The organism is Virgibacillus sp. Bac330 (assembly GCF_003667845.1).
GTDB classification, from domain to species: domain Bacteria; phylum Bacillota; class Bacilli; order Bacillales; family Amphibacillaceae; genus Virgibacillus; species Virgibacillus chiguensis.
The window spans coordinates 3,979,323-4,036,993 of the sequence record NZ_CP033048.1 but is presented as its reverse complement, the minus strand read 5'-3'; the positions used below and the strand labels follow the sequence as shown (position 1 = coordinate 4,036,993).

Here is a 57,671-nt window from a genome sequence, read left to right as displayed (position 1 = left end):
ATTTCTAACCATTTGGTTATTGGCTAGCAAATTACTGTACCAATCGCCCTCTTCTATATCCAAATGTAATGCAGTCTCTTGTATTCGGCTCATTTCATCAATAATTATTTGGCCATCACCTGGCAAGTAATCTAGTAAACTAACAGGATTTGAATATAAATAACCAATGTATTTATACATCTCAGGAAAGCGCTCGAGGTTTTTTAAGCGATCTATGTCTCGTTGCACTACCTCTGTCAATGTTGCTTTTGCTTCTTGTGTCTTTAACGTTTTCAACGTATCGGCAAGCGCTTCCTCCAAACGCTCCCCAGCCATATGAAGATCGGACTCTGTTAATAGCAATTCAGTTGCTGGCCCAATCGTAACTTCCTCCAGCTTATCTAATGAACGTTGGGTTTCAGCATCAAAATAGCGAATAGAGTCAATTTCCTCATCAAATAGCTCAATTCGAATCGGATGCTTTTCGGTAATAGGATATATATCAATAATTCCACCACGTTTACTAAACTCACCTGGTGTTGTAACCATGGAAGCGCGATCATATCCCATATCTATTAAATTTGTTAAATAATGATTCACATCAATTTCTTCTCCATATTTAAATGCTAGTTGATATGTTTGCCAATACGCTGGAGGAGGAAGTATTCGTTTTAGAGCAGATACTGGAGCTATTAAAATCCCTGATTTATTTTGTGACCAAGCAGTTAATGAATCAATTCGCTGGCTGCGTAACTCTGGACTTGCAATAGCTATTTCTGAAGCAATCAATTCATTTACAGGATATAGGTGAACATCTTCCTCTCCCACAATACCAACCAAATCATCATATAGTTGCTGTGCTTGCACAAGTTGGTGGGTGACTAACAAAATCGGCTTCTTCATCTCACCTCGAATAACAGATACAAGTAAGCCTCTAGCTGAACCAGATAATCCTGCTACAAGTTGTTCATCCATTCCTGCTAGCACGCCATTAATAATGGATTGTATATCTTCTTTATTGTATAAATATTTTTGTATTCCTTTCATTCCTAAACCTCCACTTACATAGGAGCCATGCAACGAATCTCGTACCCCGAAGAATTTTCTAGTTCGTATGCTTGCCCTTCATTTTCAGAAAAACTTGGCTTGCCGCGAAGTCTTATCTTATACTATAATCCTTAAAATTTTATACTTTCCTATGTGTTAGGAAAACTTAGCTTACCGCCAAATTGGATGGCGGAAGAACGCCGTCGTTTTGCTTATACTATTAACCATAAAAATTTCATACTTTGCTATCGTGGAACAAAGATGCAAGCGCCATTTAGCAACGTAGCGAATGAACCGAATCAACTAAAGAATTTAGAAATCCCACCATTATAACAGGGGAGGCCGACGTCCGGCGGCAAGCCCGTTTTTAGCCGGCCTTCCTCTTGGCAACGAACCGCACATGACTTAGCTTAGGGCGAATTCGTGAAATCGCATAGTTGCTGGGCGATAGAATCAGGACGTGCCATATCCACTAGCACCTCATTTTATACTTTCTTAACTTGTTAAGAAAATTACGTATTTTTTCCCATTCTGTTACAAGCGCAAAAATGCCTTGGCTACGCTGCACCAAAGGCTAACCACATGTTCTATTGTATAAAGAAATCTAATTCATGATAGTGAGGATGTTGACCTAGTGTTTCTTGACAGTCTTCGCAAATCACCTTGATATGCATATCCCCATTTGGTTTATAAACAATCATTTCTTCTTTATCCTTCACGGATAATTGGTCAAATCCTAATATGGATAAATCAATCATGTGTTGTTGTATACTTCCTAGTTTTTGTCCACAATGCTTACACAAATATATCATTGTCAACGGGAACCGCCTCCAATACGATTTAAAAACCTTATAGCAGCTACTATACTTATAGCACCCGCCAAGTAAAAACCGATTTTTAACATCATTTTACTTCAATTGTTAGTAACTAGTTTAACCTAAATGCACACCAGTTATTCAAGTAGTTCCCGTAAAAATATACTTTCGTTTATGTGTAATAACAACCGCATCCAAGTGCTAGAAAAATTTGACTTCATGCTAAATCAATATTAGTTTCCTTATTCTAAAGGCCTTAAAATGAGGTATAGAGCAAAAAACGCTGTTTGTTTTTTATATGTGGTAATTATTGATTATATTCATTCATAACTTCAGGAAATGGACGTTCTATCCACTCGTCACATGCATCGGCTGCTTTTTGCACACTAAGCGTTACCTCAGAGGTTTCATGTTTTGGAAACCTTTGTAGCACATAATGAATAATGGATTGTGAAACATCAGGCCTACCGATACCAATTCGAATTCGTTTAAAATCCTTCGTCCCAACATGGTCGATAATGGATCTAATGCCATTATGGCCTCCATGACCACCTTTTTGACGAAGCCTAATTTTACCAACTGGCAAATCCAAATCATCAAAAATAATCAAAATATTCGATAAATCAATGTTGTAATAGTCAATTAATGGCCTTATAGCATCCCCAGAAAGGTTCATAAACGTTTGTGGTTTTACAAACATCACCTTTTCCTGTCCCATCTGTACCATCGTGTAATCTGCTTTAAATTTTGATTTATCCAATGTTAGCTGATGACGTCGCAATAATTCATCAATTACCATAAAACCAATGTTATGTCTCGTCTGATGATATTTTTTTCCTGGGTTTCCTAAACCTATAATACATTTCATAAACGTACTTCCTTTATCTTTTTCATTTTAAACCGATGAATGGGGTAGCTATCAGCATGTCTTTATAGGCAAAAGCCAAGCTTTCTTATAGTGTAACGACCGTTGAGTAATAGATCTTTTCAACCTGAAAAAATCATACAACACAACTCTCCCTCCTAATTAGGAGGGAGAGTTGCGTTCACTTATCTTCACTTACCGTGTTCGAAATGAGCGGACCCACCCAATAGTCAACTAGGACATGATGAGTTGCTAGCCATATGGCTTTTTCAAAAGGAAAATAATTATCCTTCCTTTGACATTTTGCAACACGCATTACTTTTACCGCAACTGCCTCTTACTCTATTTTATAATAGTCAAGAAATTATGCTTCCTTTTCTCCATCTACTAATTCTGGCTCTGCATTCTCAGCCGGAGCCGCTTCAATGTCCTCTAACGTATCTGGCGCTGATACCGTTACAACCGTAGTAACTGGATCATCTAAGAGTTCGTATTTCCCTTGAATGTCAATATCAGACACAGCAATACTATCTCCAATATCTAAATCAGAAACATCAACAACGATTTCTTCAGGGATGTCAGCTGGTTTCGCACGCACTTGCAACGCATATAATGGTTGCTGCAAGACACCGCCATCTTTCGTACCTTTTGCTTCTCCCTCTAAGTGGATATTCACTTCCACATCCATCTCTTCAGCCATATCTACAATATAAAAGTCAGCATGGATAAGCTCATCTTTCAATGGATCAATTTGATATTCATGTAGCATCACATCTACAGGTTTTTCATCTTCAATGTGAAGTGAGATAATCGCATTTCTACCCTCGTCACGAACTGTTTTGATCAATTCAACACTATCTACAGCAATCGACTTCGATTCTTTTGCTTTTCCATAGATTACAGCTGGAACACGTCCGCTATTTCTAATTTCTTTTGTTGCTGATTTCGTATGATCTTCTCTTCGTTGCGCTGCTAGTTTTACTGCCACGTTAATCACCCTCCAAATTAGTTAAAAACCTTCGTTTGTTGCCAATATTTCAATCTTACATTATTTATTCGCTTTCGTATATAAGAGCCCTCAGACTCGCACTCATTTACTCTGAACAAATAAACCTCCATCATAAATATTACCCGTTTCGGCTAAAACCTAAACATTAATCAAACAAAATACTAACGGATTGCAATTCATGCACACGAACAATCGCTTCACCAATTAAAGGAGCGACAGAAAGTGGTGTAATTTTATCAATTCGTTTGTCATCTGGTAAAGGGATCGAATTAGTTACAACCAATTCTTTAATTTTTGAATCATTTATTCGTTGCATTGCCGGGCCAGATAATACGGGATGTGTACAACAAGCATATACTTCCTTGGCACCATTTTCAATTAAAGCATTTGCTGCTAAAGTAATTGTACCTGCAGTATCAATGATATCATCAATTAAAATGGCTGTCTTCCCTTCAATATTCCCAACAATATTCATCACTTCAGCCACATTAGGTCGTGGTCTACGCTTATCAATTATTCCAATTGGCGCCTTCAAACGATCAGCCATCTTTCTGGCGCGTGTCACACCGCCATGGTCTGGTGACATAATAATAATATCTTCCAAGTTCTTTGCTTCAAAATAATCGGAAAGAATTGGCACTCCTTGTAAATGATCGATCGGGCTATTAAAAAAGCCTTGAATTTGCGGTGCGTGTAAATCAAGTGTAATCACCCGATCAGATCCTGCTGTTTCTAATAGATCGGCTACTAGTTTTGCTGCAATCGGTTCTCTTGATCTTGCTTTTCGATCTTGTCTAGCGTACCCATAATAAGGCATAACAATATTAATTGACTTTGCAGATGCTCGTTTCAATGCATCAATCATAATTAATAATTCCATCAAATGCTCATTCACCGGTGAACATGTTGACTGAACGACATAGACATCACAGCCACGGATGCTTTCTTCAATATTAATTTGAATTTCTCCATCGCTAAAGCGAGATACAGCACATTTCCCTAGTGTCGTACCAATATGATTAGCAATCTCCTCGGCCAATTGTGGGTTGGAATTTAATGTAAAAACTTTCAAGGATGAATCCTTGTAACTAGCTGCCATTTGTTAGAACCCTCCGTTAGTCTTTTTTCCGATTTTTAATTTTTTCCGCATATCCTTCTTTATTCGTTTGCCTTGCGCGAGCAATCGATAAAGAATCCTCTGGCACGTCCTTATTAATTGTAGAACCAGCAGCAATATAAGAACCTTTTCCAATTTTCACAGGTGCAACTAAATTTGAATTGCAGCCTATAAATGATTCATCTTCAATGGTTGTTACATATTTGTGCTTGCCATCATAGTTCACTGTTATTGTACCACAACCTACGTTTACATTGCTTCCGACTTGTGCATCACCAATATAACTTAAATGAGAAACTTTACTATTTTCACCTAAGCTTGTCTTTTTTATTTCTACAAAGTTTCCAATCTTCACGTGGTTACCAATTGCACTATCAGGCCTTATATGTGCATACGGACCAATTTTCACATCATTACCTATCTTGCTATCATTTACCACACTTTGCTTAATTATCGTGCCATTTCCAACATGACAATTGGTTAGCTCGGAATACGGGCCAATTTCTGCATTTTCCTCAATGACCGTATCGCCTTTAATCATTGTACCAGGATGAATAATTGTGTCAGCACCAATTGTTACACTCGGTTCAATATAAGTTTGATCCGGATCAATAATAGCTACACCATTACGCATATGTCTTTCATTCACACGTTGTTTCATGATTTTCTCTGCTTGCGCTAAAGCAACACGATCATTTATCCCTAACGTTTCTTCAAAGTCTGCTGTTTGATACGCGCTCACCGTCTCCCCTTTTGTTTGGAGAATTTCAATCACATCCGGCAAGTAATACTCCCCTTGTGCGTTATCATTGGAAACATGTGCTAGCGCCTGAAACAAAGCTTGATTATCAAAACAGTATGTACCCGTATTTATTTCATCTACAAGTAGCTCGGCTTCATTCGCATCTTTATGTTCCACAATCCGTTCCACATCATTTTGCTTATTCCTAAGTATGCGACCATATCCATACGGATTAGGAGCTTTTGCTGTTAGTATCGTAGCTTTTGCCTCTGTTTGTTCATGATGTTCAATCAACGCTTGATACGTCTCCCTAGTTATTAAAGGTGTATCACCACACACCACTATCGTTGTACCTTCCTTACCTTCTAAAAGCGCTTTAGCTTGAACAACTGCATGCCCAGTCCCCAACTGCTCTTCTTGAAGAACGTACTCACTTTTTGGTCCGAGTTGTTTCTTTACATCTTCCGCACCAAAACCGACAATAGTAATGATTTTATCGACATTTACGCCACCAACTTGTTCGACGACGTGTTGAACCATGGGGCGACCCGCTACAGGATGGAGTACTTTGTAAAGCTTCGATTTCATCCTGGTACCTTGCCCTGCTGCCAGTATGACAGCATATCGATTTGTCATATAAAGGACCTCCAACATTTCAAATTATCTCGCATGCGCATATTATGTGCTGAAAATACTCTCTCTTCATGAGTTCGTAGTAAAGCGATACTAGAACATATGTAAGTGAAAGATGACAGCACCCAAATGCCTGCTCTGTCCAAGGGTTTTTTAGGCTATACCCTTTAGGTAGGAACTATTCCGTAGAAGACGAAGGAAAAACTTCTATTAAATGAAATTTCACTTTATCCATTATGAATATATCTTAAATACCTGCTCATTTCAATAGATAAACTATGAAAGGAAAACAACAAAGGAAAAGGCTTTTTTTCCTTTTTTATACATGGACTGAAAAAAAAGGGAATCGTAAGGCGCAATCTATCATTATACAAATAAACCCTAATTTTAAGTAACCGTTTACAATAAAAAAAGAAGGCTAACCTTATGTAGATTAGACCTCTAGTTGTTTTCGTAAACAATATTATTTAGATGAATTAGGAAGCCCCAGCTTCTTCATATTTTACTTCCTCATCTCCCGCTTTGCGATACTCTTCTAATACAGCGTCCTGAATTTTCCCTCTTGTACCAGAATTAATAGGATGAGCGATATCCCTAAATTCTCCATCCGGTGTTCGCTTGGATGGCATCGCAACAAATAGTCCATTATTACCGTCAATTACTCGGATATCATGGACAACAAATTCCTGATCCAACGTAATAGATGCAATCGCTCTCATTCTGCCTTCCGTATTAACGCGGCGTAACCTAACGTCAGTTACTTCCATGATGTGTCACCACCTTTTCAAATAGGAATCTATATAAACTAGTTCAACAAAACTATTAAAACTCCTGCTAAAATATTAAAAAAAATAAAATATTTATATTAACAGTCAAAAAAAGGACAGCTTGTCTTCACAAAGTATATCTTTTTCCTTATTCACACAGGTTGTTAGTACCTAAAGGTAGGAACCTAGAAGCTTATTATACAGAAGGAGATTTAGGTGCTGTTGTTTTTTTGCTTCTTCCATCTTTGAAAGCGGAATCCTTACAGCACCTTACATCTCGTTTTTATCAAGAAGACGGAGAAACGAACAAATATCAATTGTGTCCATTTTAGTATATTTTTTAATTATTATTAGTAACAGCTCGTCAGTGAAAACATCTCCACTAAGTATGCATACGACCATGCTCTATACAAAAGAAAAGTGAATTACTTCTAAAGGCTATTGCAAAAAACCTTCATTTGTTTCTCATTTAGTTAAACAAAACGATACTTCTATTTGATAAAATTACCAAAGTGGACATCAATTGCCTTCTTTTTCATATCCACATTTGATATTTTTATTAAAGATGTATAATCATTAATGACGCGCTCTTCTTCCTCATCATCTGCTTCAGCTAAGACACCTATTGCTTGTACCGTTGCATGAAATTCCTCTAGTAAATTTATCATGCCAGTAATGGTTCCACCTGCTTTCATAAAATCATCAATAATACAGACTTTTGCTCCTTCCGATAAACTGCGTTTCGGCAACACCATGGTCTGGATTTTTCTAGATGATCCAGATACATAATTAATGCTTACAGAGGACCCTTCTGTTACCTTGGGATCTCTGCGTACAATCACTACCGGTACATTCAAAAAAGAGGCAACAGCGTATGCCAATGGAATCCCTTTTGTAGCAACGGTAACAACAACATCTATATCTTTTTTAGCAAATGCCGAAGCAAATACACGCCCAATTTCTCGTACCGTCTTCGGATCGCCTAATAGATCGCTCATATATAGATACCCGCCTGGAAGGATACGAACAGGATCTTTCAACTTTTGTCGTAATGCTTCAACAAAGCGTTTATTTTTTTCATCAACGCATGCAGGTATAAACTTCACCCCGCCCCCTGCACCTGTCGTCCGTTGCAAATAGCCAATTCCTTCACTTCGAAGCACCGCATCGATAATATCCATATCTTCACTAATAGAAGCTTTCGTAGTAGCTAATTGTGAAACAAAATACGGAAATTGTGTGTGCGTCCGAGGATTTTCAAGAAAAAAATTGGTTAGAGCAACTAAACGGTTACTTCTTTTCATTTCCACACCTCAAAACCGAATATTTTCCTCTAAATATACCATCAATATACGTTTTTTACAAAGGTTTTCAACCTAATAATCGTACATAATAAACTTCTTCACAAAAGCCTCTCATTCCATTATAGATTTTTCTCGCTTTACTTTCGTGCTCGACGAGGCCATACACTGTTGGGCCACTTCCACTCATAAGTACACCAGACGCACCTGCTTGTTGTAAAGCCGTTTTAATACGCTGTACTTCTGGGTGTTGTTTTATCGTTATCGGTTCTAATGCATTCCCTAAGCTTAAACATAGCTTATTAAAATTCCCTTCTTCTAATGCTTCCATAACAGCTTTTGTGTTAGGATGAACAATATCTTCCACCACTATGCGTTGAAAAATAGTTCCTGAAGAAATACCAATATCCGGCTTAGCTAAAACGACCCAACATGGCGGCGGCGAGAGGAGCCTTTGGACAATTTCTCCCCTACCTTTAGCTATTGCCGTTTTTCCATATATACAGAACGGCACATCTGTACCTAATAACGCACCTACACTTGCTAATTCAGTATCTGAAAGGTGAAGTGACCACAAACGATTTAAACCTTTTAATACGGCAGCCGCGTCGGCGCTACCACCTGCTAATCCTGCAGAGACGGGGATGTTTTTTTCAATTGTTATATGTACACCTCTATGAATACCATACGCTTGCTTCAAAGCTAAGGCAGCTTGGTAAGCTAAATTGCGTTTATCACTTGGAACAAATCTACTTTCCAATGATATTTCGATCCGGTCCTCAGGTAATTCATATAAACAAATGCGATCCGCTAAATCAATGGTTGTCATAATCATTTCAATGTTATGGTACCCGTCGCTCCTTTTACTTCGTACGTCCAATGATAAATTTATTTTTGCAGGTGCTTTTTCAAAAATTACCATCACCCGTCACCCTCTTGTTTAAAGATATTAAAATTGTAACATATTCCATTCAACTGCGTGAAACGCAAATAAATACATATGTGCAGAGCTTGTCTAGCAAGCGCATTCTAGGTGGTAACCGTTTCCTTCACTAGGAAGGATTTCATGTTTCTGCTTCATCAAGTATTGCGTACTCAGGAGCGACCATTCTTCTTCAATGATTCAGCCCTTCCTAGAAATATCTAGTACTACGGCTTCGGCTGACTTCTGACAGTTCAGCGAACACTTACATGTTCGGTTACGGCGTGTGCACTGCTTTTCTGTCAGATCTCCCAGGGTAAGCACACATTCTCCCTCTCCATATCCCCACTTCATTTACTCTGTGTACCCTTTTGCAGTAAGGACTTTGACTTGTTATGCAGTCTCATCCAAGTACACCTAGCCTTCTATGAAGTTCGTGTTCCTAAGGGCGGAGATTTGCCGCCGACTTCCATCAGATTCTGGGTCACCCCAGACACCCTTGTCTTAGGCTAACCACTACTACTGCCTTCGTGGTTCGGGACTTGAACCCTAGAGAATGTGTGCATGCCTGGCACACATAAAAAAACAAGGCAACCCCGATTAGGATTTGCCTTGTCTCATACTAGCTTCCGCTCTTTCAATGGCACGTTTCACCATATTCCCAGCATCGCGCGCTTTAATGCCGCCCCATCCTTCCCTTTGCACCGTGTCGTAAAACCCTAACTCTTTCGCAATTTCTTCTTTTAAATGATCCGACATCATTCCACGTCTTCTAGCCACGAAGACAGTCCCCCTTTTATAAATGCGTATTGGTATGATACGACACACTTAGTATATGCTTTTTCATTCTATATACAACTGTTATTAAACAGCAAAAAAGGAAATAGCAACTATTTTTTATACTATTCTGTTAATTAAACATAAAAATAAAAGCAGTAAACCTTAGGCTACTGCTCAAGCACTGACGCAATGTTTTTATCATCTGCAAAGCGAAGCTCTACTGTTTCTGTTAAAACATCTGCATAGCTGTATGAAACACGTTCGAATGCATTTTCTTCTTGGTCAAGCTCAACAATAAATACAGAAGGATATGTTTCTGCTAAGATGCCGGAACGCTCAATGGTCTTTCTTCTTCCACCATTTGCTGTAAGCTTTAACCGTTTTCCAACATGACCTTCAAGACCTTGCTTTATTTCGATTAATGTTTTCGCCACTATACTCCACCTCACTGTAATTATCATACCACGAACTTGTACAAACGTCAAGCAAAACTTTATATTATACCAATATTACTTTTTTGATGTCAATATATTTTTTCGTATTTTCGTTTATTATTTGTTTTTAATTACTTTTTATGCACATTTTTTCAGAAAAACTTGACTTTATTTTTACTTTGGTAATTAAATGTTAATTTTACAGTGAATGCGTAGTAAAAAGAATCGCAACTTTTCAACTTATTATCCCAGTTGCCCATCGCTTAACGTTATCCTCTATGTTATAACAGTATTTTGAATGAACTTAATCAATCGTACCTCCTTCCTTTAAGTCTCTTTCATATATGGTAAACCTGTACGTAATAATCCTCTTGTTTCAACACCGCCCATCCCTTTGTCTCCTGTGAGCGTAGTTCGAATAGCATCCCATACGCTCACCTTTTCCATAAAGGGTGTATAGGCAACTTTAGCAGCAATATAGACAGGGTCTAACGCATGAATATTGACTCGAAATGGTGAACTAGCAAAATTAGCCCCTGCCCGAACTAACAGCTCAAAATGCGATTGACACGCTCCTGCAAAAATGATGAGCTGATCCAAATTGGGATTGGTCCGCCTCGCTTCTCGTACAGCTTCAATAAAATACCTTGAATTGCGATAAGCACGTAAATCTTGCTTTTCTCCTTTGTTTTTAGAAAAAGCGTCATGCCCAGTAATAACAATGATATCTGGTTGAATTTTTTCTATGAGTTCTGTAATCCTTACAGGCATATCGCGTTCATATAAATGTACTCCATGTACTTGCAATCCGATTCGCTGATATAGTTCGATACATTTTTTTAAATACATTGCATCTCCATCAATGTGCAGCACTTTTGCAGGCAATTGAAAATAGGAAGCTTCGTGTATAAAACCGTCCGTAGCTTGGTATTGCCTTTTTTCTTTTAACAATTGATAATCTTGACGAAATAGTCGATAGGAAAATTCTTCACTTTCTTTCCCTTGTTGCCTCCGTTTTTGTAGCTCCCTTTCTTCCACCAATTTCAAATCATCTATTGGAGCATCGGCTTTCAAACGGACTTCCTCTCCTACTAAATCGACAAGCTCTTTTTTCACAGAAGAAACCCGAAATAATATATCATGCTGATAAGAGTACCTTGTGACTAAATCACCCTTCGAATAACTCATCCTATATCTCACAGCCTCCCTGAGCTTTAAACTTATGCTATATCGTATGATTATAAATAAAAAACTGTGCGTTTATCTCTGTATCCTCTATCGTACGGGCTTTTTAAGAATAAAGGCTCGGGGCGCTCGGTTAGAAACGTAGCGAGTGGAACGAAGCAACTACGTTTTTAGGAATTATGCTCCTGCAACAGGAGTATGCCGGCGCCCTCTGGCAAGCCCGCCTTTAGTCGGCCTTCCTATTTAGAACGAACCGATAATGGCTTAGTGTAGGGCAATGGAGTGAAGTCGCCTAGTTGCTGGTCGCTGGAGCCGGACGTGGTTAAATAAGTTAGTAAGTTTATTCATAGCTGCTAAATTTTATAATTTCCTAGACCATTAAAAAACTTGGCTCTTCACCAAGTTTTTCTACAGATGACACCTATCACGCCTTAGAAGAAGCGATAAACGTGTTAGCCAATAACGCAAACTCCTCCATCGTTAGAGACTCCCCACGCCTTCCTCCATCAATACCGATTTGTTGTAAAATAAGACCAACTTCTTCTTTCGTCAACTTATCTTTAAAATAGTTGGTTAGATTATTACGTAATGTTTTCCGACGTTGGGCAAAACTTGCTTGTATCAGTGAGAAAAAGAAGTGTTCATCCACAACATTTACAGGGGCTTTCGTCCGTCTAACTAAACGCAATATACTGGAATCGACATTAGGTTGGGGCATAAATGCACGTTTTGGAACTTGCATAACAACTTCTGCTTCTGTGTAATATTGGACAGCTAATGTTAGTGATCCATAACTTTTGGTATTCGGTTTGGCTGCCATTCGTTCTGCAACTTCCTTTTGAATCATTACCGTGAAGCTATCAATGGGCAAGTGATCTCGCAATAATTTCATTAAGATAGGAGTAGTTATATAATAAGGCAAGTTAGCTACAAGATGAACAGGCTGCTCTGGATGAAAATGCGTCCTTATCATGTCACGAACGTTTGCTTTTAAAATATCCTCATGTACAACCTCGACATTATCATAGGATGCAAGCGTATCCTCTAATACTGGTATCAGACGTTGGTCAATTTCAAATGCGAGTGTCTTTTGACTATGAATAGCTAAATGTTCTGTCAACGCTCCAATACCAGGACCTATTTCGATTACACCAGACTCCTTATCGATCCCTGCTTGGCGAATAATATTATTTAAAATATTACTGTCAATTAAAAAGTTCTGCCCTAAGCTTTTTTTAAAAGAAAAATGATATTTCTTTAAGATTTCTTTCGTTCGTGATGGCGTAGCAATAAATTTATGATTGGTCATTTTTCTCTTTCCTCTCTTGATCCATTTGCAATACTGCTCTTTCAAATTCAGCTTTTCCAATACCAAACATCGTTAATCGTTTTAATAACTGCTTGCCATTCGTATGCCCAATTTGCAATAACTCACCAAGCTGCTCTCGCCTTTTATTCGCTTCCTGACCTCCAATGAATCCGTAATGCATTAACTCTGCTTTCGTTATCTCACTCTCTCGTACGGGTTGCAGCTCATAAACAGATTCTAATGCCTTTTTTATATCCTCGATAGACGCATGCTCCACCCCTAAATTTTTTGTTGTCGAATTTTTAGCACGAGCTTCATTACGTGTTAAAAAAGCATGCTTACAACCTGGTACAGCTTGATCAACAATATGACGAATGCGCTCACCAGGATAGTCAGGATCTGTAAAAATAATAACTCCTCGTTTATCTTTTGCATGCTGAATCTGTTTTATAATAGATGTATGAATGGCTGATCCATTCGTCTCAATTGTATCTGCATCAACAGCCTGGTTAATTTTAGCCGTATCATCTTTTCCTTCCACTACAATTACTTCCTTCACCTTCACAAGTCTTCCCTCTTCCTTTATCTTTCATTTTTTAAAAAAATTAAATTATTACCCGTTATTACTGGCGTAAGCTATATTTTTCTTAGACGATAAACTACTAATTCTATCGTGCAAAGAAATTATTCTTAGACGTCAACAATAGGACAATTAAGATAGCATTGATGGAACCTTCTCTTTATTTTAGATACACATAAAACACTCATTTATTTTAACATATCATCATAAGACTGTTATAGACGTAATGGAAATGGAAAAGATGATAAAATCACGGAACAAAGGCTCGGGGCGCCCGTTTAGCAACATAGCGACTGGAACGAATCAACGAAAGTTTTAGGGATCATGCTCCTGCAACAGGAGTATGCCGGCACCCTCCGGCAAGTCCGTCTTTAATCGACCTTCCTATTTAGAACGAACCGATGATGACTTAGCTTAGGGTAATGGAGTGAAGTCGCCTAGTTGCTGGGCGCTGTAGCCGGACGTGGCTAAATAACTTAGTAAGTTTATCCACACCTGCTAAATTTTATAATTTCTTAGACAATTAGAAAAACTTGGCTTATCGCCAAGCCCTAATGGCGAAAGGCGTAGTTTTTCTTATAGTGAAAAAAATGGTTTCGATTATCTTTGATAATCGAAACCATTTTCATCGTGTTTTTTAAATAAGATGCAAACATTACTAATTGAGTACTTTCACAGTTACCGTTTTCACACCCCAACGGTAAGCAGCTTTTTTGGAAGGAACGTGTACATCAATTCGATTTCCAACAATATGACCACCTGTATCTCCAGCAATTGCTTCTCCGTATCCTTGTACCCAAACTCTTGAGCCTAAAGGAATAACGCTTGGATCAACAGCAATAACTTTTCGATTTGGATTAGCGTTTAAATCAATCCCCGTGGTAGTGAATCCAGAACATCCGTTACAACTAGCAGTATACGCGCTTGCTGACATGGTAAACGTTTTCCCTGAACCTTTTTGCTTTTTATTAGAAGCAGGCGAACTGTTTGTTTGTTGTTTTGATTTTGGTTGTTTGTTCGATAATGTAACTAAATTTTTGTTCTGTTGCGGCTCTTTCGTTCCAATTGCAACAATTTGATTTTCACTTTCTTCAATAATCTCTTTACTAATTAATTTTCTATCTTTTTCTTTTCCGTTTTCTGTTACTATTTCATAAATCTTCTTTACCTTACCAGCTTTACCTTCAGTTACAATCTTTTCCTCGCCTTTTGCGAGATCACTGTCTTCTCTTTCTTCTGTGTCAAATGCGAGCGCTTCCGTTACCTCGTCTCTTTCTTTACCAACACGAACAACTGAAATAACAGTATCTTTTGTGACTTGTTTATTTAAACTAGGCTTCACTTTATCATCGCTGTCTTTATTCACTTTTACATTGGATTCTTTAAGCACTTCTGCTACTGTTCCACCAGTCGTCCACACGCGCTTTTCATCTGTACCGTCGTTTATTGTAATCTCATATGCTTGGTCGATTTCTAAGTGTAATCCATCTGTAATTTTATCACCTTTAGCAAAAGATACATTATCACGCTCATGGTATGACAGGTCATTCTCTTGCAAAAATTTATCTATCGTATTTGCTGTTGTATAATAGTTGGTCTGTTCCCCATTTACTGTCAAAAACACTTGCTTCGCTTGCTTATAGCTAATTTCCATTCCGTCTTTAATGGAATCATTCATGCTATGGGACAAGTAATCATGCTCGCCAACCTGAATGTCTGCTTCCGCTAGCGCTTCTTCTACGGTGTTTTGATGTGTCTTTACCGTTTGTTCTTCGCCATCTTTATGAATGACGATTTCTGCCTTTGTCGCATCAAATACAATGAATCCGGAAAAAGTAATAAGTGCTAAAATCCCAATAAAAGATAAAACCAGTTTCATTGTCGATGCAGGCATTAACTTTGATACCTTTCGCATGCTTTTGCCTCCCTTTTTCATGCAACTTTGATTATATTAACAGGACTAAGTAAAGTCAAAGCCATTCCGATTACGTTTGCATTACAATTCCATTACACAAAGAGTAATGCGCATTTATAGATAACATACAGAAGCCTAAAAGCCTTGATATATATGGAGTGAACCCACTAATAAAACAAGGCAAAAAGTGAGACTGCGCTTTACTTAGCCGTTTCACTTTTTGCCTTGTTTTTCCTATTTTTTAACAAATTAATTCAGTTTTATGACAACCCCCACTAAAATAAAAGCAACATTTAATCCACATTAATTCCCTTGTTATCCCAGTTACATCCATGGGAATGAATTAGTTTCTAGCTGCTGGTATATTCTGTTTAGACTTGTTCAGCATACATCACTAACACTTAAAGGGAGTACCTTTTATATTTATGATAAACGGAAGAGAGTATGTGCATTTTTTGTAGTTATTTCCCCGACTTCTTCTATACTCATCCCACGTAACGCTGCTATTTTTTCAGCAACTAATGTAACATATGCTGGTTCATTCCTTTTACCTCGATATGGATGCGGAGCCAAAAACGGCGCATCGGTTTCAATTAATAATCGATCTAACGGAACTTGAACGGCAACTTCTTTTGGTAAGGTCGCATTTTTAAATGTTACAGGTCCACCTAAAGAAATGTAAAAATTCATATCCAGGCAATCCTGTATATAATTTACCGAATCATTGTAGCAATGCATGATCCCGCCTACTGATGCCGCCTGCTCTTCCTGTAAAATCGCAATAATATCTTCCGTTGCTTCACGATTATGAATAATAATCGGCATTTGGAGTTTCTTTGCTAGCCGAATTTGTTTACGGAACACTTCTTTTTGCACATCTTTCGGTGACTTATCCCAATGATAATCCAATCCCATTTCTCCAAGTGCTACTACTTTCGGATGAGATGATAACTCTTCTATCCATTCCAACTCCTGCTCTGTCATATCGACCGCATCTACAGGATGCCAGCCTATAGCTGCATATATGGTTTCATACTGTTCTGCGATTTCGATTGCTAGTGGAATAGTAGCGCGATCAAAACCGACAACCACCATATGTGTTACCCCAGCATCAAAAGCTCGTTGAATGGTTTCATCACGATCTTCAAAAAAATTTCTTGCATTTAAATGAACATGGGTGTCAAACAACAATTCTTTCATCTCCTTAACGACCTATTGAAAAACTTGGGAAAACACCGTCGTTTTTCTTAACTATAAGCCAGAATGTTATACTTTCTTATGTGAGGAAAAGACCAAACTCTACCTGAGATTGGTCTTTTTATATCCTCTATTTTACAATGGAACCATTCGGAAGGGAGCTCTCCACAGAAGCTAAAGATAGCTTCCCTGTCTCATCCTCTCCAGAAAGAATCATTCCTTCTGATTTTTCCCCACGTAATGTAACAGGTTTCAAATTCGTTACACAGATGACCTTTTTGCCAATTAATTCTTCAGATTTGTAATGTTCAGCAATGCCTGAGATAACTTGGCGCTTCTCTGTCCCTAAATCTAACTGTAGTTTCAATAACTTATCTGCTTTCTTTACGGGCTCAGCTTGTAATATTTCTGCGACACGCATATCAATTTTCATAAAATCATCATACACAATTTGTTCTTTTTCTGCCTTATCTTCCACCTTTTCTTCCTTTGCTTTAGGCGGATTCATCATTGCTTTAATAGCTTGTATTTCATCTTTTGCATCTAAACGTGGAAAAATTGGCTTGCCTTTACTTACAATCATACGTTCTGCTGTAATATGCCCTTCTTCATAAAGACTATCCCATTCTTTTAGCTTGTCCTCTGTTATGCCAAGCTGACGGAAAATCTCCGCTGGAGCCTCTGTTAGAAATGGCTGTAGCATAACAGCTGCCTTACGTAAATACTCAGCCAAATGCGCCATAACATTTCCTAGTCGTTCTTTGTTAGCATCATCCTTCGCCAACATCCACGGCTCTGTCTCATCAATATATTTATTCGTACGACTAATTAGTTGCCATATAGCTCCTAATGCTACAGAAAACTGCATCTCCTCCATTGCTGCTTCCACTTTTTCTATCGTTTGTTTGCCAAACGCTTCTAAGTCGCTATCGAATTCTGTTTCTGACGCTCGATATGCTGGCATTTTACCGGCAAAATATTTATTAATCATGGCAACGGTACGATTTAACAAGTTACCTAAATCATTTGCAAGGTCATAATTCGTCCGTTCTACGAATCCTTCTGGTGTAAATACACCATCTGACCCAAAAGGAACTTCCCGTAACAAATAATAACGAAGCGCATCTAAACCATAACGATCAATTAATTGAACTGGGTCAATCACATTGCCTTTTGATTTCGACATTTTTCCATCCTTCATTAAAATCCAACCATGTGCAAACACCTTTTTCGGTAACGGAAGATCTAGCGCCATTAACATAATTGGCCAATAAATAGTATGGAAACGTACAATTTCTTTACTCATTAAATGCACATCTGCCGGCCAATATTTTTGATATTTTGTGTCATCCTCTGTTCCATATCCTAATGCCGTTATGTAATTCGTTAAGGCATCAATCCATACATAAATAACATGTTTCGGATCACCAGGAACTTTAATTCCCCAATCAAAGGTCGTGCGAGAAACAGCTAAATCCTCTAGTCCTGGTTTAATGAAATTATTTAGCATTTCATTTTTACGACTTTCAGGTTGAATAAAAGCTGGATTGTCTTCATAGAACTGAACAAGACGGCCGACATACTTGCTCATTTTAAAGAAATAGGATTCCTCCTTCACTTTCTCAACTGGACCACCGCAATCCGGACAACGGCCAGCAGCTAGTTGACGTTCCGTAAAAAAGGATTCACAAGAAGTACAGTACCAGCCTTCATATTCATCTAGATAAATGTCACCTTGTTTAACAAGTTGATCAAAAATTTGAGCGACAATTTTTTTATGACGTTCTTCTGTCGTACGGATAAAATCATCATTAGATATTTTTAGTTTTTTCCATAACTTTTGAATTCCATCCACAATGTGATCAACATATTCCTGTGGTGAGACGCCATTTTCAGTCGCTTTCTTCTGTATTTTTTGTCCGTGCTCATCTGTCCCGGTTAAATACATCACATCGAAGCCACGTAATCGTTTATATCGAGCCATTGCATCTCCGGCAACTGTCGAATATGCATGCCCAATATGCAAATTACCACTAGGATAATAAATTGGGGTAGTTATATAAAATGTGTTTTCATTATTTACCATCTGCTTTCCTCCTTATGCATTGCCTAACACCCTTTTTAAGCTATTACTATTGTAGCTTTTATGAGCTTATTTGCCAAATAGAGTGTTAATTACTTTACATATTTAAAAAGAGAATGTAAAGTCGAATTATATAAATTATATTTTGAAATTAAGATAAAGCGTATCTTCCATTAGTTGGGTTTTCTTTCTTCCCACACAGCTTGTTCACCTAGAAAAAATTGACTTATCTTCCTCTTTATCGTGCAAAAAGTAAAATAATATACTTCTTAGCGTATAAAGAGCGTATCAACACATTGTACAAAACATCTATAGGACCACACCCTTTTTAGAAAAAACGTTCGTTTAGCAACGTAGCGAATGGGACGAATCAACGAAAGATTGAGGAATCGCGCTACTAAAATAGGCGCATGTCTCGTTGCTAAGCGATGGAGCCGACGTGGCTATTCGGTTATTTCGTTATCTATTAACACCTCACTTTATACTTTCTTATTCTAACTAGAAAACATTGACTTATGCCGTAAGCCTGAAATGTTATACTTTCCTATCACGTAAAAGCTGTCATGACAGTTTTTTTAAAAGCAACCAAATTATTTAATTTTCTGGTAAATAATTATTGACAGAAAAAAGAAACACTGGTATTCTATTGCTTAGAACGATGTCGAATTATGGCGATTTTTTTAGTAGTTAGTAGTTTATTAATTTTGAAGAACGCTGACATGTTTGTTACAAAGCAGTCCCGTTTTTCGAAAGCATAGGGGGGAAGTAATTTGAAATCTACCGGAATTGTACGCAAAGTTGATGAGCTTGGCCGTGTAGTAATCCCGATGGAACTTCGGCGAACGCTGGAAATCCAAGAAAAAGATGCAATGGAAATCTACGTGGAAAATGACAAAATCATACTAAAGAAGTATAAACCAAACATGACATGTCATCTTACTGGTGAGGTATCCGATGATAATCTTTCACTAGCAAATGGCAAAATTGTGCTTAGCCAAGAAGGCGCACAACAACTTTTACAAGAAATAGAATCTAGACTGAATAAATAAGTCTTAAAAAGGCCTGACGCTTGCATTGCACGGCAGGTCTTTTTTTATTACACACTTTTACGTAATAGCTATTGCTTTTCATTACAAAACTCGCTTTTTTACCTGCTCCTTACAGTGAAAACTTCATTAGGCTTATACAATAGATCCCATTTCCTAGACGACAAGAAAATCTTCAAGCTGTAGAGGCACTTTCTCCCCCCTACAGCTTGAAGATTTTTGTTATCTTACATGGTAATTTTGATATACTTCTCGCTTTGGTAATTGCCTGTCCTGCGCAACACGCTTAATGGCATCCTTGCTCGATAAAGCTTCTTCCTGTAAATAATGTTCCACATGCTCTACGATCGTTAAATCGCTCCACCATAACGTATCTTGCTGTTCTATTTCAGTGGCTCCTTCTAATACAATGCAGCATTCCCCTTTTACTGTAGCTTTATCTACATGGGAAATCACTTCATCAAGCGTTCCACGTAAGTAAGATTCAAAACGCTTGGTCAATTCTCTCGCAAATGTAACTTGTCGATTACCAAATACATTTCGCATTGCTTGTAACGATTCCCGCAAGCGATAAGGTGATTCATAAAACAGTAACGTAGCCTGTAGCGGGGCAAGTCGCTCTAACTCCAATACTTTCTCTTTTTTCTTACGAGGTAAAAATCCATAAAAATAAAATTCACTCGTAGGCAATCCAGAGCCAACTAATGCACATAGTGCTGCATTCGCACCTGGTAAAACAATAACAGGTATATCTTGCTTAATAGCAGCTTGTATGATTTCTTGTCCTGGATCAGAAATAGCTGGCATACCAGCATCACTTACTAGTGCAATGGATTCCCCTTGCTCTAGCTTCGATAACAACTGCTCTTCTCGAGCTAATTTATTATGTTCATGATAGCTAATTAACGGCGTCGTTATTTCAAAATGACGTAGTAAATTTTTAGTATTTCTCGTATCCTCCGCAGCAATGACAGATACAGACTGAAGTGTCGTTAATGCGCGATACGTAATATCTTCTAAATTACCAATTGGTGTAGGTACAACGTAAACAGCTGCGCCTTCTTTGTCAAAACTGTTCTGTAGGTTCATATTTTATCACTTCTTTCAGATTGCCATTTCCCTAATTAATTTCCATTTTTCTTTTCTCGGTAACTGCTTAATGGCATACTCTTTCTTCATTGCTTCCTCTTTAGTCTCAAAATGTTCCACATAGACGACTTGAAATGGACCTCGCCCTCGTGTATATTTTGCGCCTTTGCCCTCTAGATGCAATTTCAGTCTGCGTTCTAAATTATTTGTATATCCCGTATAAAGCGAGCGATCTTTACAACTTAAGATATAGACAGTATGTTTATTTTCCATAAATAATATCCTTTGCTTCTTTTGTATAATCACCATTTTCATCGTAAATATAAAGTGGAGGCAAAATTTTCAGATCTGGCTTACCATCTCTAGTTCCTTCCACTAATAACATATTTGCTTCACGACCTTGTTTAGGATAAACCAATTGTAGACGCTTTGGCTCTAGTTTATATTGACGAAATAAATGTATAATATCCACTATCCTTCCCGGTCTATGTACCATGGCTACCTTTCCACCAGGACGAACATATAATTTACAAGCTTTTACCACATCTTCCAACGTACAGTAAACTTCATGCCTTGCGATCGTTAAATGCGGATTTTCATTATGTTCTGAAGAAAGTGGTGTTGAAAAATAGGGTGGATTACAAGTAATTACATCAAAACTACTCTGTTGAAGCAATGGCTGCAAATGATTTAAATCCGCATGAAGTATGTTTATTTGTTCCGTTAATCCATTCATAGTCACGCTTCTTTCAGCCATTTGGAATATTCTTTCTTGAAGTTCTACCCCAGTAATTTCTGCTCCCGTTTTTCTTGATAATAGTAATGGAATGACGCCATTTCCAGTACATAAGTCAAGGATTTTTCCTCGTTTGATTGGCACATATGCAAAATGAGCTAATAAAACAGCATCTAAAGAAAATGAAAACACCTCAGGGCTTTGGATGATTTGCATCCCTTGCCCTGCTAATAAATAATCCAATCTTTCATTATGATATAGTTCAACCATCCATCTATCCTCTCTTCAACTTCTAAAATGGATTTTTTTCATTCACGAATGATGCAGTATTGTCTTCTCAAGGTAATGTCTTTACAAACATCATAGACCTAAACCTGAATGATTCATACCTCTAAAATAATGGCAGATTTAGTGATAAACAAATGGCAAATCACGTTATTTTACCAAGGTCAGCGCTGGATCTTGCAGCAATAGTTGACAGTAAAGAAGAAAAGCTGCCTAAAATTCAGGCAGCACAATTCGGTTTCCTCTGTCTATCAAGGAACATCATTTGTTTTTGTTATTTCGTCTTATTAAGAAAATCTAAGCAAAAAATGCAATCTTCGTTTCGTCGTGGACTGCCAAATTCCAGATTACAAATATGAAATCCTTCTTCGTACAAGCGTGCTAAATTATCATAACCTTCGCCAGGGAAACTTTTTTCCTTTTGCTTGGCACTATTTGTCGCTTCAGCATCATGATTCGTATGATCTAAATGACTGCGTAAATGATGATTTTCCATAGATAGCCGATGATTCTCTTCTAATAAATCGCTTAACTTCCCTTTCAAATCACCTAACTGCTCATATAACTCGCCTATTTGTTTTTCCATATCTAAAACCTGATCAAATATTTGCCTATTCTTCACGCTCTCACCCCGTTATTCTGTGGCTTGCGCTAAAATTCCTTCATTAATTAGTTCGTCTAACGTATATTCGATGACCCTTTCTTTCTCAGGGATCTCAATTTGGATGAGTCGTTCTAGGATGTTTAAGCCAACTACTTTACCGCTTCCAAAGGGTGTATCCATTCTTTCTCCTATGTCTGGTAATTCACGTTTGGCTGTCTCATAATCGTCATTCTCATATTTCAAACAGCACATTAACCTACCACATAATCCAGAAATTTTAGCCGGGTTCAATGATAGATTTTGATCTTTCGCCATTTTAATAGATACTGGTTCAAAATCACCTAAAAAAGTAGAGCAACAGAGCATCCTACCACAAGGGCCTATTCCACCAAGCATTTTCGCCTCGTCACGAACTCCGATTTGGCGCAATTCAATACGCGTTTTAAACATGGCCGCAAGATCTTTTACTAAATTTCTAAAATCTACTCGGCCATCTGCTGTAAAATAAAATATGATTTTATTACGATCAAATGTATATTCCACTTCCACTAAATTCATTTCTAAGTCATGTTGTTGAATTTTTTCCGTGCATGCGTCTAAAGCTTTTTGCGACTGCTCTTGATTTTCTATAACGGTTAATTTATCCTTATCCGTCGCTACACGAAGAACCTTCTTTAAGGGTAGGACGATATCTTCTTCATCGACACGTTTATTTGTAATTACCACTTTACCAAACTCTATGCCACGTATCGTCTCTACAATAACATAACTGTCTAGTGAAATCGACTCTCCTCCTGGATCAAAATAATATATTTTACCCGCTTTTTTAAAGCGGACGCCAATGACTTCTATCATTCCCTATCACCTCTGCATTTGAAGTGTAAGCTGTTCAATCACTAAGGTAGGATGAACATTTTGCTTCAATTTTCGCTTTGCTTGTAAGACAGCCTGTAAACTTGCTAGTAGCTTCTCTTGCGAAAAATACATGGCTGCTTTTTTCAGCAATTCATCAGAAGGGGCGAAAAATACCATCCCAGCTTCGTGTTCTATTTGGTAATAAAGAATATCTTTTATGGCAAAAAGCAAGAGATCCAATCCTTCTTCCTGTTCATTTCGTTCTTTGAAATGAGTCACCCAATGCTGATGAATAAATAAGTAAACATCTTGAGGATTGGTTAAAAGTATTTCAACTAATTGTATCACTATCCGCCGTGCTGTGGCAAACGACTCGTCATGACTTTTATCAATTGCTTCTTGTAAATTATTCGTCATGGCACTTATCAATATCGCACTGCGCTGATCTAACCCTTTTTCGATTAATTGCTGTTGAAATTTACCTGGATGAAGGGGGCGTAAATCAATGACTTGACATCTAGAGCGAATGGTCGGAAGAATAGCTTGGCTATTATCTGTGAGCATAATAGCGGTCGTTTTTTTATTTGGTTCCTCCAAAAATTTCAATATTCGATTCGCTGCATTCACTGTCAATGTTTCCGCGCCATCTATAATATATACTTTTTGATCAGACTCCATGCCCGAATACGTGAATTCCTTTTGTAAGTTTCGAATTTGCTCTATTTTAATTGATTTATCATCTGGTTCAATCCAGTGCACATCTGGATGATTGCCAGATGCAATACGCTTACATGTATTACATTCTAAACAAGGATTAGCTATTTCGTTTCTCTCACAAAATAACCCTTTTGCTATCAGTGAAGCAATTGCTCTTTTACCAGTCCCTCGTTCTCCTTGAAGCAAATACGCATGAGAAATCCGGTCTTTTTTCATACTGTTTATAATAATTTTGCTTGCTAACGGTTGTACATGAGCAACCTCTGACCATGTTTCCATATGTATCCCCTTCGTATTGCGATTACGTATATAGGTTAACTAATAGCCCTTTTATCTCGCCAATTAAGCCGAGCAGGTCTACAGATTTCTTCTCTTGATTCATCATATCTTCCGTTAATTGCATGAGCTTATCATCAATTTGCTTTACAATGGTTAACTGCCGATTGTTGCCATGAATACTAAAGCTTTGGGACTTTTGTAAACGTAGACCGCTACCAACCGTTTCTCGTAAAAATCCCTTTACAAGCCGTTTAAATTTGGCAAGGTCCTGAAACGAACGAAAGCGAGCCAACCTTTCTCCTTGTAAAGAAATATTTTTTACAATTACTTGCAACTCTTGCTGATTGATAGATGTAGATTGGGACTGAAGCAATTTTTGAAATCCACGATTCCCCTCACTATTCGATTGCGGAATATGCATTTCTGGTTGCGTTCTAACTTCTTGACTTATTTTCATACTTTCAGCCCCTTTTCTTTTCTAAAATTGAAAAAATGATTCAATTGGTAAAATAAACACAGTTGCTCCGCCAACTTCTACTTTTACAGGTTTTGGGATATACGAATCGGCATTACCGCCCATTGGCGAAATCGGAGCAACCATTTGTTCGCGATGAGAGCAATTATCTTTAATGATCTTTAATGCATCATCGACATAATCATCCTCACAACCGATCATTAATGTCGTATTTCCTTCTTTCAAAAATCCGCCAGTAGTAGCAAGTTTGGTCGTTTTAAAATTTTCTTCTCCCAATGCATCCACCAGACGGTTAGCGTCTTTATCCTGAACCACTGCGATAAGTAATTTCACCCTTACCAGCTCCTTTTTATTTTTTTAATAAAGACAGAATACGATCCAAGGCTTCCTGTTCTACACTCTCCAGATTTTGAGCAGCATCAATGGTTTGAATCCTTTCTGGAAATCTTTCTGTAAGTATATGATAAGCTTGATACACCTGTTCGTGAAATGCTAGGTTTTCTAAATCTAGCCGATTTTGTTCTCTATCTTTATTCGCCGCTATCCGTTCTAATCCTTTTTTTGGCTCTATGTCAAAAAATAATGTTAGATCTGGCATACAATCGCCAACCGCAAACTGGTTAATTTTTAATACTTCATTCATTCCTAATCCTCGAGCATAGCCTTGATAAACAAGGCTGGAATCTATAAACCGATCACATAGCACGATTTTGTCTCTTTTTAATGCCGGTACAATTTTTTCTGCAAAATGCTGGCTTCTTGCAGCCGCATAAAGTAAAGCTTCCGTATGCTCTTCCATCTCTGTGTGGAGCGGATCTAATATGATTTGTCTTATCTTCTCGGAAATTTTAATTCCGCCTGGCTCACGAGTGGCAAGCACATCATACCCATTTTGCCTTAACTTTTCTGTTACGGTGTGCAAAACGGTAGTCTTTCCAGCTCCCTCGCCACCTTCAAATGTGATAAAATATCCGCCCAATGTTATTCTTCCCCTTCTTCTATTTCTGCAAAAACATAGATGCTATTCGTATGTCGTTGTTGCATTCGTATTCCCCGCTCTTTCATTTGCTGTATCTTTTTAATATGTGCTTTGGTTATTCTTTCTCCTTTTAGAATAAAAGCAATTCCTGGAGGATACGGAATCATTGCTTCTGCCGCAATATAGCCCGCTGCATCTGAAAGGGGTATACACGTGACAGCCGAGCGATTCATTACTTCATAAGATAACTGCAATTCTTGAATAAGAGCAGTTTTATCATATTCTACGTCTATTGTATCATGCTTTCTTTGATTTTTTAATTGGTCGTTCACGGTTTTCAGTGCTTTTCTTACATTTGCTAATTCTTTAAAAGGAGCTAACCCATGAATCAATAAAATTTGCTTTTCCGTTACAAGCTCTGGGTATATTTGCTGTTTCTCCAACAGGTTGGCTACTTCTTTTGCAACAATCCCCGCTTTTACATGAAGCGTTATTTTTAACGGGTCATCACTTGTTATAAGCTCCCAATAAGGGGACTGCGCAAAAATATGCTTTACTTCTTGTGCACTTGCAAGCACCTCTGCCATCGTTTCCCGTTGCATCGTTGCCAAATAATAACGGGCCAAATCTAAGGAAGCTAATAGCGGGTATGACGGACTACTCGACTGGAGTATTTGTAAATAGTGGGCTATTCGTTCTTTTGAAATCCGTCTTGAATTATAATGTAAATAAGAACCCATCGTCATCGCTGGTGCCATTTTATGTGCAGATTGGACGACGACATCAGCGCCTTGATGTAGTGCCGAAGGGGGAAAGTTTTCTCCAAGGGAAAAGTGCACCCCATGCGCTTCATCCACTAATACAGGGATATCAAAAGCATGAATTTGTTCAATGAATTGTCGAAGGTCGTACGCTTTACCAAAATAATCTGGGTAAGTGAGAATAACCGCCTTCGCATGCGGGTATTGATTTAAAGCTTTCTGGAGCACAGACAACGACGGCTGTGTAAATCGACGGACGTTTTCATCATATTGTGGTGCAATGAACACAGGTTTTGCTCCGCTTAATTCTAAGCCATTCATAATCGATTTATGACAATTGCGTTGTACGATCACCGTATCGCCTTGTTTACAGACAGCTAAAATCATCGCTAAATTACCTACTGTACTACCGCCAACTAGAAAAAAAGTCTTTTCCGTTTGAAAGAAATTGGCTGCCAATTTTTCTGCATCAGCAATGACCCCTGTTGGCGCATGTAAATCATCTAACCCCGTTAATTCTGTCATATCTATTTGTAAAATAGATTGATAAACCTCTCTTGCTTCATGAGGAAATATATGTCCATTTTTATGCCCAGGTACATGAAAAGACGTCGGCTGCTTTCCTTTGAATTGTTCTAATGCATCATATAAAGGTACATGTTGCTGTTTCAATATAGTAACTCCTAATGTGTATGTATGTCATTTTTGGCCGTCAAGCCTATTAACTATAGCAAAATTACTTTTATATAGCTTAACATATTCATAGCGCATCGCAAGTTTCTTAGAAAGTATAAAGTTTTTTAACATTGCGATAATCACTATATATTTACTAGGTATTTGAATATAATTTAAAAATAAATCGTACCTGCTGCGGAACAACTTTACGCTTTCCTATCGTAAAAAAAGCCTTTGCATGCAAAGACTTTTTAAACTAGGAATATAGTTTTGGTTTCGTAATATTTTTTAATTTACGTACATAATAGTTATATTTTTCTTCTCTCGGTTCTGTGTAAATCATATTATGCTCACACTCACAACAAATAAACATGGTATATAAATGAATGCCATCCTTCTTTTCCTCTTCACAAATGCCACAACGCTCATATATCGTACGCTGTTTCATAACCCCACCTCCATATTCATTAGCATCTCCTAATCTAATGAATTTTATACGAGAATCTTTGAAACTTTTTGCATGGGGTTGTAACTCGTTTTTTAAGAAATAATAAACAAGTGAATAGCTGATAAAGATGCTATTCCAAATATACCGAGAAAACCGGATACGACAGCGGTAAATAAATTGATTGGAATGTGTAAACCTATTGCACCACCGAATACATTAATAAAGAATAACAGCAAAACACCAATCCCTAATTTCACAGTTGTTTGTCCAATCACACGCATAAATTTTACAGGTGTACCTACTAGTAGCAACAGGATGATTAGCGCCACCATAATAGATATGACTACTGTCGAACTCAAATTCATCACCTCTTTTTTCTTAAACGTTCACAAATTTTCTGCACCCTCCCTATTATGTATGTATATACAAATGAAAAAAGAACCTGTCCGATGGAAGCTTGATAAGAAAAACGAAGACTTATCACCAACTTTTTATGGCAAAAAATCTTCGTTTTACTTCTACTATAAATCAAAGAAGGATGCTTTCTTATCTTGAACAAAGGCTCAGGGCGCCCGGTTAGCAACGTAGCGACTGGAACGAATCAACGAATGTTTTAGGAATCACGCTCCTGCAACAGGAGTATGCCGGCGACCTCCGGCAAGCCCATCTTTAGTCGGCCTTCCTATTTAGAACGAACCGATGATGACTTAGTTTAGGGCAATGGAGTGAAGTCACCTTGTTGCTGGGCGCTTGCGCAGGACATGGCTAAATAACTTAGTTAGTTTATCCATAGCTGCAAAATTTTAAGTAAAAAAGACAAGCTCTTCTTCGTCTTGTCTTTGTAAAAACTGCTATTATTTTGTTTTAGAAAAATGCAACTTATCACCAAGGTTAGCTCAAAAAAGGGCTAATGGAAGTCTGCACGTAAATTACGGTGTCGTGCTTCTTTAAGCAAATACATATATTTAGCTCGAGCAACTCTCTCCCAGTAATTCCCTTCTAGCGTGAACTCCACACTTTTAGAGACGATGGATTCTATTTGCTTCCATTCTAGTTCTAGCTCTTTTAGTGTATTTAATAACTCCCTATCTACATCTCTTTTCTTTATTTTCTTAGCCATGTATCCACCTAATTCCTACACATCTCTTCTGCCTTCCAATGCTTTGGAAAGTGTAACTTCATCTGCATATTCCAAATCACCGCCTACTGGTAAGCCATGAGCAATACGTGTAGTACGAATGCCTGACGGTTTTACAAGCCTAGAAATATACATCGCGGTTGCTTCCCCTTCAATATTGGGATTTGTCGCAAGAATTAACTCTTCTACTTCTTCATCCTTTAAGCGTTGAATTAAACCAGGAACATTAATATCTTCTGGTCCAATACCGTCCATGGGCGAAATAACACCATTTAATACATGGTATTTTCCATGAAATTCTTTCATTTTTTCCATAGCGATGACGTCTTTCGGATCTTGAACGACACAAATAACAGAATGATCTCTCGATGTGTCTTGACAGATCGCACAAGGGTCCTGATCGGTAATATGTCCGCAAACAGAACAATGTGTCAGCTCGCGTTTTGCATTTACCAATGAATTTGCAAAATCCAAGACGTCGTCTTCTTGCATATTTAGTACAAAGAAAGCCAGACGGGCGGCCGTTTTCGGGCCGATACCTGGCAATTTAGTAAAACTATCGATCAGTTTAGAAATCGGTTCTGGATAATACATTTATGTGCCTCCTAGAATTAGAACATCCCAGGCATATTTAAACCTTTCGTGAATTGTCCCATTGTATCATTTGTCTTATCATCTATTTGCTTTAATACATCATTTGTTGCTGCTAAAATAAGGTCTTGCAGCATTTCAGCGTCATCAGGATCAATAACCTCTTCTTTTATTTGTACATCGGTTATTTCTTTTTTTCCATTAGCAACTACTGTAACCATGCCACCGCCAGCAGATGCTTCGAACGTCATTTCATGCAATTCATCCTGTGCTTTCATCATTTTCTTTTGCATTTTTTGCATTTGCTTCATCATGTTATTCATATTTCCCTTCATGGAAAATACCTCCTTTAGAAAATGTAATCGTATTAATCATGAATTTCTATTATATCATCACCAAATAGCTTCTGCGCTTCCGTAACTACTGGATCCTCAACAGCTTCCTCTTTGGATGATGTTTTTTCTTGTTTGGCAACATATTCATTGCGCAATTCCACCCAATCTTTCTCGGGGATCGGTATGATGGTCAAGTTTTTTCCTAACACAGAAGTTAAAACAGATTCCACCATTTCCTGATTATCTAAGAACAAAGAACAATGAATTTCATACTTAAACGCTACGACAAGTGCTTGTTCAGATGCCGCTGCAGGTTTACTATCCTGGATAGTAGCGTGTGCAGGAGCACTTGCTTTTTTCAATTGTCCTAAAAATGTTCCCCATTGAGCGTGAACTTGTTTTAAAGCTGTTTTTTCAGCTTCACCTAGTACATGTCGAATCCGTTCAAAAGGCACTTTGTACGTATTTTTTGCGGTTCGATTTGGCGTCCTTCTATTTTCACGTTGTGGTGTTGTTTGTGTTGGTACGACAGGGTTATCCTTTAATTGCTTTATTTCCTTCTCCAGTTTTCCAAGTTTTGATGTAAGCTTCATTATCGTATCAGAGCTTGCTATCGAATCAGTCGTGCCTTGTTCCCGTATACCATTTGCTATTGTCAAAATAGCAATTTCGATATAAACTTTTGGGCTATTCGTCCATTTTATTTCTTGCTGACATTGATTTAACTGTGCCATTGCCTCTTGAATCCAATGGTCGGATATCGTATCTGCTAATGATTGAAAAGCTTCATCAACGCGCGCCCGTTCTAATAATTTTTCTAATGTCGGAGCACTTTTGTATAACAGCAGGTCACGTAAAAAATAAATCATATCATAAACGAAGCGAGCAGGATCTTTTCCTTTTTGTATTAATTCATTTAAATCCATTACCGCTTGTTGCACATTTTTTTCATACATATGGCGAATAATATTTGTTAAAGTATGTTGCGAGACACCACCTGTAACTGCTAAGACATCTTCTAATTCTACCGCATCATCACTGTAAGAAATAGCTTGATCAAGAATACTTAACGCATCACGCATTCCACCTTCAGCAGCAAGTGCCACCGTGTCCAAAGCTTCTTTAGAAACTGTCACTCTTTCAGCTTCCACAATCGTTTGCAATCGCTCTACAATAGAAGGATTGGAGATCGGTTTAAAATCAAACCGCTGACATCTGGATAAAATCGTAAGGGGAATTTTATGTGGTTCGGTCGTTGCTAAGATAAAGACAACATGACTTGGTGGTTCTTCCAACGTTTTCAGTAAGGCGTTAAAAGCACTTACCGATATCATGTGTACCTCATCAATGATATATACTTTGTACGGCACTTGGCTAGAAGCATATTTTACATTTTCTCTAATTTCTCTTATATCCTCAACACTTGTATTGGAAGCCGCATCGATTTCAATCACATCGGAAATCGATCCATTTTGAATTCCTTTACATGCTCCACATTCGTTACAAGGCTCCTTTACAGGAGAATGCTCACAGTTGATTGTTTTGGCAAAAATCTTCGCAGCACTTGTTTTTCCTGTCCCTCTTGGTCCAGAGAATAAATAAGCATGAGAGAATTTCTCCTGTACAATCGCATTTTGCAATGTACGGGTAATATGGGCTTGCCCAACGACATCTGCAAAAACCGTCGGACGCCAAACGCGATATAAAGCTTGATAGCTCATGATATGATTCTCCTTTAAAATCTCTTTCTAATTATACTCTATTTAAGGGGGAAATGTGAACCATAGCGTTACATAAAGTGAAAGCAAACATTGAATTATTTGCTAATGGCTAAATAAGAGCGAATATGCAGTGAGAAGACCCGCAGAAAAAAAGCGAACTGCTTTTTCCACTATAGGGTTTTTCACTTATGTAAAACAAAAGATTTCGCCGTGACAAGCCAAGCTTTTCTAACGAGAAGGCTATGGCGCATGCTGCTGGAAAGCGTTTTGTTTTTCCACCACGATCACTTACGTCTGTATGTTTTTTAAAACAATTATTGCACTAAAAAAACAATAAACGTGTACATAAATTACGTGCTGAGAAGATAGAGGTTATATCTATATCGAGAGAAACTGAAGACAAGCTTTTTGACAAATGATATGCGAAGTGCCGATTTTTCCGATATAATAAATATATATCTTGAAACAATTTAGCTTTTAAAGGTTAATAGAGCTTTTCTTTGAAAAGCTAATTGCTAAACAGCAAGCTAACAGCTTTATATTTACTAAAAAGGGGTTTTGTATATGAATCTTTTAGGAGAAATCTTAACACATAATAAAGATTTTGTAGAGAAAAAGGAGTATGAAAGCTATCAAAGCAGTAAGTTTCCTAATAAGCATGTCCTTATTCTCTCTTGCATGGATACAAGGCTTGTAGAACTACTACCAAAAGCAATGAACATCTCTAATGGCGATGCAAAAATACTTAAAACAGCAGGAGCGCTTGTTTCCCACCCGTTCGGAAGTATTATGCGCAGTATTTTAGTCGGTGTCTATGAGCTTGAAGTAGATGAAATTTATGTTGTTGGACATTATGATTGTGGCATGGCCAGTGTAAAAGCAGAGCAAACGTTAGAAAAAGTAAAGCATCGCGGCATCTCTCAAGAAACATTGGATACATTACAATATTCAGGTGTTGATTTCAATCGTTTCTTTCGAGGGTTTGATAGTGTGGAAGATAGTGTAAGACATAGTGTATCCACGATTGGAAACCACCCGCTAATGCCTGATTCAGTGCCTGTTCACGGCCTAGTAATGGACCCTGAAACAGGAAAGCTTGATCTTGTTGTCGACGGCTACAAAAAATAATATCATTACCCATGTTTATGCCCCAGACCAATTATCGGGTGGGGAAAAGCAGCGTGTGGCAATCGCCAGAGCCTTGTTAAATAACCCTGGGGTATTGCTTTGTGATGAACCAACGGGAAATCTTGATCGAGATTCACGCGATCAAATTCTGCATATTTTAAAAAAGTGTCAAGCTGAAGGGAGAACGATTGTTTTTGTGACACATGATTTGGAGGTTTTGCCTTACGGAGATCGTGTCATGAGCATGAACAGCGGGAAATTAGAAGAGGTAGATGCAGAAATCGTTGCTACAAATCCATTTCCCTAATAAAGGAAATAAATCTATTTACAAAGCTATCATATTAGAAAAGCTCTATCCAATAGTTGGACAGAGCTTTTTATAGTCATTATGTATACCGTGCACCCGTCATCGATACGGTGACCCTATGCGTTACTCAAGTTCATGGCTCGGCTTAGGCTTCCCCGCGGCACACAGAAATGACCACTTACTGCTGCTTCCTTCCGGACCTGACAGGATTCGTGGGTTTCTGTTGCGCAGGACCTAAACGTCAACACCAATCCCTTGAGGCAGACCATAAAGTCATCGTACCTCAGACGGGAATTCGGCCTCGCTATAGCGGATTGCGAGTACAGGGCACCGCTACCTCCCCGCTTAGCACGGTACTAATCATTATAACGATAATACAGGCAAATTGCAATAGCAGATGGTGGAAAGTTTGGGTACAATTATATTTAAACGATATCCAGGTCTAATTTTCTTTTTGGTCTAGCTTTTTTTGCTTGCGAATCTTTTTAAAAAAATCCTTTAGTAAGGTAGCACATTCTTCTTCCAAAATGCCTGCAGTTATATCAACTTGATGATTAAAACGGTCTTCATATAGTAAATTTAGCAACGTACCAGCACAACCCGCTTTAGGATCAGGCGCCCCATAAACAACCCTTTTTATTCTCGACTGCACAATTGCGCCTGCACACATTGGACAAGGTTCTAATGTAACATACAACGTACAATCCTCTAATCGCCAACTACCAATCTTATCATTTGCTTTTTGTATCGCTAACAATTCCGCGTGCGCCAACGTACTTTGTGTTGTTTCACGTACATTATATGCGGTAGCTATTATTTCATTTTGGTATACAATGACAGCACCAATCGGAACTTCATTTTGTGCGGCTGCTTTTTTTGCTTCTTGTATAGCTGTAAACATCCTTTGTTCATCTATCGTATTCATCTCATCACACTACTTTCTAGTTTGAAAAACGGAAATTCGGTAATAATACTAAAAAAGTATCCGATACACAACTGATCTGTGATGTCCACCCTTAACCGTTTTTCATTGGATATGACTTGTAATTGAATTTTCGTGTACTTTATCCCACAGATTAGTCACATGAAAGATAGCCTTATTTACTCTATCAGAAGAGAGAGGAGATTTTCGTGCTCAAATCATTGGAAAAAACCGCCGTTTTATTTGTCGATATTATCAACGATTTTCATTTTGATGGTGGAAAAGCATTAGCTTCCAACACAAAAGAAATCCTTCCGCACCTTATTTCTTTACGGGAATTTGCCAAAACCAATGCATTGCCTATTATTTATGTTAATGATCATTACGGTCTTTGGCAAGCAGACTTTCGTAAAATAATTGACCACTGCTACAATGACGCAAGTAAAGACATTATAGAAGCTTTAAAGCCAGATGACCAAGACTATTTTCTTATTAAACCACAGCATTCCGCCTTTTTTCAAACGCCTTTACAATCTTTGTTATCTGAATTAAATAAAGACAGCCTCATTATGGCAGGAATTGCCGGGGATATTTGTATTCTGTTTACAGCAAAGGATGCATATATGTATGGATATAAGATGCATATTCCAGAAAATTGCATGGCTTCAGAAGGGAAAGATAATAATGCTTATGCCCTATATTTATTACACGCGGTTATGAAAGCAGACACAACAGCAATATAATTAGCATACCTCCGTCTCCCTCCTCATAAAGTAACAGTAGCAAAACTTTGAAAGGAGGGATTTATTTTGCAAATCCATGTTGTGTCTGCAGGAGATACGTTGTTTCAAATCGCTTCTACATACAGAACTTCTACGCAAGCAATTATTGATGCCAATGAGTTGGATGCACCTAATAATCTAGTTATCGGTCAAGCGCTTGTCATTCCTATTATTGGACAATTTTACTTTGCTCAACCTGGAGATAGTTTATTTTCCATTGCCCAACAATTTAACATACCTCTTGAAACGTTAGCACAAATAAACGGAATCTCGCCAGGAAATATAATACCAGTGGGATTTCAATTATATATTCCGCCAGCACCCAAGACTCCAATCACGACAAATGCATATATTGAGCCTTCCGGTGATACGGTGTCAGAAACTTTAAAGAATTCTGCTCGAAAAACAGCACCTTATTTAACTTATTTAGCTATTTTCAGCTACCGTGTAGGTCGCGATGGCAGTCTCACACCACCGCCGTTAAATGGTCTAACTGAAATTGCTGAACAAAATAATGTAGCAAAAATGCTTGTTGTAACCAACCTAGAAGGAGGAGAGTTCAGTCCAGAACTTGGGCATATTATCGTAACCGTACAAAGCGTACAAAATACGTTGCTTGATAATATTATTAATACAGCAACTACACAAGGATATAAGGATGTCCATTTTGATTTTGAATTTTTACCAAGCGAAGATCGTGAAGCTTATAATGCTTTTTTACGAAAAGCAAAGGAAAGGCTGTCTCAGGCCGGCTTATTAATGTCTACTGCATTAGCACCAAAAACACGAGCCGATCAACCAGGACAATGGTATGAAGCCCATGATTATGCAGTACATGGGGAGGTTGCTGACTTCGTTGTCTTAATGACCTATGAATGGGGCTATACGTATGGTCCACCATTAGCTGTTTCACCTATCAACGAAGTACGAAAGGTAGTAGATTATGCACTCACAGTAATTCCAGCAAACAAAATCTTATTAGGGCAGAATTTGTATGGTTATGATTGGACATTACCTTATGCTGCTGATAACGGAAAACCCGCTCAAGCCGTAAGCCCACAGCGAGCCATTACCATTGCGCGAGAAAATAATGCAGAAATTAAGTTTGATCAAGGAGCACAAGCACCGTTTTTCACCTATACGGATGAGGCAGGGACAAGACATGAAGTATGGTTTGAGGATGCAAGGTCGATTCAGGCAAAGTTTAATTTAATTAAAGAATTAGGGTTGTTAGGTATTTCTTATTGGAAACTAGGGCTTGCCTTCCCGCAAAATTGGTTATTATTACAAGATCAATTTACGATAACAAAGTTAGAATAACCATACACGCTAACTTTTGCTTCGTTTCATGGAGCATTAAAAAACATGGACTACACAATGAATGCCGAAAAAGCTTCCACATTCTCTGTCTTGAAGCAATTGGAAGTTTTCTTATTACTATGAGCTTTATTAGCTTTATTAGAAAAACTTGGCAGTCACCCAGTTGCTGGTCTCTGGAGCCGGACGTGGCTTATTCCGTTATTTCATTATCCCAAAACACAGATTTTTAAAGCTTTATGATCTACTAAAAAATAAGCCCTCCGCTACAAGAGGACTTATTTTTTGTGCCTATTTTATTTTAATACATTTAAAGACTCCCGATTAAAAGCGGGAATGTCATCTGGCTGGCGACTTGTAACGAGTTGGTTTTGGCAAACAACTACTTCTTCATCTACAACCTTGGCGCCTGCATACTCCATATCCACTTGGATGGATTTAAATCCAGTTGCTTTTCTTCCTTCCAATGTTTTCGCTGTAATTAACAGCTGTGGACCATGACAAATGGCAAAAACGGGTTTTTTCTCGTCCATAAAATGCTTGGCAAATGTGACAAAGCGTTCATCTGCGCGCAGCATATCAGGAGAAAAACCACCCGGAATAAACAGCGCATCAAAGTCACTCGGATTAACATCGTCAATTCCATAATCAATCGTAACGGTAACTTGGTTGTTTTTCCCTGTTACTTGTTTCCCTTTTTCTTTTTCAATTGTAACTACTTCATGTCCAGCATCTTGAAAAGCTTTGGCTGGATCTGTATATTCTACATCCTCAAACATATCTGTGATGACAGTTGCAATTCTTTTACTCACAAACGATTCCTCCTTTATGAATATTACATAAGTACTTTTTCCCGAAAATCACAAATTAAAACATCATATCCCCATAAGCTTACGCAATGCTTGTTCATTATGGATTAAATCCTTTAATGTATATGTATCTAACACTTGAAAAAAAGCCATTAATGCTTGATTTAGTGCATGTTTTAAAGTGCAAGCTGGAGAAATAACACAGTGATTCGTTTCCTTATCAAAACACTCCAATAATACAAAATCGTCTTCCAATGTTCGAACTAATTGACCGATATTGATTTCCTCCGCTGGCTTTGCTAAACGGAGACCGCCATGCCTGCCACGAATGGATTCGATCAGTCCTAATTTCGTCAAGTTATGAACGACCTTTCGTAAGTGCTCCTGTGATATATGATAAACAGTAGAAATTTCCTTAATCGTGGTTAATTCCTGTTCTGTTTTCATTCCAGCCAATATTAATACTCGAAGGGAGAAGTCGGTGTATTTTTTTAGATTCATTATGTCACCTGCTATATAATGGTTTTTGTTTTTCACAATATTGTAACACAAATGTGATGGAAGTGGTTTTATATCATGTTCTTTCATTATACAATAAAGATGTATTCAAAATACATCTTTATTGTATGGGAGGATTTTTTATGGAAACAACGGCAAAAACCAAATTAGATGAACAAAATAAGCAATTGATTAAAGCTACAGTTCCAATTTTACAAAAGCAAGGGACAGCTATTACAAAGCGATTCTATCAACTTATGTTAAGCAATCACCCCGAGTTAAATCACCTTTTCAATCAAACGAATCAACGACGTGGCGATCAACCTATCGCATTAGCCAATACGGTGTACGCAGCTGCAGCAAACATTGACCAGTTAGAAAAAATTGTACCTCACGTCCGGCAAATTGCCCATAAGCATCGAAGTTTAAACGTAAAACCAGACCAATATCCGATTGTTGGGAAATACTTATTATTAGCGATGAAAGATGTCTTAGGAGATGTAGCGAGTGATGAAATAATTGCTGCGTGGGAAAAAGCATACAGTATCATTGCGCAACTATTTATCGACATGGAGCAACAGCTATATGAAGAAGCTGAAGCACAAACTGGTGGATGGACAGGATTCCGTAATTTTAAAGTCATTCAAAAAATAAAAGAAAGCGACGTCATTACATCGTTTTATTTGCAACCTGAAGATGGCCTTGCCATTCCTGATTTTTTTCCCGGGCAGTATATCACGCTGAAAGCAGAGATTCCAGAAGAACCTTACACCCATCTACGCCAATACAGCTTATCTACATCACCTAACAAAGATCACTACCGAATTAGTGTTAAACGTGAAGCTGGTGATGCCAAAACTCCAAACGGAAAGGTATCCAATTTCCTACACGAATCGGTGAACGAAGGAAGTGTTTTACCACTTACAGCGCCAGCTGGTGATTTCTTTCTAAATAGAAACGATAACAGACCTATCGTGCTCCTTAGTGGTGGCGTAGGAATAACACCAATGATGAGCATGTTGGAAACAGTCATTCATACACAACCGAATAGAAAAGTAGTCTTTATTCATGCTGCAAAATCAGGTAATTATCACGCATTTAAGGATCGTGTAAATACAATTAGTAAGCAACATACAAATGTTTCAAGCTATACTTTATATAGTCAGCCTGAAAACGAGCATCCATGTGATGTAAATGGCTATATCAGTTACAACTGGCTACACTCTGTTTTGCCAACTACCAATGCATCCTTTTATTTCTGCGGTCCAAAAGGCTTTATGCAAACAACATTGCTTATCCTCAAACAGTTACATGTAGACGATGCAGATATCCATTATGAGGTTTTTGGCCCCGCGGCAGATATGAGCGCTTCATAACTTTTTTCTATTCTGTTTTGAAGCTTGTATTAACATTTGGAAATAAAGTGGTCTTCCATCAGTGGGGGATTTATCCCTCACTGTTGCGAGTAACCATTTATCACGAAATCTTTATGGAATAATTTTTCCATTTTCTTAAACTTTAACTCCTAAAAATTTTACACTTTGCTATAGTATAGCGGTGATCTAAATATCCTAGTAACTTAGTTTCTTTTATCGCCCTCTTAAACTTATCTTGAAAGAGGAATTTTACGATAGTATTCGAAATAAAACTCAAAATTCCAGATTTTCTATCGTTGAAGCAAAGGAAATGACACATGGATAACACAAGCTCAGTCACTGTGTTATCCATTAACCCTCACCAACCTACGAAGCTGTTTTCTGAACGGCTACTTGCACAACATGGCACAGACCTGAGTGTCTCTTTCCTTCATGTCGTTCGGCCTCTCCATAATAAAAATGAATCCATTTATGACCATCTAACCAGTTCAACATATCTACAGGACGATATAACATCGATTTCTCCTTTGGCCCTCCACTTTTATATGCTAATTGATCCTCCGAGTAAACTTCGAATAGGAGATAGCCACCCGTTTTAAGCGAATTCAACATATTATTAATAAAAAAGGCTTGCTTTTCTCTAGGAACATGCCCAAACACCATAAAAGCAGCGTCATATTGTTGCACAGGTACGCTTTCTGCGGTAAGGTCTTTTACTACGGTTTGAACAGCTACACCTTTTTTTTGAGCGAGTTGGGTTGTTTTTTTAAGCCCTACCGTGGATTGATCATATGCTGTTACATGATGCCCACATTCTGCTAAATATACCGCATTTCTACCTTCCCCTTCTGCAAAACAGGCTACTTTCAAACCTGCTGCAAGCATCTCATTCATGGAACGAATAAACGCATTTGCTGTTTTGCCATACACAAACTCATTTTCTGAGAAACTTTCATCCCAAAATTCCTTTGACATTGTTTCCTCTCCTTGCTTCATTATCGATTAAGTAGATATATATCATAAAATACCCCTATATGTAATGTAACAGATAAGCACAAGATGCGAAATAAAAGGGGATTCTATTGTTTTTACGTTACATAAATCTTTAGCTTCTTCCACGTAGATTGCCAATTCTTCTTATTTACTCTTTGTCGATAGATTTGCATTCTTTTCTCGTTTCGCAAAAAATACGGAGTCGGTTTTACTTCTAACTGAAGAACATCTTCTATGCCATGTGGGGCTGTTAAAATAACATTTTCATGCTGATCTAGCCTTACCCCTAATGCAGTTGCAGTTTCTGGAAACTTGGCGATAGCATCTTCGGATGAAAGATATGGTGGAACGTGATTTCTAGTATGCATTCTTGCTTGGTTTTTCACCGACCATGGAAGAGCAGGCAAAATATGATGAAGTTTCTCTTCTAATTGTTTATCTATATCTTCTGCCGTGTGTTGATGATTAAAATAAATGACATCAATATCAGGAAGTGGTGTCTTTTCTATTCCATGCAATGTATCCCAAATTTTCGCCCTTACAAAACCAGCACATACCCAGCAATCTGGTAAATCAAGTGACATAACTGCTTTTAATACCGTCATCATTTCAACGTCTTGCCCAATAGCGTTCATAATATCTTGTTTCGTTGCTAACAAATGGTTCACCTTCTACTTGTAAATCAATATAAATATCTACATTCAAACTTCTATCTTCTTTTTTCCATAGTATCAAACAAATTCTGTAATTCTTGGTTTCGCGCTTAATAGATCAATAATTTGCTTGCTTTTTATAGTACCCACTTTTTTAATCTAGCTATGTTTTCCTCTAAAAACAGAGCGTTTTTTTCCACTCCTCTACGTTTACACCAACCGATACTATTAAAAGCATCCGTAAATCGATAAAAAGGTAATACTTCCTCTAGGTTAATTAGTGGTCGAATACTGCTATAGCCATCTTTGTATGCTTGATACAAACTACTATCCATACTTAAAATATCGCGATACAGTTTAGTGAAATCTATTTCTGTTGAGCCAAACCTTACACTTTCAAAATCTATTACTCCTGAAACAGAACCATCATGAACAATGATATTTGCTGGGCGAAAATCCATATGTACAAAACTTGGACCATCTGGAGGTGGCAATTGTTGTTTCTTCTTATTATATTTTTCAATAGCTTTTTCGTATAATCGTTCATCCAAAATATCTCTTACATCTGCAGCGAAACTTTGAAACTGACGTTCAATAAAGTTAGACCAGTTGTCAAATTCGTTGTTTATACCTATGAAATCCCCGTTCGTCGGAGGAGTAACTGAGTGTATTTTAGCATGAATCGTCCCAACTTGGTAAGCTACCGTTGGTGTTGTTTTCGCTGTTAAAGGTTTTCCTTTTAATGCAGATATTAAAAAAGCACCAGGACACTCCTCATCACCCGACCAATAATTTATTATTTGATTTGTCAAATTAAGCGAGACAACATGTTTTGATCAAATTCTTTATCGACATGGGACATGAAACACTCCATCGGTGTTTTGTAACCTAATGATTTTCTTGGAATATTGTTTCTTCTAAGTGCTACTTCAGAAATATACGTTTGGGTTATGGGGTTGAAATCCATATCCTTTGGTAGCCCATTTCTTCGAAGCAGACCGTTGGAATGTTCATTCAATCCTCTTTGTGAAGGGGTTCCAGGATCTGCAAAATAAATATCAATATCTTGCTTATTACTGATAGATTTCCAATTAGAAAACTCTTTACCACAGTCGAAAATAATCGATTTAAACAAGTGTTTCGGCAGTGGAGCGAGCCAGTCATTAAGCGATGATTCAACATTAGCAGCTCTTCTTCCCTCTGGCTTAATGGCAATGATACATTTTGTTAATCGCTCAACCAATGTGATGACAGCACTTTTATGGTGGCGACCAACAATCGTGTCTCCTTCTAGGTGACCAAATTCTTTCTTGTAGTTCGGATGGTCATTGTCTCGGTCTTGAATGCCGCGTCTAAAGCTTTGTTTCCCTCTTTTTTCTTTATAGCCATTTGGATTGCGTTTGCCTTGCATAGGTAAAGTATTTACATCAAATTCGCCTTTTTTAAACTTACGGTAAAGCGTACGCATGCTACAGGAAATAGGTCTTTCATTCCGACCGATGATGACATCAGGCGTCCAACCGTCACGGGCTTTTTCTTCAATGTAGGCTCTTTCTTCATCTGTTAACTGCGTTCTTTTTCGACCACATTTAGCTTTGTTCGCTTGATAGTTCAAATGAATGTCTATCGCAGTTAGACCGTTTTTCAATTCGCGAATCACACGATATATAGTTTCATGACCACGCTTTAATTTTTCAGCAATTTTTCGACCTGATAGACCAAATTCAAGATATTCCTCTATGAATATGATCTCTGTTTTGGTAAGATGGGTATAGGACATGTCAGATACACTCTCCTTAACTTTGGTAGGTTTTGATTGAGTATATCATGGCATGTCTTTTTTGTATTGCATCTCTTTGAAGTCACAATATCACACTAACCACAGCTTTAGCTGCCTGCCCTTGACCGCCGTGCCCATTCTTAGTAATCGCTGGAAGGGGTCGGGGCCCCACCAGCGGAGCTTAGAATGGATTGTCCGTGGTACGCTATTCATGCGGATGTTGCCTTAAGGCATTTTTTCAACCATCCGTCGTTTACATCTCACCACGGACACAAACAAGGTCAAGGGTGGTGGTAGGGTGACCTTCACTTAAAGCCCTAATCTGATGAGAATATTTTATGTGTCTCGCTTAATTTTACAATCTAGGTTAAATAAGGAATTGGAACATTTTCTTGTAAAATTTCATAAGCTGATAACTCACGTTGGAACTTCAACTTTGTAAAAGGAATTTTTAAATAAACATTTTCACCATGTAACAAAGTACATTGATAGACGGTTGAACTATGTGAGTCGTCAACCTCATTCCATTGTAATACATCTAATCCAAATTTTTTGATGACACGATATAACATCAAATCCCTCCTTTTTCCAAGCGCGATAAAAACTGGTCATCCAACTGTGGGATAACCAGTTTTGTTACCTCTTATTCTTCTAATGTAGATGTATCGCCTGTTGGCAATCCGAGTTCCCAGGATTTTAATAAACGCCGCATGATCTTTCCACTCCGCGTTTTCGGAATAGAATCTTTTACTTCTAACTCACGAGGAGCAGCATGTGCGCTTAAACCTGTTTTCACAAACTGCCTTATTTCTTCTCGCAAAGCTTCTGAATCCTCATAGCCTTCATTTAAAGTAATAAAGGCTTTAACAATTTCTCCTCGTTCTGGATGCGGCTTGCCGATTACACCAGCTTCTGCAACAGCTGGGTGCTCAATGAGCTTGCTTTCTACTTCAAATGGACCTACTCGTTCTCCTGATGTATTAATGACATCATCTAAACGACCCTGAAACCAAAAATAACCATCTTCGTCTTTATAAGCACTATCGCCAGACACGTACCAATCTTGGATAAAATAGCTTTCAAACTTTCCAGGGTTATTCCAAATGGCGCGCATCATCGATGGCCAGCCTTTTTTAATGGCTAAATTCCCCATTTGATATGGTGGTAATTCATTTCCTTCATTATCAACAATGGATGCCTCAATACCCGGTAGCGGTTTCCCCATAGAACCAGGCCGTATTTCCATAGATGGGAAGTTTACAATAATATGTGCCCCCGTTTCTGTCATCCACCATGTATCGTGAATACGAATGTCAAAGGCCTTCAATCCCCATGAAATTACTTCTGGGTTTAAAGGTTCACCAACACTCAAGATATGACGTAATGCAGAAAGATCATACTTTTCAACTGTCTCCTTACCGGCACTAACGAGCTTACGTAATGCGGTTGGTGCTGTATACCATACTGTAACGCAATATTTTTCAAGTGTATGGTACCAATCATCAGGCGTAAACCTACCACCACGAACGACATTCGTCACGCCATGAAGCCAAGGAGCAAAAATACCATAGCTTGTGCCTGTTACCCAACCAGGGTCGGCAGTACACCAATAAATATCATCCTCCTTTAAATCCAATACCCAATCGCCCGTTGCATAGTGCTGTATCATTGCGTGATGCACGTGATAGACCCCTTTTGGTTTTCCAGTAGATCCAGAGGTATAATGAAGCAGCATACCATCCTCTAGATCAACCCATTCCATTTCTGTTTGATCGCTAGCGGCTTTCATTTCCTCGTGATATTGAATGTATGATTCCACCTTTCCCTCGTAATCGCCAACTAGAACAATTTTCTCAAGTGCTGGTAAATCAGCTTGTGGTACGCGCGCCAATAAATCAGGCGTTGTAATCAGCATTTTCGCCTCACTATCTTGCAGGCGATCTCTAACTGCCTGCTCCATAAATGCTTCAAATAAAGGCCCTGCAATGGCACCAACTTTTAAGATTCCAAAGAAAGCAGCATAAAACTCTGGCGTTCTCGGCATAAATAAAAATACACGATCTCCTTTTTTTATTCCATATTTCCGTAATACATTTGCAAATTTATTACTCTCATGACGTAGATCATTAAATGTCAGCTTCTCCTCACGGTTCGGTGATGAAAATAACAGTGCAGTCTGATTGCTTTTATTTGGATTATCAGCATGACGATCAACAGCTTCATAAGCCATATTCACCTTTCCTGTTTCAAACCAGGAAAAATTCGTTTTTATGCTCTCCCAAGCAAATGATTCTTTCATACAATTATAATCTTTTAAATTATGATTTCCCTCTCTAGCAGGGATTTTTTTCATTTCCACGTGTCATCACCCCTAATGTTTTAATGGTATCGGTTACAAAAAACCTGCTGTTTACTTCAGTTTACCTTCTATAAATCTTAACTCAAGACAAAAGAATGCACTCTTTCAAATTATGCAAACATTTAGGTAACTACCATTATTTTAGAACATTTTGTGACATTTTTAAAGCAATATCTAAGCTAGCGCCTATCTATATGGGGAAAAAGCGCATATAATTACCGTTAAGCTAAGGTACAAATAAGGTGGACAAGCTTACTATATGATTTTCCCAGCCTCTGTAAAGCGAACCCCTAACATCCTTTATAAATGGCAGGCTAGTCCTTTTCGTTTATTAATATTTACCTATTATTGGGATTTTTCCGCTTTTTTAACAGGACTTATAGCACTTGTAAACACAGCGCATAAGTCTTAATATTATGATAAGTTGTTTTCTGAATTATTTAACACATAAAATTCACCTTCGTTCAGCCTACCAAGAATGTTCTACTAACTAAGTTTAACTAGCTGCTTGTGATTTTAGAAAAACATAGCTTATCCCATGTCTTTCTAAAGCGTTTGTTCTTCTTATACGATAAACGCTAAAAATTTTATACTTCCTATAAGTGCAAAGAATGCCTACATTATTTAAAGGAGGCGATTCATGAATAGAATTTAGAGAAATATACAGTTTTGGTCATTGTTGCTATTGTTGCTTTTGTTTTAGTTTTTATATTTTATTAGGAGGATGATTTGATGAAAAAGAAGCTAATCACCGGAGCACTGGCATTAAGTTTATTTATTGGAGGAACAACGACAACCTCAGTCTTTGCTGGAACAGATAATATTGAAACCGAAAAAGCAGTTCAAACTGAATTGGCTACCAACAAAGAAGTATCTCCTCAGGCTACTCCCGCAGTTGCCGGAGCTTATGCATTAAAAGGAGCAGCCGTTGCGGGTGCAGCTTTTGTTGGCGGAGTTACCGCTAAAGCTGGTGCAGATGCTTATGATTGGGCTAAACAACAACTAGGCGGCAGTGATGAGAAGATGAGAGGTAATGCAGAATATGAAGATATCAAAATTGTTTTTGACCAATAATTCTTTACTTGCCCTTCACTAAAATATAAGACGATTGTTCCTCAAATTGGGACAATCGTCTAATTCATAGAGGTGATCCTATGTTAAAAAAAATAATCATTCTATTTTCGGCTTTTTTGTTTCTTATTCATTTTATGTTTACCGCTATTTATTTAGCTCCCTTTAATCCTGTAAAAGCAAAATATGGTTTTATCGTAAACGCCTATATGGAGCCTTTATTTTCTCAAAACTGGAAATTATTCGCCCCAAATCCAGCAAGTTCAAATAACCAATTTCTAGTTCGTGCACAATTTTCCAATGGCGAAACAACAGAATGGACCAATTTAACATCGTTTATGATTGAAAAAAACTATAAAAATCGCTTTACTCCTTATAATCGTTTAGTGCGCATCCAACGAGGTGCATTTATGTCCCTGTATCAAAAAGATGATGTAACACGGAAACTATCCCAAGAAGTAGAAGAAAGAGATTTAAATAAAGAGGAGTATGATTATATTTTAGACAATGAAATGACAAAAGAGCAAGAAGAAAATGGGATAAATATATTAAACCGATATGCTCAATCTTATGTAAGTAGTTTATATCCTGAAAAAGATATCACACGCACACAAATTGTCATAAGAGAAACAAAAGCCACACCTTTTTCCGAACAAGACAATCCAAACTTTGAAAACGAAAGAACTATTCATGAATTTGATTGGAAGGAATTTGAAACAGTTTCTTCTGTGTTTTAAAGGCTTATCTATCATTTTCAAACTTTTTCATATAGCAACCACTTATTTCCACCATTTTTAAGAGGAGGAATTTTAATTTTGAATACTATTTACAATAAGCTAACTACTGAAAAACATATGTTAATCGGCGCCAGTTTAATTAGAGTTGCTTTTGGCCTATTAATTTTATATTTTTATTTTATTCATTATGGGCAACGACGATTTCTGTGGGGGCCAAATGGCATGCAGGAACACGAGACGTTTACGCAAAATTTAATTACCACTAGTAATCTTTCTTTGTATCAATTAAATGATTCTGTCTTGTACTTTGAAATCATTTTTCATATTGGTATTGTAGTCGCTTTGCTCTTTACCTTAGGTTTCATGGGTCGACTAACAGCCATCTTAAATTTTGTTTTTATTTGGTCTTTACAACATGTAAATGTTTTAATTCTAGACGGTGGAGACAATGTAATGAGAATCATTCTGTTTTATTTGTTATTTGCAAATACGACAGCATTTTTTTCATTGGATCGCTATAGAAGAAAAGAGAAAACACCTAGTAGCATCACAGCAACCCCACTATCCAATAGCTTTCATAATTTAGCCATTCTTGCCTCCATTATACAAGTTTCCTTTATGTACTTAACTTCTGGTATGCATAAAATTATGGGAGAGGTGTGGCAAAATGGTACAGCGCTTTACTATATCTTGCAGGTAGATGAGTATACGCATCCATTTTTCAAGGAATTCATTTTATCATCTAACATTCTCTTGCTAATTGGCGCATATGGAGCTATTTTTGCACAAATAACCTATCCATTTCTATTATTTAACCGCTATACCAAATATATTGCTATTTTTAATATTATCGCTATGCACGTCGGAATTGCCATTGTCATGGGTTTGTTTACATTTTCTGCGACAATGATCTCCATACAACTGCTTTTACTAAAAGATAAAGAGTATGCTTGGGCATATGCTATCATCAAAAATCTATCATCCAAGTGGAAACTAAGAAAGGGGAGAAAATATGAGGCTGAGCATGTTGAACAGGCCTAATAAAAAAAACAATGTCCTTGTTTTTTATGATACTTGGTGCCCTATTTGTACAAAGAGTATGAACACACTAGCAAGATTAGATTGTTTCCGTCGTCTTCAATATGAATCTACTAGAAACAAAGCTGTTCTGAATACGTACAGTTTAAATTATGAAAAATTGGAAAAAAGAATGCACACTATTCGATTACAAGATGGTAAAATAGAAGAGGGTATAGATAGTATATTTCGTATAGTTAAACAAATTCCTCTTTTATGGATAGCAGCTCCCTTTCTTCAACTATCTATATGGATAGGAGTAGGATCCAAAATATATGATTGGTTGGCAAGTAAACGAAAAATACTTCCCGTTGGGGGCTGTGAAGGTGATTTTTGTAGACTTCCCGACAGAAGCTAACGTTTGCAGATTATACCTATAAAATCTCAATCAGTGGGGGCTCTTTCATCCTCCACTGATTGTTTGTAGCCCAAGGATTATGACCTAAAGGCCCCTACGTGTATTTGGATATTTAGCTCCTATTTAGACGTATTTATGAATTCTAATGCAAGTCCACAGCATCTTATACGCTAAATAAAAATAATAAAGCAGGTGAAGATTTGGACAATAAAGTAGTGTATACATTTCAATATAAAAATCCTACCTCAGCTAACGTGTATTTATGGTTAGCAACCCCACCAGATACGAAACATCAGCAGGTTATGAACGAAAAGAAAACGCCACCTTGTCAAACAAATGAAGATACAATTGGAAATCAAATTAACTTTTATGAAATCAAACCCAACGAAACCATAAAAGCTTCTTATAAAATACAATTGTTAAACAATACGGAAGATACTTTGCCCGAATTAACACAAGAAGAAAAAAATTATTATTTAAGATCCACACCTATGGTTTGCGTAAACGAAGAAGTAAGAGACATTGCTTCCCTCGTTACTAAAGGGGTGGAAAATCCAAAAGAGCAAGCCAAGCTACTATTTTTTTATATTGTCAAAAATTATAAATATAAATTCCCCCCAAAAGCTAGAGGAGTTACCCATTTCCTCAAAAGTAAGAAAGGAGATTGTGGTGAATTTTCTTTTTTATTTGCAGCGCTATGCCGTGCAATAGAAATTCCTTGTCGTATCATGGTAGGGGCATTTACAGGTGGAAATCATCGGGCGCATGTATGGAATGAAATTTACCTCGAACAAGAAGGTTGGATACCCGTCGATACGAGTATGGCTGCTACAGTAAAAAGGCAGCTATGGAGATATTTTTTCTCTCCATTTCAAACTTTGTTTTGGAAAACATATTTCGGAAAAACGGAGCATCAACGCATTGTTTTTTCTATTGACACAGAACACCAGCCTGTACCAGCTTACCCAAAAGCTATTGTGCAGAATAAACAACCATATAGCCCATTTGATATAGCAGGAGAGCCATTTATTTGGGGGAAAGATTTAGTTCAGAATAAAATACCTTACTTCCAACCTATGTACCTATATTATGAAGATCAGAAACCCTTGAAAGATAGAACGGAAAATTTTCTTGGTCTATGGAATGTTCAGGAAACTGGAAAACAAAAATTAACACTTTTAGTTAGATCAATATCAGGATATATTGCTCTGCTATTTGCCATATTTTATTTTTCCACTAACTGGGATCTGCTCAGTATTCTGTTTCCATTTCCCGCGTTTTTGTTTTGTCTATCTTTTGTTATAAGAAAAGAAAGGGTACTATTCTTCTCGTTCGCAACCGTTTTTTTTGGAATTATTATGCTGTTAGTCAGTATGGGCGCAATATCTACCATTTTATAAACCTGTGTCATTCATTCCATGAGGAGGCCTCTTTCACCATGTATTTGCCTGCGAAGCATCTATGTCGTGATAGAAGGTCGTCTCTCCTCTAGCAGAAAAACGCGCCTTCTCGTAGACGCGCTCTTAAAATTAACATTCCATTATGCTGTTTGTTCGGTTTGTTCCTCATCTATACCATTTTTCCGTTTATCATCTTCCGAAATGATATACGCACACGCTGCATCACCCGTAATATTTAACGATGTTCGTATCATGTCTAGCAACCGATCTACCCCGATAATTAAAGCAATTCCATCTACTGGTAAACCTACTTGTTTTAACACCATCGCTAACATAATCAGCCCTACCCCAGGGACTCCTGCTGTTCCGATACTTGCTAGTGTAGCTGTTAAAACAACCATTAGCATTTGACTTAAGCCTAGCGGTTCTGCATACACTTGCGCAATAAAAACCGTAGCAACTGCTTGCATAATTGCAGTTCCATCCATATTAATCGTTGCACCTAATGGCTGCACAAAACTACTGATCGATTTTTTTACACCGAGTTTTTCCTGTGCTATTTTCATAGATACTGGTAGTGTTGCACTGGAACTGGATGTACTAAAAGCAACGGACATTGCCGGGAAAAACGCCTTATAAAATTTTAATGGGCTTGCTTTTCCTAAAGTTTTAATAGCAATACTGTACGTAATTACTCCGTGTAAAACAAGAGCCAAAATAACTGCCAACATATACATAAACATGGAACCTATTGCATCTAAACCAGCTTCTCCAATTGCTGATGCAATTAAAGCGAACGCCCCATAAGGAGCTGTTTTCATAATCGCATTCACAAGAAAAATTAATATGTCATTGGCCTGCTCAAATAAATTTCTGATTCCACTCGTTTTTTCTCCTAACATAGCTAGTGCAACTCCAACAAAAATGGCGACTGCAATAATTTGCAACATATTCCCTGTTGATAGTGCTTCTACTGGATTTTCAGGAATGATTTGCACAAGCGTATCCATAATCGGCGGGGCGGCTTGATCTTCATAGGAAGCATCATCTATGGAGAAATTTCCTCCTTCACCTGGCTCTAGTACTAATCCAACTCCTAATCCAATAACTAGCGCTATGGCTGTCGTTACTAAATAAAAACTTATCGTCTGTACCCCAATTCTTCCTAATTTAGATGGGTCGCCTAATCCAACTGTTCCAAGCACAATCGAAACAAAAACAATTGGAACAACTATCATCATAATTAAGTTTAAAAATATTTCTCCAACAGGATTTAATACATACGTATCAATAGGTGTAAACAGTTCTGCAGGAGCAAAAGTTAAACCTATTCCAGCGAAAATTCCTAATAGTAAGGCAAGTAATATTTTTTTGGTTAAACTCATAAGCATTCGTCCTTTCTTGTTGTGTGAACAGTTAACTATAAACAGAAAGCTAAGACTTATCTGTATTCTTAAACTACTAAAATTGAGATGTCTTATAAATTCTCAGAAAAGAATGCGCTTTCTCCGTAATTTGCCACTAAAAAACGAATTATTCTAGTGATTTATTCTTTTTTTCATGTTTTCCTATATGAAATATAGATGAGTAGAATAAAGAAATGGGATACAGAGCAGTGTGTTACAAGGTATAAAAACATAGAGTTGCTTTTCTATTTTATCATTTTTCTTACTACTTGAATAGTCCTATTTTTTGTAAGGTAGATGATAATACTATATTCCTTATTTAATCGTATACATAACTAGTAAAAATTATTTTTACGATCCAATTAACGTACCGTTTTTTATTACGCGCATTCTTGACAATAGTTTATAAAATCTTTATTGTTAACCTATATAAATTTATGTTTACAATTTGTTTTTTAGGATTTCTTCATCAAAATTTTTAGGAGAGGATGAAATAGAGAAGATGATAGACTTTCAATCTTTAGCAAAGGCTGTTTTGGAAGGATACCAGATAACAGAAGGAGAAAGTTTAGCCATTTTAGATTGCCCTGACGAAGCTATACTTCCATTACTACATAGTGCTTACGTGATTAGAAAGCATTACTACGGTAATAAAGTAAAACTTAATATGATTATTAATACAAAATCAGGTGCTTGCTCAGAAAATTGCGGCTATTGCGCGCAATCCCGTGATTCAACAAATCCAATTGAAAAATACAAAATGATGGACAAAGATTCGATTGTAAAAGGAGCAGAACGAGCTAGTCAATTGCATGCAGGAACCTATTGTATTGTTGCGAGCGGACGCGGACCTACAGATAGAGAATTGAACCATATTATTGGTGCTGTCAAAGAAATTAAAGCCAAGTATGATTTAAAAATTTGCGCTTGTCTCGGTATTTTAAAACCTGGGCAGGCAGAACAGTTAAAAAAAGCAGGAGTAGACAGATATAACCACAATATTAATACATCAAAAGCTCATCATGCTACGATAACTACTAGCCATACTTACGAAGATCGTATACAAACTGTAAACAAAGTAAAGGAAGCGCGTATTTCTCCTTGCTCAGGCATCATTGTAGGAATGAAAGAAACGAAACAAGATGTTATACAAATGGCATTTGCCTTACAAGAACTAGAGGCTGCTTCTATTCCTGTGAATTTTTTACACGCCATGGAAGGCACCCTTTTAGAAGGTACAGATGAGCTTACGCCTCTCTATTGCCTAAAAGTCCTATGCCTATTTCGTTTTACAAACCCCCAAGCAGAAATTAGAGTTTCCGGAGGGCGGGAAGTTAATTTAAGAAGCTTGCAACCGCTTAGCTTATATCCAGCCAATTCTATATTTATAGGCGACTATCTCACAACTGCTGGACAAGTGGCAAAAAAAGATTACCAAATGCTTACAGATCTTGGTTTTGAAATTGATGATGTGAACTCCGAAGTACCCGTCTAAAACAAATGCATACCACGGTATAAACGATAAGCAAACAGCCCCCGCGTACTACTTATCGTTTATGCCGTTTTTCTTCTAATAAAATCAAAAAATCTTATGTTTCTCTATAAGGAGAAAAAGACTTGCACCATGCTATAAATAGAGAAAACAACATACCAAAAACTCTAATACTCGAAGATAGAAAATAGTTTCATCTGCTAAGTCGTATGGAGAAGCCCGCGAATAGCCACCAAGGATTGTATACATGCCAATAAAGGTAAACAGTAACCTCCCATTTTTATTGTTTTATTTTTACTGCGTACCTAGGGGTTGATTTGCCCAGCGTAAATTCAACGTAATTCGTATGCGCTTTCAGTTGTACGAACGGAAATGGTAATATGAGAAAAGGAGAAAATAAAAAATGCATGCCTGACGTTCAAGATTTTTTACAGAGGGGAGATAAAAAAGGGTGCTTTTTATTGAAGCAACAGAGATTATGTAAAACAAGAAAGCAAGGAAAATGGGATAGGAGATAGATAACGCTCCAATCCATACAGTATGCTTTCCTACTTGTCATTCAATTTAAATAATATGTTTCATCTCGTTCATGCTTAACCATTGCATGATCTTTTGATCTAACAATTGAATTCGCTCTAAGGCCGATTTGTCATCAATGCTCCTGTAATGATGGTTTCCACCAGTTTCTTCATCGGCTTCATCTGCCAAGTGTACAACTTGCTGTAATGGTTTTAATTGTAATTCGCCATTCGGCAAGTAAGAATCCGTATGCAACAATATAGCTACAGCTATTTCTTTAGCTACTTGAGGGTCCTCGCCAATACGAATGAGTAGTTTATGCGCACGACTTGCACCTTTAATTGCATGAATATCATTCTTTCGATATTTGTCATAATCCCATTTTCCTTCTGTATACCAAGTATAATGCCCTACATCATGCAATAGAGCCGCCTTCGTAGCATGATCGCGATTTACTTGATACTGCTTGGCAAGATCAAATGCATATTCTGCAACCGCAATGGCATGAGCTATACCTGAACGTTTCAAATAACGCTGTGTAACAGGATGTAGGAACACAGTTTCTAATGTTACATTTCTCATCTATAGATACCTCCTTTATATGTTCTTTTTTAATACTCTCTAGTATAAGGGGAAATTTTTAAAACTATAGCATATGAACATGAGTTATTGCAAGTTATATACTCGGTCCGATTGTTCCTTTTTTTTGAACTAAATTTATCTCAGCTCCTTATATTTCCTTTAAAGTAAGTAAAAAACAACTGCCATAAATAAAAGCACCCTTATGCATGCTTCTATTTGCGACAGTTGTTTATACATTACATTTCTAATTCAAAGTCTTTGACGTATGCTTTTGGTGTCAGTATTGCTTTTCCATCAAATGCTTGTAGCTCTTCGCCATTTTTCACCCGATTTGGAGTATCAGGGTTTGCTAACGCTTGACGAGCAATAGCTATAAAATCAGCCTTTCCTTGCTTAATAACTGCTTCTGCTTTTTCCGGATCGCCTAAACGTCCGCAAGCAATAACAGGCTTCCCAGCATATTTTTTCGCTACCTCTGACATCGTCATTGTTCCTTCACCAAATCCAGGTGTCGTTGCGTCATCATCGGAAATATGAATATAGTCGACATCCGTTTTTCCTAGTTCAGAAAAGATGATGGATGCTTCTTCCTCTCCACCAGGCCATTTGTAAGCTTTATCGGTAGCTTTTAGTTGAGAAATACGAATTCCTACAATCATTGTCCCGCCAACTGCTTCTTTCACTTCAGCTATAAGTTCCTTTAACAGTCGAACTCGATTTTCTACACTGCCTCCATACTGATCCTTTCTTTGATTAATATTTGCTGATAAAAATTCATCGAGTAAATAGCCATTTGCTCCATGTAATTCGACTCCATCAAACCCAGCCTTCTTTGCATATTTCGCGGATTGAACAAAGCCCTGTTTTACTTCTTCAATTTCATGAAGGGTTAATTCCTTTGCTTCTGGATACGGACCGCTACCACCGTAAATTTCTGCCTTATCACTAGGAGGTGTAAACGGCGATGGTGCTACGGTAACATTTGTATAATAATTCCCTTGCGTTTGAGCTCCACCATGCATCAATTGCGCAATCATCAACGCTCCATGGGATTGTACACTTTCTACAATTGGCTTCCAATGTGTAGCATGCTTTTCCGTGGCTAAACCACCTTGAAATTCATATGCTTGACTATATTTCGTGTCAGGATAGACGCCTTCTGTAATGACAACAGCGAAGCCACCTTTAGCATATCGTTCATAATAACGCTGAACGCGCTCATTCGGTGTTCCATCTGCTTCAGAGCTTACTCTTGTCATTGGAGCTAAAATATAGCGATTCTTTAACACATATGTTCCGAGATACCCTTGTTCAAACAATTTATTCATCATCTTCACCCTATTCTTTGTTGTTATTTAAAATTAACATTTATCGCTAATTTTATGCAGTATATTATTGCAGGTATTTTTATTTTCTGCAAATTAGTTGCTTATACGAACTGTTTTGAACTTAATTTGGCATACTGGCTTTTAAAAATTGGTTTATACTGTAATTTCTATACTTTTCTATATTTCAAATCTAAAACCGATGTATATTCATTATCTTTTAATTTTCACCATATGCTTTGGTATAAAAATGATTTTATATTAGAAAATGCCTCTCATTACAAAGCATAGTACTTTATTATTATAGTTGTGAAAAAATTCCTAATAAAAGTATAAATAGACTTGTTAAAAAATAATAAATATTATATACTCTCAAATAACAGAAAAATTACGATTTATTGAATTTAACAATAAGGGGGGCTTAAGTTGTCTCAAGAACAGCAAGATCAAAATGTACTTGATATAAAGAATTTACATACAGGTTTTTTGATAAATGATGAATTACATCACGCTATAGTAGATGTGAATTTTAACGTGAAACCTAAAGAAATAGTTTGCGTTGTTGGTGAATCAGGCTGTGGAAAGAGTGTAATGTCATTATCAATTATGCAGCTTCTTCCAAAGATAAATTCTAAAATTTCAGCTGGAGAAGTTCTTTTTAATGGAGAAAATTTGGTACAAAAGTCCGAAAAGGAAATGAACCAAATTCGTGGTAAAGATATTGCAATGATTTTCCAAGAACCAATGACAGCTTTAAATCCCGTTTTTTCAATTGGATGGCAAATGCGCGAGATTTTATTTAATCATTTAGACATTACTAAGCAGGAAGCAAATCATAAAGCAATTGATTTGTTAAAACAAGTGGGGATATCACGTCCAGAAAAAATTCTTAATGAATATCCTCACCAATTGTCTGGTGGAATGCGCCAGCGTGTAGTCATCGCTATGGCAATTGCTTTACAACCAAAGCTTTTAATTGCAGATGAACCTACTACAGCATTAGATGTAACCATTCAGGCGCAAATACTAGAGTTACTTAAAGATATCCAAAACAAAGTGAATATGGCCATAATGCTTATTACCCATGATTTAGGTGTTGTAGCAGAAATGGCTGACCGAGTCATTGTCATGTATGCTGGTAAAATTGTGGAAGAGGCTAGTGTTGTAGATCTATTTACGCAACCAAAACACCCATACACACAGTCATTACTAGATAGCATACCTAAAATGGACCAGACAACGGACAAATTAAACACTATTGATGGTGTCGTTCCTTCATTAGAAAGCATGCCTGAAGTAGGGTGTCGCTTTACAGATAGATGCCCAAAAGCTTTTGGAGATTGTCCACTCGTTACACCACAACTTGCTAAAGTGAATAATGATCACTATGCACGCTGCCTCCTATATGACGAGTGTTATCCAAAAGAAACATCTTATGCTAAGGAGGTAGAAAACGTATGATGCAAACTGACGAAGTAAAGAAAAAAGATTTAACACAAAAGGATACACTTTTAGAAGTCCGAAATTTAAAAAAATATTATCCCATTCATACTGGATTTTTCAAAAGAAAAACAGGTGATGTGAAAGCAGTAGATGATATTTCCCTTACACTTAGAAAAGGAGAGACGTTCGGTCTTGTTGGTGAATCAGGTTGCGGAAAATCTACCGCAGGACGCACCATTTTAAGGCTCACAGATGCTACTGATGGAAATATTTTCTTTGAAGGGGAAAACATCACTAAAGTAAGCGGTTCCAAACTTCGTAAAGCGAGACAGGATTATCAAATGGTTTTTCAAGATCCATATGCTTCATTAAATCCGAAAATGATGGTTGGCCATTTAGTAGATGAGCCTATTCGTAATTATAGAAATAAATCACATAAAGACTTAAAACCCGAAGTACAACACCTATTAAAACGCGTCGGTCTACGTGAAGAAGATTATTATAAATACCCACATGAATTTTCTGGGGGACAACGACAACGGATTGGAATAGCACGAGCACTCGCTTTAAACCCTAAATTAATTGTTGCAGATGAACCAGTTAGTGCACTTGATGTCTCCATCCAATCACAAGTATTGAACCTTTTAAAAGAACTGCAAGAAGAGTTTGATTTAACATATTTATTCATTGCCCATGACTTAAGTGTTGTCAAACATATGAGTGATCAAATCGGCGTCATGTATTTAGGTAAAATGGTGGAAGTTGGAGATAATGAATCCATTTATAGAGAACCATTGCATCCTTATACACAAGCACTCATTTCTGCCATTCCTGAACCGAATCCACTAATAAAGAAGGAGCGCATTATCTTAAAAGGCGATGTTCCAAATCCACAAAACCCGCCAAGGGGATGCGTTTTTCATACGAGATGTCCAATGGCAATGGAGAAATGTAAAGAATTTGTACCTCAATTAAAGGAGGTGAGGCCTAACCACCAGGTCGCATGTCTTTTATATGAGAACCAATAATAAAACCATTCAAGGGGGAGTCATTGTTGAAAAAGAAAGTTTGGTTGTTTTTATTCATTTTCCTTTCGTTCACTTTATTTTTAGCAGCATGTGCAGATAACACGTCGGAGGAAGGCAATGCTGAAGGAGACGATAAAACAGAAGAAGCAGAAGGGTCTGACGATGATGCTAAAGAAGAAGGAGAGCCTAAAAAAGGTGGCACTGTAACATTTGCTTTTACGCAACCGTTTCAAGGCTTGTTGGAGCGTGGATTATACGAAGGAGAAGATGATGACAAAATTTTAAGGTTTGTAACGGATAGCTTAGTCGATACGAATGATGAATTACAACCTGAACCTGGCATGGCGGATTTTGAGGTAGACGAAGATAATAATACCGTCACTTTCACACTAAAAGATGGTATTACATGGCATGACGGCGAGCCATTGACTACCGAGGATATCGCCTATTCCTATGAAGTTATTGCTCACAAAGATTACGAGGGAATGCGCTACACAAATGTCAATATGATTGAAGGTGCAGAAGCATATAACAAAGGAGAAGCAGACAGCATTTCCGGCATTGAAATTGTTGATGAAAAAACCATCGTATTAACGTTAACAGACGTTGCACCAAATACAATTGCAAATTTATGGACCTATCCAATGCCAAAACACCATTATGAAGGAATAGAAGTAGCTGATTTACCGGAATCAGACGCCGTACGTAAAAACCCAATTGGTACTGGACCATTCAAGGTAACAAACGTTGTACCAGGTGAAATGGTAGAAATGGAAAAGTATGCAGATTATTGGCAAGGGGAACCATACTTGGATGGTGTCGTTTATAAAGTTATTGATGCTTCCGTAGCTACTGGATCCCTCAAGAATGGAGAGATCGATATTATGCAAGCTCC

60 protein-coding genes and 1 other RNA gene (2 of these 61 cut by a window edge) are annotated in these 57,671 nt (G+C 37.5%); 15 read left to right on the top strand and 46 right to left on the bottom strand.

Annotated features, from left to right (window positions below):
* The 17 genes from mfd to metG form a co-directional block, all read right to left on the bottom strand.
* Positions 1-1,026, bottom strand: partial view of a transcription-repair coupling factor gene (mfd, locus tag D9780_RS18785; protein ID WP_121641173.1) — the 5' portion only. It extends 2,499 nt beyond the left edge of the window; only the first 1,026 of its 3,525 coding nucleotides appear in the window; it begins with the start codon at positions 1,024-1,026; its stop codon lies off the left edge, out of view.
* Positions 1,027-1,613: 587 nt separating this feature from the next.
* A complete protein-coding gene (locus tag D9780_RS18780) occupies positions 1,614-1,838 on the bottom strand; it encodes an anti-sigma-F factor Fin (RefSeq protein ID WP_371413754.1) in 225 nt (74 codons plus the stop codon).
* A 310-nt stretch (positions 1,839-2,148) separates the two neighbouring features.
* Positions 2,149-2,709: an aminoacyl-tRNA hydrolase gene (gene pth, locus D9780_RS18775; RefSeq protein WP_121641171.1), complete on the bottom strand. Its 561-nt coding sequence runs from the start codon at positions 2,707-2,709 to the stop codon at positions 2,149-2,151.
* A gap of 361 nt (positions 2,710-3,070) precedes the next feature.
* Positions 3,071-3,694 (bottom strand): 50S ribosomal protein L25/general stress protein Ctc, encoded by a 624-nt coding sequence (locus tag D9780_RS18770; protein WP_073011499.1) that lies wholly within the window; start codon positions 3,692-3,694, stop codon positions 3,071-3,073.
* A 166-nt stretch (positions 3,695-3,860) separates the two neighbouring features.
* Positions 3,861-4,814: a ribose-phosphate diphosphokinase gene (locus tag D9780_RS18765; RefSeq protein ID WP_073011502.1), complete on the bottom strand. Its 954-nt coding sequence runs from the start codon at positions 4,812-4,814 to the stop codon at positions 3,861-3,863.
* A gap of 16 nt (positions 4,815-4,830) precedes the next feature.
* Entirely contained in the window at positions 4,831-6,210 is a 1,380-nt protein-coding gene (gene glmU / locus D9780_RS18760; protein WP_073011504.1) for a bifunctional UDP-N-acetylglucosamine diphosphorylase/glucosamine-1-phosphate N-acetyltransferase GlmU, read from the bottom strand.
* A 473-nt stretch (positions 6,211-6,683) separates the two neighbouring features.
* Positions 6,684-6,974, bottom strand: a complete 291-nt coding sequence (spoVG, locus tag D9780_RS18755; protein WP_073011506.1) for a septation regulator SpoVG — start codon at positions 6,972-6,974, stop codon at positions 6,684-6,686.
* A gap of 491 nt (positions 6,975-7,465) precedes the next feature.
* A complete protein-coding gene (purR, locus tag D9780_RS18750) occupies positions 7,466-8,278 on the bottom strand; it encodes a pur operon repressor (protein WP_121641170.1) in 813 nt (270 codons plus the stop codon).
* A 67-nt stretch (positions 8,279-8,345) separates the two neighbouring features.
* Positions 8,346-9,197 carry a 4-(cytidine 5'-diphospho)-2-C-methyl-D-erythritol kinase gene (gene ispE, locus D9780_RS18745; RefSeq protein WP_073011529.1) on the bottom strand — a complete coding sequence of 284 codons (852 nt, stop codon included), beginning with the start codon at positions 9,195-9,197 and terminating at the stop codon, positions 8,346-8,348.
* 600 nt (positions 9,198-9,797) lie between these two features.
* Complete coding sequence (locus D9780_RS18740) at positions 9,798-9,977, bottom strand: small, acid-soluble spore protein, alpha/beta type (protein ID WP_073011534.1); 180 nt, start codon at positions 9,975-9,977, stop codon at positions 9,798-9,800.
* Between the two features lie 167 nt (positions 9,978-10,144).
* Entirely contained in the window at positions 10,145-10,411 is a 267-nt protein-coding gene (veg, locus tag D9780_RS18735) for a biofilm formation stimulator Veg (RefSeq protein ID WP_073011537.1), read from the bottom strand.
* A gap of 327 nt (positions 10,412-10,738) precedes the next feature.
* Complete coding sequence (gene yabG / locus D9780_RS18730) at positions 10,739-11,599, bottom strand: sporulation peptidase YabG (protein ID WP_073011540.1); 861 nt, start codon at positions 11,597-11,599, stop codon at positions 10,739-10,741.
* Positions 11,600-12,020: 421 nt separating this feature from the next.
* Positions 12,021-12,905 (bottom strand): 16S rRNA (adenine(1518)-N(6)/adenine(1519)-N(6))-dimethyltransferase RsmA, encoded by an 885-nt coding sequence (gene rsmA, locus D9780_RS18725; protein ID WP_121641169.1) that lies wholly within the window; start codon positions 12,903-12,905, stop codon positions 12,021-12,023.
* Complete coding sequence (rnmV, locus tag D9780_RS18720; protein ID WP_121641168.1) at positions 12,892-13,470, bottom strand: ribonuclease M5; 579 nt, start codon at positions 13,468-13,470, stop codon at positions 12,892-12,894. Before rnmV ends, rsmA begins: the two co-directional genes overlap by 14 nt.
* Before the next feature lie 673 nt (positions 13,471-14,143).
* Positions 14,144-15,400 carry a resuscitation-promoting factor gene (locus D9780_RS18715; RefSeq protein ID WP_121641167.1) on the bottom strand — a complete coding sequence of 419 codons (1,257 nt, stop codon included), beginning with the start codon at positions 15,398-15,400 and terminating at the stop codon, positions 14,144-14,146.
* Positions 15,401-15,823: 423 nt separating this feature from the next.
* Positions 15,824-16,591: a TatD family hydrolase gene (locus D9780_RS18710; protein ID WP_116277754.1), complete on the bottom strand. Its 768-nt coding sequence runs from the start codon at positions 16,589-16,591 to the stop codon at positions 15,824-15,826.
* A 136-nt stretch (positions 16,592-16,727) separates the two neighbouring features.
* A complete protein-coding gene (gene metG / locus D9780_RS18705) occupies positions 16,728-18,683 on the bottom strand; it encodes a methionine--tRNA ligase (RefSeq protein ID WP_121641166.1) in 1,956 nt (651 codons plus the stop codon).
* 767 nt (positions 18,684-19,450) lie between these two features.
* On the opposite strand from metG, the gene D9780_RS18700 reads away from it, so the two are divergent.
* A complete protein-coding gene (locus D9780_RS18700; RefSeq protein ID WP_073011557.1) occupies positions 19,451-19,729 on the top strand; it encodes a transition state genes transcriptional regulator AbrB in 279 nt (92 codons plus the stop codon).
* 219 nt (positions 19,730-19,948) lie between these two features.
* On the opposite strand, the gene rsmI is transcribed toward D9780_RS18700, so the two are convergent.
* From rsmI to dnaX, 16 genes are all read right to left on the bottom strand, one after another.
* Positions 19,949-20,815, bottom strand: a complete 867-nt coding sequence (gene rsmI, locus D9780_RS18695; protein ID WP_121641165.1) for a 16S rRNA (cytidine(1402)-2'-O)-methyltransferase — start codon at positions 20,813-20,815, stop codon at positions 19,949-19,951.
* A 15-nt stretch (positions 20,816-20,830) separates the two neighbouring features.
* Positions 20,831-21,088: a GIY-YIG nuclease family protein gene (locus D9780_RS18690; protein ID WP_121641164.1), complete on the bottom strand. Its 258-nt coding sequence runs from the start codon at positions 21,086-21,088 to the stop codon at positions 20,831-20,833.
* Entirely contained in the window at positions 21,078-21,821 is a 744-nt protein-coding gene (locus tag D9780_RS18685; protein ID WP_073011565.1) for a tRNA1(Val) (adenine(37)-N6)-methyltransferase, read from the bottom strand. The genes D9780_RS18690 and D9780_RS18685 overlap by 11 nt, the downstream gene beginning before the upstream one ends.
* 289 nt (positions 21,822-22,110) lie before the next feature.
* Entirely contained in the window at positions 22,111-22,458 is a 348-nt protein-coding gene (gene yabA, locus D9780_RS18680) for a DNA replication initiation control protein YabA (RefSeq protein ID WP_073011568.1), read from the bottom strand.
* Between the two features lie 12 nt (positions 22,459-22,470).
* Positions 22,471-23,295 (bottom strand): PSP1 domain-containing protein, encoded by an 825-nt coding sequence (locus tag D9780_RS18675; protein WP_073011572.1) that lies wholly within the window; start codon positions 23,293-23,295, stop codon positions 22,471-22,473.
* 6 nt (positions 23,296-23,301) lie between these two features.
* Entirely contained in the window at positions 23,302-24,291 is a 990-nt protein-coding gene (holB, locus tag D9780_RS18670) for a DNA polymerase III subunit delta' (RefSeq protein WP_073011575.1), read from the bottom strand.
* A 22-nt stretch (positions 24,292-24,313) separates the two neighbouring features.
* A complete protein-coding gene (locus tag D9780_RS18665) occupies positions 24,314-24,748 on the bottom strand; it encodes a YaaR family protein (protein ID WP_073011578.1) in 435 nt (144 codons plus the stop codon).
* Between the two features lie 21 nt (positions 24,749-24,769).
* Complete coding sequence (locus D9780_RS18660) at positions 24,770-25,099, bottom strand: cyclic-di-AMP receptor (RefSeq protein ID WP_073011581.1); 330 nt, start codon at positions 25,097-25,099, stop codon at positions 24,770-24,772.
* Positions 25,100-25,115: 16 nt separating this feature from the next.
* The gene (tmk, locus tag D9780_RS18655) at positions 25,116-25,745 is read right to left on the bottom strand and encodes a dTMP kinase (protein WP_073011583.1); all 630 of its coding nucleotides are present in this window, start codon (positions 25,743-25,745) and stop codon (positions 25,116-25,118) included.
* A 2-nt stretch (positions 25,746-25,747) separates the two neighbouring features.
* The gene (locus tag D9780_RS18650; protein ID WP_121641163.1) at positions 25,748-27,178 is read right to left on the bottom strand and encodes an aminotransferase class I/II-fold pyridoxal phosphate-dependent enzyme; all 1,431 of its coding nucleotides are present in this window, start codon (positions 27,176-27,178) and stop codon (positions 25,748-25,750) included.
* A 259-nt stretch (positions 27,179-27,437) separates the two neighbouring features.
* On the bottom strand, positions 27,438-27,629 hold the full coding sequence (locus tag D9780_RS18640) for a sigma factor G inhibitor Gin (protein WP_073011588.1): 192 nt from the start codon (positions 27,627-27,629) through the stop codon (positions 27,438-27,440).
* Positions 27,630-27,721: 92 nt separating this feature from the next.
* Positions 27,722-27,988: a pro-sigmaK processing inhibitor BofA family protein gene (locus tag D9780_RS18635; RefSeq protein ID WP_073011590.1), complete on the bottom strand. Its 267-nt coding sequence runs from the start codon at positions 27,986-27,988 to the stop codon at positions 27,722-27,724.
* Between the two features lie 548 nt (positions 27,989-28,536).
* Positions 28,537-28,749, bottom strand: a complete 213-nt coding sequence (locus D9780_RS18630; RefSeq protein WP_073011596.1) for a YaaL family protein — start codon at positions 28,747-28,749, stop codon at positions 28,537-28,539.
* 15 nt (positions 28,750-28,764) lie between these two features.
* Positions 28,765-29,361, bottom strand: a complete 597-nt coding sequence (gene recR / locus D9780_RS18625) for a recombination mediator RecR (protein ID WP_121641161.1) — start codon at positions 29,359-29,361, stop codon at positions 28,765-28,767.
* A 17-nt stretch (positions 29,362-29,378) separates the two neighbouring features.
* Positions 29,379-29,693 (bottom strand): YbaB/EbfC family nucleoid-associated protein, encoded by a 315-nt coding sequence (locus D9780_RS18620; RefSeq protein ID WP_050350515.1) that lies wholly within the window; start codon positions 29,691-29,693, stop codon positions 29,379-29,381.
* Between the two features lie 32 nt (positions 29,694-29,725).
* A complete protein-coding gene (gene dnaX, locus D9780_RS18615) occupies positions 29,726-31,414 on the bottom strand; it encodes a DNA polymerase III subunit gamma/tau (protein ID WP_121641160.1) in 1,689 nt (562 codons plus the stop codon).
* 564 nt (positions 31,415-31,978) lie between these two features.
* On the opposite strand from dnaX, the gene D9780_RS18610 reads away from it, so the two are divergent.
* Both D9780_RS18610 and D9780_RS18605 read left to right on the top strand, forming a co-directional pair.
* Positions 31,979-32,542, top strand: a complete 564-nt coding sequence (locus D9780_RS18610; RefSeq protein WP_121641159.1) for a beta-class carbonic anhydrase — start codon at positions 31,979-31,981, stop codon at positions 32,540-32,542.
* Positions 32,517-32,849 (top strand): ATP-binding cassette domain-containing protein, encoded by a 333-nt coding sequence (locus D9780_RS18605; protein ID WP_240458729.1) that lies wholly within the window; start codon positions 32,517-32,519, stop codon positions 32,847-32,849. The genes D9780_RS18610 and D9780_RS18605 overlap by 26 nt, the downstream gene beginning before the upstream one ends.
* 88 nt (positions 32,850-32,937) lie before the next feature.
* Here the strand turns inward: D9780_RS18605 and ffs are convergent.
* Together ffs and tadA are read right to left on the bottom strand one after the other, a co-directional pair.
* Positions 32,938-33,203, bottom strand: an RNA gene (ffs, locus tag D9780_RS18600) — signal recognition particle sRNA large type.
* A gap of 88 nt (positions 33,204-33,291) precedes the next feature.
* Entirely contained in the window at positions 33,292-33,774 is a 483-nt protein-coding gene (gene tadA / locus D9780_RS18595; protein ID WP_240458728.1) for a tRNA adenosine(34) deaminase TadA, read from the bottom strand.
* Positions 33,775-33,980: 206 nt separating this feature from the next.
* On the opposite strand from tadA, the gene D9780_RS18590 reads away from it, so the two are divergent.
* Positions 33,981-34,514 (top strand): cysteine hydrolase family protein, encoded by a 534-nt coding sequence (locus D9780_RS18590; RefSeq protein ID WP_084723737.1) that lies wholly within the window; start codon positions 33,981-33,983, stop codon positions 34,512-34,514.
* 66 nt (positions 34,515-34,580) lie between these two features.
* Positions 34,581-35,873 carry a glycoside hydrolase family 18 protein gene (locus tag D9780_RS18585; protein WP_121641157.1) on the top strand — a complete coding sequence of 431 codons (1,293 nt, stop codon included), beginning with the start codon at positions 34,581-34,583 and terminating at the stop codon, positions 35,871-35,873.
* Between the two features lie 293 nt (positions 35,874-36,166).
* Here D9780_RS18585 and D9780_RS18580 read toward each other — a convergent pair whose 3' ends face one another.
* Both D9780_RS18580 and D9780_RS18575 read right to left on the bottom strand, forming a co-directional pair.
* Positions 36,167-36,682 carry a type 1 glutamine amidotransferase domain-containing protein gene (locus D9780_RS18580; RefSeq protein ID WP_073011621.1) on the bottom strand — a complete coding sequence of 172 codons (516 nt, stop codon included), beginning with the start codon at positions 36,680-36,682 and terminating at the stop codon, positions 36,167-36,169.
* A 63-nt stretch (positions 36,683-36,745) separates the two neighbouring features.
* A complete protein-coding gene (locus tag D9780_RS18575) occupies positions 36,746-37,180 on the bottom strand; it encodes an RrF2 family transcriptional regulator (RefSeq protein ID WP_073011624.1) in 435 nt (144 codons plus the stop codon).
* A gap of 140 nt (positions 37,181-37,320) precedes the next feature.
* Here D9780_RS18575 and hmpA point away from each other — a divergent pair, with 140 nt between their 5' ends.
* Positions 37,321-38,553, top strand: a complete 1,233-nt coding sequence (gene hmpA / locus D9780_RS18570; protein WP_121641156.1) for an NO-inducible flavohemoprotein — start codon at positions 37,321-37,323, stop codon at positions 38,551-38,553.
* A gap of 366 nt (positions 38,554-38,919) precedes the next feature.
* Here hmpA and D9780_RS18565 read toward each other — a convergent pair whose 3' ends face one another.
* The 6 genes from D9780_RS18565 to acsA all read right to left on the bottom strand — a co-directional run bounded on the left by D9780_RS18565 (position 38,920) and on the right by acsA (position 44,332).
* Positions 38,920-39,528 carry a class I SAM-dependent methyltransferase gene (locus D9780_RS18565; RefSeq protein WP_121641155.1) on the bottom strand — a complete coding sequence of 203 codons (609 nt, stop codon included), beginning with the start codon at positions 39,526-39,528 and terminating at the stop codon, positions 38,920-38,922.
* A 113-nt stretch (positions 39,529-39,641) separates the two neighbouring features.
* On the bottom strand, positions 39,642-40,181 hold the full coding sequence (locus tag D9780_RS18560) for a nucleotidyltransferase family protein (RefSeq protein WP_121641548.1): 540 nt from the start codon (positions 40,179-40,181) through the stop codon (positions 39,642-39,644).
* A gap of 155 nt (positions 40,182-40,336) precedes the next feature.
* Positions 40,337-41,011, bottom strand: a complete 675-nt coding sequence (locus tag D9780_RS18555; protein ID WP_121641154.1) for a phosphotransferase family protein — start codon at positions 41,009-41,011, stop codon at positions 40,337-40,339.
* Positions 41,008-41,979: an IS30 family transposase gene (locus D9780_RS18550; RefSeq protein ID WP_121639266.1), complete on the bottom strand. Its 972-nt coding sequence runs from the start codon at positions 41,977-41,979 to the stop codon at positions 41,008-41,010. Before D9780_RS18550 ends, D9780_RS18555 begins: the two co-directional genes overlap by 4 nt.
* 362 nt (positions 41,980-42,341) lie before the next feature.
* Positions 42,342-42,551, bottom strand: a complete 210-nt coding sequence (locus tag D9780_RS18545; protein ID WP_121641153.1) for a hypothetical protein — start codon at positions 42,549-42,551, stop codon at positions 42,342-42,344.
* Positions 42,552-42,622: 71 nt separating this feature from the next.
* Positions 42,623-44,332, bottom strand: a complete 1,710-nt coding sequence (gene acsA / locus D9780_RS18540; RefSeq protein ID WP_371413753.1) for an acetate--CoA ligase — start codon at positions 44,330-44,332, stop codon at positions 42,623-42,625.
* 738 nt (positions 44,333-45,070) lie between these two features.
* Here acsA and D9780_RS18535 point away from each other — a divergent pair.
* The 5 genes from D9780_RS18535 to D9780_RS18515 all read left to right on the top strand — a co-directional run bounded on the left by D9780_RS18535 (position 45,071) and on the right by D9780_RS18515 (position 48,981).
* Positions 45,071-45,412, top strand: coding sequence for a hypothetical protein (locus tag D9780_RS18535; RefSeq protein WP_077702131.1), 342 nt, complete (start codon positions 45,071-45,073; stop codon positions 45,410-45,412).
* 80 nt (positions 45,413-45,492) lie between these two features.
* Positions 45,493-46,146 (top strand): DUF5819 family protein, encoded by a 654-nt coding sequence (locus D9780_RS18530; protein ID WP_121641151.1) that lies wholly within the window; start codon positions 45,493-45,495, stop codon positions 46,144-46,146.
* A gap of 78 nt (positions 46,147-46,224) precedes the next feature.
* A complete protein-coding gene (locus tag D9780_RS18525; RefSeq protein ID WP_073011640.1) occupies positions 46,225-47,187 on the top strand; it encodes an HTTM domain-containing protein in 963 nt (320 codons plus the stop codon).
* Positions 47,188-47,245: 58 nt separating this feature from the next.
* Complete coding sequence (locus tag D9780_RS18520; protein ID WP_162985936.1) at positions 47,246-47,581, top strand: DCC1-like thiol-disulfide oxidoreductase family protein; 336 nt, start codon at positions 47,246-47,248, stop codon at positions 47,579-47,581.
* 200 nt (positions 47,582-47,781) lie between these two features.
* Complete coding sequence (locus D9780_RS18515) at positions 47,782-48,981, top strand: transglutaminase-like domain-containing protein (RefSeq protein ID WP_121641149.1); 1,200 nt, start codon at positions 47,782-47,784, stop codon at positions 48,979-48,981.
* Between the two features lie 140 nt (positions 48,982-49,121).
* On the opposite strand, the gene D9780_RS18510 is transcribed toward D9780_RS18515, so the two are convergent.
* Entirely contained in the window at positions 49,122-50,366 is a 1,245-nt protein-coding gene (locus tag D9780_RS18510; RefSeq protein ID WP_121641148.1) for a dicarboxylate/amino acid:cation symporter, read from the bottom strand.
* Positions 50,367-50,889: 523 nt separating this feature from the next.
* Between D9780_RS18510 and bioB the strand changes: the two genes are divergently transcribed.
* A complete protein-coding gene (bioB, locus tag D9780_RS18505; RefSeq protein WP_170861767.1) occupies positions 50,890-51,882 on the top strand; it encodes a biotin synthase BioB in 993 nt (330 codons plus the stop codon).
* A gap of 561 nt (positions 51,883-52,443) precedes the next feature.
* Here bioB and D9780_RS18500 read toward each other — a convergent pair.
* Positions 52,444-52,980 (bottom strand): HD domain-containing protein, encoded by a 537-nt coding sequence (locus D9780_RS18500; protein ID WP_121641147.1) that lies wholly within the window; start codon positions 52,978-52,980, stop codon positions 52,444-52,446.
* A 236-nt stretch (positions 52,981-53,216) separates the two neighbouring features.
* Positions 53,217-54,311, bottom strand: a complete 1,095-nt coding sequence (locus D9780_RS18495) for an oxidoreductase (protein WP_371413675.1) — start codon at positions 54,309-54,311, stop codon at positions 53,217-53,219.
* A gap of 420 nt (positions 54,312-54,731) precedes the next feature.
* Between D9780_RS18495 and D9780_RS18490 the strand changes: the two genes are divergently transcribed.
* The 3 genes in view from D9780_RS18490 to opp4A are tightly spaced (at most 26 nt apart) and all read left to right on the top strand, a layout consistent with a single transcriptional unit that may run on beyond the window.
* The gene (locus D9780_RS18490) at positions 54,732-55,766 is read left to right on the top strand and encodes an ABC transporter ATP-binding protein (protein WP_121641145.1); all 1,035 of its coding nucleotides are present in this window, start codon (positions 54,732-54,734) and stop codon (positions 55,764-55,766) included.
* A complete protein-coding gene (locus D9780_RS18485; RefSeq protein WP_121641144.1) occupies positions 55,763-56,776 on the top strand; it encodes an ABC transporter ATP-binding protein in 1,014 nt (337 codons plus the stop codon). Before D9780_RS18490 ends, D9780_RS18485 begins: the two co-directional genes overlap by 4 nt.
* Positions 56,777-56,802: 26 nt before the next feature.
* Positions 56,803-57,671, top strand: the 5' end (the start) of a protein-coding gene (gene opp4A, locus D9780_RS18480) for an oligopeptide ABC transporter substrate-binding protein (protein ID WP_121641143.1). It continues 889 nt past the right edge of the window; only the first 869 of its 1,758 coding nucleotides appear in the window; the start codon lies at positions 56,803-56,805; its stop codon lies off the right edge, out of view.

Bases quoted from the DNA above. Each gene is read 5' to 3' on its own strand.
- D9780_RS18780 (WP_371413754.1), bottom strand. From the start codon at position 1,838: ATGATATATTTGTGTAAGCATTGTGGACAAAAACTAGGAAGTATACAA.
- pth (WP_121641171.1), bottom strand. From the start codon at position 2,709: ATGAAATGTATTATAGGTTTAGGAAACCCAGGAAAAAAATATCATCAG.
- D9780_RS18765 (WP_073011502.1), bottom strand. From the start codon at position 4,814: ATGGCAGCTAGTTACAAGGATTCATCCTTGAAAGTTTTTACATTAAAT.
- glmU (WP_073011504.1), bottom strand. From the start codon at position 6,210: ATGACAAATCGATATGCTGTCATACTGGCAGCAGGGCAAGGTACCAGG.
- spoVG (WP_073011506.1), bottom strand. From the start codon at position 6,974: ATGGAAGTAACTGACGTTAGGTTACGCCGCGTTAATACGGAAGGCAGA.
- purR (WP_121641170.1), bottom strand. From the start codon at position 8,278: ATGAAAAGAAGTAACCGTTTAGTTGCTCTAACCAATTTTTTTCTTGAA.
- ispE (WP_073011529.1), bottom strand. From the start codon at position 9,197: ATGGTAATTTTTGAAAAAGCACCTGCAAAAATAAATTTATCATTGGAC.
- yabG (WP_073011540.1), bottom strand. From the start codon at position 11,599: ATGAGTTATTCGAAGGGTGATTTAGTCACAAGGTACTCTTATCAGCAT.
- rsmA (WP_121641169.1), bottom strand. From the start codon at position 12,905: ATGACCAATCATAAATTTATTGCTACGCCATCACGAACGAAAGAAATC.
- D9780_RS18715 (WP_121641167.1), bottom strand. From the start codon at position 15,400: ATGCGAAAGGTATCAAAGTTAATGCCTGCATCGACAATGAAACTGGTT.
- metG (WP_121641166.1), bottom strand. From the start codon at position 18,683: ATGGTAAATAATGAAAACACATTTTATATAACTACCCCAATTTATTAT.
- rsmI (WP_121641165.1), bottom strand. From the start codon at position 20,815: ATGAACCTACAGAACAGTTTTGACAAAGAAGGCGCAGCTGTTTACGTT.
- D9780_RS18690 (WP_121641164.1), bottom strand. From the start codon at position 21,088: ATGGAAAATAAACATACTGTCTATATCTTAAGTTGTAAAGATCGCTCG.
- D9780_RS18685 (WP_073011565.1), bottom strand. From the start codon at position 21,821: ATGGTTGAACTATATCATAATGAAAGATTGGATTATTTATTAGCAGGG.
- D9780_RS18675 (WP_073011572.1), bottom strand. From the start codon at position 23,295: ATGATAGAAGTCATTGGCGTCCGCTTTAAAAAAGCGGGTAAAATATAT.
- holB (WP_073011575.1), bottom strand. From the start codon at position 24,291: ATGGAAACATGGTCAGAGGTTGCTCATGTACAACCGTTAGCAAGCAAA.
- D9780_RS18665 (WP_073011578.1), bottom strand. From the start codon at position 24,748: ATGAAAATAAGTCAAGAAGTTAGAACGCAACCAGAAATGCATATTCCG.
- D9780_RS18640 (WP_073011588.1), bottom strand. From the start codon at position 27,629: ATGAAACAGCGTACGATATATGAGCGTTGTGGCATTTGTGAAGAGGAA.
- D9780_RS18630 (WP_073011596.1), bottom strand. From the start codon at position 28,749: ATGGCTAAGAAAATAAAGAAAAGAGATGTAGATAGGGAGTTATTAAAT.
- recR (WP_121641161.1), bottom strand. From the start codon at position 29,361: ATGTATTATCCAGAACCGATTTCTAAACTGATCGATAGTTTTACTAAA.
- D9780_RS18620 (WP_050350515.1), bottom strand. From the start codon at position 29,693: ATGAAGGGAAATATGAATAACATGATGAAGCAAATGCAAAAAATGCAA.
- dnaX (WP_121641160.1), bottom strand. From the start codon at position 31,414: ATGAGCTATCAAGCTTTATATCGCGTTTGGCGTCCGACGGTTTTTGCA.
- D9780_RS18610 (WP_121641159.1), top strand. From the start codon at position 31,979: ATGAATCTTTTAGGAGAAATCTTAACACATAATAAAGATTTTGTAGAG.
- tadA (WP_240458728.1), bottom strand. From the start codon at position 33,774: ATGAATACGATAGATGAACAAAGGATGTTTACAGCTATACAAGAAGCA.
- D9780_RS18575 (WP_073011624.1), bottom strand. From the start codon at position 37,180: ATGAATCTAAAAAAATACACCGACTTCTCCCTTCGAGTATTAATATTG.
- hmpA (WP_121641156.1), top strand. From the start codon at position 37,321: ATGGAAACAACGGCAAAAACCAAATTAGATGAACAAAATAAGCAATTG.
- D9780_RS18565 (WP_121641155.1), bottom strand. From the start codon at position 39,528: ATGTCAAAGGAATTTTGGGATGAAAGTTTCTCAGAAAATGAGTTTGTG.
- D9780_RS18560 (WP_121641548.1), bottom strand. From the start codon at position 40,181: ATGAACGCTATTGGGCAAGACGTTGAAATGATGACGGTATTAAAAGCA.
- D9780_RS18550 (WP_121639266.1), bottom strand. From the start codon at position 41,979: ATGTCCTATACCCATCTTACCAAAACAGAGATCATATTCATAGAGGAA.
- D9780_RS18545 (WP_121641153.1), bottom strand. From the start codon at position 42,551: ATGTTATATCGTGTCATCAAAAAATTTGGATTAGATGTATTACAATGG.
- acsA (WP_371413753.1), bottom strand. From the start codon at position 44,332: ATGAAAAAAATCCCTGCTAGAGAGGGAAATCATAATTTAAAAGATTAT.
- D9780_RS18535 (WP_077702131.1), top strand. From the start codon at position 45,071: ATGAAAAAGAAGCTAATCACCGGAGCACTGGCATTAAGTTTATTTATT.
- D9780_RS18530 (WP_121641151.1), top strand. From the start codon at position 45,493: ATGTTAAAAAAAATAATCATTCTATTTTCGGCTTTTTTGTTTCTTATT.
- D9780_RS18520 (WP_162985936.1), top strand. From the start codon at position 47,246: ATGAACACACTAGCAAGATTAGATTGTTTCCGTCGTCTTCAATATGAA.
- D9780_RS18510 (WP_121641148.1), bottom strand. From the start codon at position 50,366: ATGAGTTTAACCAAAAAAATATTACTTGCCTTACTATTAGGAATTTTC.
- bioB (WP_170861767.1), top strand. From the start codon at position 50,890: ATGATAGACTTTCAATCTTTAGCAAAGGCTGTTTTGGAAGGATACCAG.
- D9780_RS18500 (WP_121641147.1), bottom strand. From the start codon at position 52,980: ATGAGAAATGTAACATTAGAAACTGTGTTCCTACATCCTGTTACACAG.
- D9780_RS18495 (WP_371413675.1), bottom strand. From the start codon at position 54,311: ATGATGAATAAATTGTTTGAACAAGGGTATCTCGGAACATATGTGTTA.
- D9780_RS18485 (WP_121641144.1), top strand. From the start codon at position 55,763: ATGATGCAAACTGACGAAGTAAAGAAAAAAGATTTAACACAAAAGGAT.